Raw genomic sequence first — 56,608 nt, 5'->3', positions numbered from 1 at the left:
ACTGAGTCCCCGGTATTTCCCACCCCTGGGCTTTTTGTTTGTGACCTGCCTCACAAGTTGAGCGGGCGCAAGTCGAGCTGGCCGCTACCCACGGGAAACCCACGATCGGTCTCTCCCGGCGCGCGCACCCCCACACCTGCCGCGCAGGGTGATCGCACGGGTTGCAGCCGGAGACCGGAGGCTGCCGTGGCGCGGGAGGTCCCTTGCAGGTCCCTTGCATGCAGCCGCAGCCCCGGCGGCCCCGGTCAGGCGCCTCGAGGCCGCTGGGCCACCGGATACCCGGGCGCCGTCTGGCCGCCCTGGCCTGTGTGTCCGCCCTGACCTTCGCGGTCAGCACCTCGGCCGGCACGGGCCACCTCACCCCGGGCGCCACGACGGCAGGGGCGGGCCCGGTCTCCGTGTCCCGCACCTCCGCGCACGACCCCTGCATGATCCGCGGCTCCCGCGAGGTCCAGTTGTCCGAGGGCATCCCCACCCCCGACGTCTACTCCCGCTCCACCGGCACGGTCCGCGCCCTCACGCTGATGATCGACTTCTCCGACGCCCCCGGCGAGGGCAAGGCCCTGGACCGCTTCCGGGAGTTCTTCCCGCAGACCCGCGACTGGTTCCGCACCAGCTCCTACGGCCGCCTCGACTACCGCCCCGAGATCCCGATCCCGTCCTGGCTGCGGATGCCGAAGCCCTTCCGCGAGTACGGCATAGAGCGCGGGGCTCCGTTCGACCCCGGCTATCGCGCACTGGTGCAGGACCTCGTCGCCGCGGCCGACGCGAAGGTGGACTTCCGCGCGTACGACCTGCTGAACGTCCTGGTGACCCCGAACGCAGGCCCCTCCGCCCTGGACACGGTCCTGTCCGTCACCTTCGCCGGGAATCCCGAAGCCCCGCTGGCCGACGGCATACCCGTGGCCAACGCCTCGTTCGTCTACTCCCGCCAGGACGACGGCTCCGGCTCCTACGACCGCACCGGCTACCGCGTCCTCCCCCACGAGAACGGCCACGTCTTCGGCCTGCCCGATCTCTACACCGCCGAGGGCGGGGGCGCGGTCGGCCACTGGGACATCATGAGCGAGGACTGGGGCGCCAACAACGACTTCCTCGGCTGGCACAAGTGGAAGCTGGGCTGGCTGGACGCCGCCCAGGTGCACTGCGTCGCCTCCCCGGGCACGACGGACTACGCCCTCACCCCACTCGCGCTGCCCGGTGGCTCCAAGCTGGTCTTCCTCCCCCTGGACGGCAGGACCGGTTACGCCGTGGAAGTGCGCACCCGCGCGGGCAACGACGAGGCGGTGTGCCGCCCGGGCGTCCTGATCTACAAGGTCGACGCGGAGGTCGACACGGGCATGGGCCCGGTCACGGTCCACGACTCCCGCCGCGACAGCGGCGGCTGCACCCGCGCACCCAACGTCCACGCGGAACTGTCCGACGCGCCGTTCGTGCCCGGGGAGACGTTCCGGGATCCGGGGAGAGGGGTCGTGATCGAGGTGGCGGGGGTGGGGGCGCGGGCGGAAGCGGGAGCGGGAGCGGGGCCTGACGGGGGGTACCGGGTGCGGGTGACGAGGAGATGACGGGTGACGGGTGACGGGTGACGGGTGACGGGTGACGGGTGACGAGAGGATAGGAAGCGCGGACCTGCGGACCCAGATCACGTCCCGGATTCCGGATCACGTCCCGGATTCCGGTTTACGGTGGGCCTGCCGCGACCGCCGTACCGGAGAGCCGATGCCAGCGAAGCCCACGGATGATGTTCCCGAGGAGGCTGTTACGCCTGCCGACGGTAGGCCCACCCCGGATGAGGCGGTCGCTCCAGCCAAAGCGGGCACCCCAGTCGAGGCGGTCACTCCGGCTGAGGCGGTCACACCACTCATCCGCGGCATCGCGGTCCTGCGGGAGCTGACGCAGGCGGACGGCACGCTGAGCCTGAGCGGTCTGGAACGTGCCACGGGCCTCGCCCGCTCCACGGTCGACCGCGTCACGGCCACGCTGGCCCGCATGGGCTACGTCCGTCTGGACGGCCGGGACGTCCACCTGTCCCCCCGCCTGATGGAGCTGGGCAACGCCTACCTCGCCGCCCTACGCCTCCCCGCCCTGCTCTCCTCCCGGGCGGACGCCCTGGCCGACGAGCTGGACGAGTCGGTCTCCCTGGCGGTCGCCGACCGGGACGGCATCCGCTTCATCCACCAGGCGACCCGCCGCCGCGCGATGTCCCTGAGCTTCCGCATCGGCGACCTGCTCCCCGCCGAGCGCACCGCCCCCGGCCCCCTGTTCGCCACGGAGTGGACAGCCACGGACTGGCGGCGCTGGCGGGAACGCCGGGCGGCGGACCCGAGGGACCTGTCCTTCACGGCCGTACCCCCACGCCGCTACGGCGCGGACGGGGAAGACGGGACGGATGGGGCGGATGGGGCGGATGACACAGTCGGCGCGGGCGACGCGGTCCGGGCGGACGACGAGGCCTTCGCACGCCGCGCGGAAGAGGCGGCGGCGAACGGCTGGGCCGTCGACGACCAGCTGATCGAACCCGGCCTGGTGGCCATCTCGGTACCGGTCCGGACCGTTGGCAGGGGCGGCTGCCGGGTGGCGTGCGTGGCGAGCGTGGTGAGCCACACCAGCCGCCACACCGCGCACGACCTGCGCAAAACCCTCCTCCCGAGGCTGCGGTCGGCGGTGACGGAGATGGAACGCGAACTGCGCCACACCCCGCCCCCGGAGCCCGGCCCGCCCCCCTCGGACCTGGCGCTGTGGACGGGCGCGTCCAAGCAGCAGCTGGGGCGCGAGTTCATCGAATCCCTGGCCCGGGGCCTGACGGTCCTCACGGCCTTCGGCGAGGGCCGGCCGGAACTGACCCTCACGGAGGTGTCCCGGGCGACGGGCCTGGCCCGGGCGACGGCCCGCCGAGCCCTGATCACCTACGAACACCTGGGCCTCGTAAGCCCCGCAGGCCGCACCTTCGCCCTCACGCCCCGCGTCCTCTCCCTCGGCTTCCCACCCCTCTCCCGCACTACCCTCCCCGAGATCGCCCAGCCCCACCTGGTCGATCTGACGTCCCGCATCCACGAGTCGACGTCACTCGCGGTCCTCGCGGATTCGGGCGAAGAGATCCAGTACACGGCGAGGGTGGCGACGGGACGGGTGATGAGCGTGAACATCACGGTGGGCACGCGCCTGCCGGCCTACGCGACGGCCCTGGGCCGGGTCCTCCTGGCAGGCGCACCCACCGGCCGACTCCCCCTGGACGACCTACACCCCCTCACCCCCCACACGGTCACGGACGCACAGGCGCTGAAGAAGGCACTGACCTCGGTCCGCTCCCAGGGATACGCCCTGGTGGATGCGGAACTGGAGGAAGGCCTCCGCTCCATCGCCGTCCCGGTCCGCGACCGCTCGGGCCGCGTGGTGGCGGCGCTGAACACCGCGATGCACGCCAGCCGCCACACCCCGCAGGAGTGCGTGAGGGACCTCCTCCCCGAACTGAGATCGGCAGCGACCCGCATCGAAACGGACCTGCACACCGCCGCCCGCTTCACGTCCGTCCCGCTGACCTGACCCCAGCCCCCCAGACCCCCAGACCCCCAGACTCCGAGTACGACGAGACGTATCTGGGCTGAAGCGGCGCGACGACCATCGACAACAAGGAGACCTACTTACGGGTCGATGGCCCGTCGGTCTGGATCGAGTTCTCCAACCAGGGCGGCATCGTGGTCGACGGAGTGCACCAGCACACGATCTTCCGCGACCAGACCGCAGACTACGGATGGAACTGAGGGTTCCACGGTGCGCCGTCTCCTGCCCGCTCGCCCAGGTACGTCAGCACCAGCGCAAGGAGCTGCAGGAACGGCTGGGCCGGTGGCCGGACGAAGACGTCGAGACGTTCAGCCGCCTGCTCCGGCGGTTCGTCACGGTACTCGACTGACGTCCGGAACCCGCCCAGGACACCTCGCGGCGGCGGCGAGGACGAGCGCTCAGCGGTGACCGCAGACAGGACGGACGGAAACCCGTATGCGACGCGGACTCGGCACGCACATCCTCCACCGGCAAATACACCACTGTGGCCCATCCGGCACGCGGTTGAGCCGGATCGTCGGCGTCGCCATGGCGCGCAGGCGCCTTCAGCCGATCCGCCGTACGAAAGCCCACGAGAAACGACGGAACCATTGACCTCCGTTGGGCGCACCCCTACTTTCTGACCGATTCACCGAACTCGGTCCGGTATATCGGACGGCGTGATGGCGGCCGTAAGGCGCGTGCCCCGAAGCCCTCTCTCGCGACGCCTCGGGGGCAGCGTCCCGACAAGATCACGTTCCTTCCCCCTCTCACCCCCCATGGAGAGCCGCATGCCCCACACCGCTGCACGAGGATGGGCAAGACGCATCACCGCCCGGGTCCTCGCCGTCGGACTCCTCGTCGCCGGTCTGGCGAGCCTCGACCGGCAGGAGCCGTCGGCGCCCCTGACCGCCGAACCGGCCGCTGTGAGCACCCATCAGATCGGCGTCACCCCGCCGCCGATGGGCTGGGCGTCCTGGAACAGCTTCTTCAGCAGCATCGACCACAACGTGATCAAGCAGCAGGCCGACGCCCTGGTCTCCTCCGGCATGGCGGCGGCCGGCTACAAGTACGTCAACCTCGACGACGGCTGGTGGCAGGGCGACCGGGACGCGAACGGCAACATCGTCGTCGACGAGACCCTGTGGCCCGGCGGCATGAAGGCGATCGCCGACTACATCCACAGCAAGGGACTGAAGGCCGGCATCTACACCGACGCCGGCAAGCAGGGCTGCGGCTACTACTACCCCACCACCCGCCCCGCCGCCCCCAACACCGGTATGGAGGGCCACTACCGGCAGGACCTGGAGACCTTCCAGCGCTGGGGCTTCGACTACGTGAAGATCGACTGGTGCGGCGGCCGGGTGGAGGGCCTGGACCAGGAGACCACGTACAAGCAGATCGCCGCCGCGAACGAGGCCGCGTCGGCCGCGACCGGCCGCAAGCTGGTGCTGTCGTTCTGCGAGTGGGGCACCGGACTGCCGTGGAACTGGGCGACGGGCCACGGCGACCTGTGGCGCACCAGCCACGACGTGCTCCTGTACAGGGAGACCCCGGGCCTGACGAAGATGTACCGCAACTTCGACGAGGCCCTGCAGCCCGCGGCCCAGCACACCGGCTACTACAACGACCCCGACATGCTGATGGGCGGCCTGAACGGTATGACCGCCCAACGCAACCGGCTGCACATGAGCCTGTGGTCGATCGCCGGCGCCCCTCTCCTGGCCGGCAACAACGTGGCCACGATGACCGCCGAGACTCGCGGCATCCTCACCAACCCCGAGGTCCTGGCCGTCAACCAGGACCCGCGCGGGCTCCAGGGCGTCAAGGTCGCCGAGGACACCCGGAACCTCCAGGTGTACGGCAAGATCCTCTCCGGCACGGGCAAGCGCGCGGTGATGCTGTTCAACCGCACCGGCTCCGCCGCGAACATCACCGTCCGCTGGGCCGACCTCGGCCTGACCCCGGCCTCCGCCCGTGTGCGCAACGCCTGGACCCGTACCGACGCCGGATCGTTCGCCACCGGCTACACCACCTCCGTCCCGGCGAACGACGCGGTCCTGCTGACCGTCTCCGGCACCGAGGCCTCCGGCTCGACGTACGAGGACACCACCACCGCCACCACCCCGACGTTCGGCAACGTCGCGGCCTCCGCGGCGGGCACCAAGCTGGTGGACATCACCTACGCCAACGGCTCCACCACCGCCCGCAAGGCCACCATCCGGGTGGGCGGCCAGTACACGTACGTCGTGTCCTTCCCGCCGACCGGCTCGGCCACCACCCACCGAACCGTCTCCGTGCTGGCCCACCTGGCCAAGGGAATGAACACCGTCCGGTTCGCCGCGGTCTCAGGCAGCACCGCCCCCGACATCGACGCCCTGCGCGTGCAGGGCATCCCCGGCACCGACGGCACCGCCCTGGCCGGCTCCGCCTCGGGCCGCTGCGTGGACATCGACAAGAACACCTACGTCAACGCCACCCAGGCACAGATCTGGGACTGCTCCGGCGGACGCAACCAGACCTTCCAGCGGACCTCGCGCGGTGAACTCGTCGTCTACGGCAACAAGTGTCTCGACGCCGACAACAACGGCACCACCAACGGCACCAAGGTCATCATCTGGGACTGCACAGGCGGCACCAACCAGAAGTGGACCGCCCACGCCGACGGCACCGTCACCAACAACCTCTCCGGCCTCTGCCTGGACGCCTCCGAGGCGGCAACCGCCAACGGCACCAAGCTGATCCTGTGGACCTGCAACGGCCAGACCAACCAGAAGTGGACACTCACCTGACCTGACGCCGCCACGGTGTTAGGTCACCGTGCCGACCCCCGAACCCGATCCCGGCAACCGGACCTCCGGTTGCCGGGATCTGATGGTTGACGGGATCTGCCAGTTGACGGGATCTACCGGTCCGAGGCGGTCGGCACCTGGGTGGGCAACGACACCCGCAGAGCCCGAGACCGACCGTTCTCAGGCCACCGCCGGTCAGAGCTCCAGCAGTGGCCGCCGAATGCGAAGACGTCTTGGGCCCTCGTGCGGGCGGCGGCCGACGGCGAGGCCGGTGCGGGTGCCACCGGCACGTCCGGTCGCAGGAGAGCAGGGCACGGCACGGACCACCTTCTTCGCCGCCGGCCAGAAGTCGCCCTTCGCCCCTGAGCGCCCACCAACCAGGCACCGAAGGCCGACGCATAGCAGTCAGAGGCTCGCTGCCCTCCTCTCCGCATACAGAGGGGCCCTCGCTTACGCGAATCCGCTACGCTGTCCTTGATCACGTGCTGGTACGTCATGCTGTCCGCTCAGGCACCCCTGGGGAGAGCACCGCATCACGTGTGACCAGCAGGCTTGTGCTCCTCGCCGAAGATCCGCCGCCTGGATTTTCAGCAAGGTTTTTCCACAAGCTGCTGCCTTCGTGGGCCTTGCGGAAAAATGCGAACCCGCAGGTCAGGCCCTCACCGGAGCGAGCCCTGGGACAGGGCAGATGAAGACGCTGGAGACCTACCACGTCTTCGGGCGGTTCGCGAACGAGCCCGCGTTACGGCTTGCTGACCGGCTGGCCGCGATGGGCCCGACACGCATGCCCGTGACGGGCTTCCCTGAGGTGCGCGACGACGTCGTCCAGGCTCACGGCCAAGGAACGCTCGACATTGATCCAGTCGTCCTTGGCGTGACCGAGGAGGTACTCGCGCCGTTCGGGTGCGCGCTCCGCGCGCCAGTTCGTGATCAGCGCACGCAGTGTGAGTCGTGCCAACGCGGCAACCGGGAGCAGCGGGAGTTCCGAGGCCTGGATCGGCCGCTTGCGTTGGTAGCCGGCGGCGAAGGCGCAGGCGTCCCGCCAGGGATGATCCGGCGTCCTGCCGAGCAGGTTCGCCATGGGAACGGCGGGGTCGAAGATCACCGCACTGCGCACCGTGTCGCCGAAGTCGATGACACCGGTGACGAAGTGATCGCTCTGCGGATCCACCACGATGTTGTAAGGGCTGAAGTCGCCGTGGATCACTTGGGTTTCGAGATCACTCAGCCTCGGGACGAGGCTTTCACCGAAGAGCCGGAAGACCGACTGGGCCAACTGGCGGTGCTCGGGGCTCGGCGTGTGCTCGACCAGTTGGGTCAGCTGGTGGAAATGGCGGATGTCCCACGCCAGACCTCGTCGGTCCGCCGGGTGCGTGAACGGCCTGAGCGCCACGTCGATCAGCCCCAGCATCTCGCCCGCCTCGGCGAGCCGCTCCGCGTCCGGGTTCGCATCGGCCAGGACCTGGCCTTCGACGAAGTCGAACACCCGCAGGGTGCGAGTCCTGCCGTCGTTCAGCCTGATCGTGACATGGTCGTCTCCGTCGGCGGTCAGCTTCACCCGCTGGACAGGCAAGTGCGGAGCGGTGGTTTCGAGGTGGCGCATCGCGGCGGTCTGGAGGGCGACGACCGCCTCCGCCTCGTCAGGTGGTGAGACCTTCACGAGGTAGTTGCTCGAGTCGGTGCTGAGTTGGAACGTGTCGTCCTTCTCGGTCGCCAGTCGCCCCAAGCGCCCGGTGAGGCGGTAGTGCTCCTCAAGGAAAATGCTCACCAGCACCACGTCGATGGACTCGTGGGACGACGTCAGGCCGCTCTCCTGGAGGAGCCGCTGAGCATAGTTCGTAGCTGGTGAGGTGTTCACGGTCAGTCCCTTCGGTCAGCCTGTCACAGACGGTTCTTCGCGACCTCGGCGAAGGTCTCGAGGAATCGCGTTACATCGGCGGAGCCGAAGGCCAGCGGAGGGCGGATCTTCAGCGTGTTCGCCGACGTGCCCGTGCCGCTGATCAGGATGCGGCGATCGCGCATGTCGTTGATGACGTCTTCGGCACGTGCGCGGTCGGGCTCGAGGGTCTGGCGGTCCTTGACGATCTCCACGCCGACGTAGAGACCGGCGCCGCGGACTTCGGCGACGTAGGGGGAATCCTTGGTGATCTCCCTCAGCCCCGCGCGCAGAGCGTTGCCGCTCTCCAGGACGCGCTGCTGCACGTTCTCCTTCTCGAAGACGTCCAGCACCGCGGCGCCTGCGGCCACGGGGATGGAGCTGCCGCCGAAGGTGTTGAAGTAGCGGACGTTGCGTCCGAACTCCTCGCAGACCTCGGGGCGGAAGACCACACCCGAGATCGGCAGGCCGTTGCCCATCGGCTTGCCCATGGTGACGATGTCCGGCAGCACACCGTGGCGGCTGAAGCCCCACATCGACTCCCCGAGCCGGGCGAATCCCGACTGGACCTCGTCCGCGATGTAGACACCGCCGGCCGCGTGCACCTCCTCCACCACGGCCTGCATGTAGCCGGGGGGGTCGGTGAAGATGCCATCGCTGCTGTAGGCGCAGTCGGTGATCAGGGCCGCGAGCCGGTACCCATGGCGCTCGAGGTCGTCGATCGCGCCGCGCACCTGCTGCCGCATGTGCTCGGCGAGCGTGGAGCCGGGCGCGACGAGGCGCGGGTCAGGAGCGTCGATGAGCCGGACGTTCGGGCCCAGCGGCGAGCCCGCGCCGAGGGTCGGTGAGAAGCTCGCCACCTCACGGGTGAGGCCGTGGTAGGCCCAGCGGGTGACGATGATGCCCTCGCCGCCCGTGTGGAACCGCGCCACCCGAACCGCCAGGTCGTTCGCCTCCGACCCGCTGCACGCGATGCTCAGCTTGGACAGCTCCTCGGGGAATGTCGCAAGAAGCCGCTCCGCGTAGTCGACCAGTGCTTCCTGGACGTAACGCGTGTTGGTGTTGACCACCGCCATCTGGCGGGCGACGGCCTCGACAACGTGGGGGTGGGCGTGCCCGACGCAGGGGACGTTGTTGTAGGCGTCGAGGTAGTCGTTGCCGTCGCGGTCGATCAGGTGGGCGCCGCGGCCGGAGACGAACTCGACCGGCTCCCTGTAGATCAGTGTGTAGCCAGGGCCCAGCACCTTGTTCCGGCGCTGGATGGTCTCTTGGAGGTGCTCGGGGAGTTCGCTCAGTACCCCGGGGTCGAACCGGTTGGGGTAGTGGGCTATCGCCCGACTCAGCGTCGAAGTCATCGGCAGGCACACCTTCAGTCTCGTTCCGGGGTTGCTCGCTGCGTTGGCCGGAACCATACCATCGTTAATTCCAGTTCCAATCTGAAACTAGAAACTTTGGTGTCCGCCCCGGTGATCGCCACGTCGACACGCCCAGGCGCCAGACCCGCGCCGCCTGCTGTCTCGACGTCCCGGCCGACGATGCCCTGCCCCAGCAGCACACCGTCCTTGCACGGCAGATGCCCCGGCACGTAGCGAATCGTGTAGACGCTGATATTCGTGGCAAGTACGCCTGAGTTCGGTGAGCAGCGATGTGGGGGCGAGAGCGGCACTGCCATGAGGCGAGAGATGCCGGCTGGCTGTCGCTGCCGTGGGGCTCTAGTGCCGACGCCGCCGGCGGTCGGCTCAGAAGGCCGGTGCGGACTTCTCCGAGAGCCGGTTCTGTTGCCGTGCTCCGAGCACGGCGTCGCGCAGCCGTTCCTGAACGACCGTCAGGCATGCGCAGACCGCGCCTTGTGCCGTCGACAGACCGATCTGATGCGGACCCGTCCTGATCTCTGGCACCGCCGGAAGGCTCTGGTCGAGCCGCCCGCGCACCTGGGGAAGGACGACATCGACGAGCGGGCGCAGCCGGCCCACGAAGTAGACCGACTCCGGGTCGAGCGTCACGGCGACGACGCTGACGGCGGTCACGATCGCGGTGGTGAACGCCTGCAGCACTTCGGCGTGCGGCGCCTCGGTGTGCGGCGCCTCGGTGTGCGGTTGCAGCCAGAGATCCTCGATGCGCTCCAGGTCGAGCCCTTGCTTGCGGGCGAACCGGAGGAGACCTCGGGCGCTCAGCAGCTCGTCGAGGTTCTCGTCGCCGACTCCGGAGGAGAGCACACCGATGCCCCCGAAGGTGGGTGTACCTCCCCGTGCGAGCTCATGATCCGTGCAGCTGGCGAAGTTCAGTGTGGTGCTGACGCTGAAGAGCGCGGCGTTCTTGATGGTTGCGTCGTTCGTGAGGATCCCGAGCAGGGACGCGTTGGCGTCGCTGTCGAGGAGCGCGGGGGCCTCGATGAGGTTTTCGACGGCTTGCTGGAGGCCTGAGCCCGCAAAGATTTTCATCGACTCCGCAGGGCCGAAGATCTCGGTGCCACCCCGGACCCGGCCGGGCACTGCGGCGACGATCTGACGCAGAGGACCCTGCGCAGATCGGGCGGCCTGCGCGATGAGGTCGACCAGCCATCGCGCGGCGTCCTCGACCTCCTGGTGATCGGCGGTGGGAACCGTCACGTGCTGGATCTCACGACCCCTCAGGTCGGTCACCAGCACGCCGGTGGTCTGGGCACCGAAGCTGACACCGGCGACGTGCCCGGTGGTGCCAGGCAGGTCCAGATAGGTGGAGCGGCGGCCGCGGCCGGTGATCTCGTCGATCCCGCTGTCGACGACGAAGCCGTCGGCCCGCAGCTCCTCAACCGCTCTGGACACAGTGGCCTTGCTCAGGCCCGTCAGCTCGATGAGCTGGTTCCGCGTCAAGGGCGCGTGGGAGAGGACCACGTCGAGGACTGATGCCTTGTTGTAGTCGCGCGAGGTCGGATTGGTCACGTGATGACCATAGCGAGCCCGGTACGCCGATCGGGCAGGGGCCGGTTTGGGCGGTCCGACCAGGGGTTTCGACGCGGTGAGAAGCGGGTGTTCCGGTGGATCCGTCGCTCCCGCCCGGGCACGCTCGAAGGGGTCCGTATCGGCGTCTTCCGCCTTGCCGGACGGTTCTCGACTCATCTGTCATGAACTCCGTAGGTCCCCCAAGCACTCCAGGGGCGCATCGCCGCGTTGCGGAGAAGGGCAGAAAGCCCGGGGGCGACGACCAGCTGACTGCCGGCAGCGAGCATTCGCGGACCAGTGCAATCCTGTGCGGCCAGCCGCTGGTCAACGGCCGAAACGACCTCGACGTAGCTGGGCCGGCGCCCTGCCTTGGAGCGGCTTGACCGCATACCGCGAGCATAACAGGTTTCTTATTTCAGGCTGGAACTGTAACAAATGGCGTTGGCTTGAGGCCAGCAGCGAGCACGGTAGATGCCCGCGGCGGATCAGGTCGGGCTGGATCCGCTCGACAGGCTCGCCGAGCACCCGGCGGCGCAGGACCGTGTGCGACATGTCGTCGGTGATGACCGGCGGCCGGCCGCCGTGCCGCGAACAGCAGCTCACCCCGTATTTGATCTCGCTCGCACAAAGGGCCCGCATGCGAGAGAAGGCTGATGTCGAGCGGGTACCCTTCTGCCGTTAGGTAGACTGACCTACCTAGCAGTAGGGAGGCAGTGTGATGAGCGAAACCGGAACGGCGGCAGAGCGTCCCAGGCGGAGGGGGACAGCGCGCGAGAAGCTGCTCGCTGCCGCAGCCCGGCGCTTCTACGCGGACGGCGTGGCGGCGACGGGGATCGACACGATCACCGCCGAGGCGGGCGTGGCGAAGATGAGCCTGTACAACAACTTCTCCTCCAAGGCCGAGCTGGTGATGGCCTACCTCGATGCGCGGCACGAGGAATGGCTGGGCCTGTACCGGCGGCGACTGGAAGGGGCGCAGGACGGTCGCGGCGGCGTGCTGGCCGTCTTCGACGCGTACGCCGACCACGCGGCCTTCGCCTACGAGCACGGCTTCCGGGGCTGCGGCCTGCTGAACGCCGCCGCCGAGCTGCCTGCCGGTGACGGGGGGCGGGCCGTGGTGCGCCGGCACAAGGAAGAGGTCGAGGATCTGATCGCCGGGCATCTTGATCAGCTGCTGCCCGGGCGGCCCGAGGAAGCCCGCGCCATGGCGGAACACCTGTCGTTCCTGCTGGAAGGAGCGACGGCGCGGGCCGGACTGGAGGGCGCGGCGACGCGTCTGGAGCACGCCCGGGCGCTGGCGGCCGACCTGCTGGACCGGCTGTGACGCGGACCGCCGGACATACGGCCGGCTCAACGGGCGTGGGGGCGGTGTGCGTGCTTATGGCGTCCGTGCTGTGGGGCACCACTGGCACCGCCGCGACCTTCGCCCCCGCGGTGGGGCCGCTCGCGATCGGGGCCGTGGCCATGGGCGTGGGCGGACTGCTCCAGGCGCTCATCGCCGCCCCCCGTATCCGCCGAGAGGGCCCTCGGCTGCGTGCGCAGAAGGGCGCGGTGCTGGTGGGGGCGCTGTCGGTGGGGGTCTATCCCCTGGCGTTCTACAGCTCTATGCACCTGGCCGGGGTCGCCGTCGGCACAGTCGTGTCGATCGGCTCGGCTCCGCTCTCCTCGGCCCTGGTCGAGCGTGTCGTCGACGGGCGCCGCCTCACGCGCCGCTGGATGACCGGCGCCGCTCTGGGCCTGTCCGGGACGGTCCTGCTGTGCGCGGCCGAAGCCGCCAGCTCCCCTTCCGTCCCCGGCGCCCGCCCCGCGGGCGACACCGTGCTCGGCGTGGGACTCGGCCTGGTGGCCGGGCTCACCTACGCCCTGATGTCCTGGGCGGCCCACCGCCTGATCAGCCGCGGTGTCACCTCCCGCACGGCGATGGGGACCGTCTTCGGGATCGGCGGGCTGCTGCTGATGCCGGTGCTGCTGGCCACCGGTGCCCCGCTCCTGGCCTCCTGGTCCAACGCGGCCGTCGGCGCCTACATGGCTCTGGTGCCCATGTTCGTCGGCTACATCCTGTTCGGCTGGGGGCTGGCGCACGTGCCGGCCAGCACCGCGACCACCCTCTCGCTGCTGGAACCCGCCGTCGCGGCCGTCCTGGCCGTGCTCGTCGTCGGTGAACGCCTGCCCCTGCTGGGCTGGACCGGTATCGGCCTGGTCGTCGGCTGCCTCGCCGTACTCACCATGCCCACCCGCACCACAGCGAGGTCCCGGGCAACCTCCACGGGGCCGGCCACAACCGCCCCAAGGGACGCCGTCGCTGTGGCCGGGCCCGGCACATCGCCCTGACCCAGGCGCTCAGGGGCGGCGGGCCTACCCGTCATCAGGGCGGGCGCGATGCTGGGGGTACGCGTCCTCAAGGTGCCGCCCCATCCCGCCACTGCGACGGCAAGGGGGAGGTGGGAGTTCATGTCCAGCTCGAACCGGCCGTAGGCCGTAGAGGTGTACGTGGGTCCAGAACAGCGGGGACAGGGCCCGCCGGTCGGCGTCGGTGAGCCGCTTCCGCCACTTCTCCTCGCTCAGGATGTCCTGCAGCAGGGTGTTGACGTGCACCAGCGCGGACTGGAGCAGGAGCAGGAGCAGGAGCAGGAGCAGGGCGAGCATGGAGACTCCTGGGACTCCTTGCCGGAGCCGGTCAGCCCGCTGTCCTTGCCGTAGAACTGATCGTGGTTGGCGGAGTTCCAGTTCTCCACGACCTGGAGCCCGTCGTTGATCTCGCGCCGCAGGTCCGCGTCGGCGAGGTAGTCGCAGATGTACGCCCCACCTACCGCTCGCCCGAGTTCCTCGATCGCCCGGTAGGTGGGGTGCTGTGGGCGAAGGCGGACCCGACGATGGAGGCGCCGTGCGTGTCGGTGTACTGCCGGTCGATCTCCACGTCCGTGCAGTGCCGCAGCACGCCTCGATCATCGCGGCGACCTCGGAGACCGAGCACGATGTGTGCCGGCTGTAGACGCACAGCGGCTCTTCTCGACGGTCGGGTAGCCGGGGCCCGCATCGGCGCCTTCGCACGCGTGATGCTGGCAGCGCACCCGTGATGCTGGCGGCAGTGCGAGCATCACGGCCCGATCCGCGGCAATGACAAGCCGGCGCCTTGGTGTCGGACGGTCTCACCGAGGTCGGAGGATCAGTGGCCCGCGACGACGCCGGAGAGTTCGTTCGTGCTCTTCGGCAGGGTCACAGAGGTGACCTTCTTGCCCGATTCGATGTCGACGGCGTGCAGTTGGCGCTTGCCCGGCTCTGAGACGTATGCCGTGTGGTCGCGGACGAAGAGGGTGGGCCGGGGCTGCTGCCAGTCCAGCGGCTCCTGCCATGCGTCCACGACGGAGATCTTCTTGTCCACCTTGCCCGTCTCGGGGTCGATGACGTGGAGGGCGCCGTTGGTGCCGAGGAGGAGGGCCTCGCCGTGGGGTCCGCGGCCGAGCGAGCGGAAGGAGTAGCTGGTGCCCAGGTCGACCAGGCGCAGCTTCCCGGTCTCGGTGTTGATGAGGGAGATGCGGGTCGGCCGCTCCAGTTCGGCCTCCGGGTCGGTCTTGTAGTCGCCCAGGAGGACGGGCGAGGTGTCGCTGCCACTCTGGTTGCCGATGCGGCCGTAGTCGTCGGGGGCGTCGACCTTGGTGAACTTGCCGTCCTTGTAGATCAGGAGGCCGTCCTCGCAGCCGATGCCGACGGCCTCGCCCTTGGCCGCGGCCTCGCCGTGGACGCCGGGGCAGTTCTCGTTGCGCTTGATCTCCTTGTTGTTCTTGTCCAGGACGAGGGCGCCGGTGCGCTTCTCCTCGGTGCCGAGGGTGGTGAGGAGTTCGCCGTCGCTCAGTTCGATGGCAACACCGTGGTGCGGCTCGGCGGAGGTGTAGGTGCGGCCTTCGGGCTTCTTGCCGCCGTCGAGGTCGTTGGGGTCGAAGACGTTGACCTCGCCGGTGCCGTCGGTGAACAGGATCGTCTTGCCGGCATGCCGTACGACGTGGCCGGGCTTGGCGCCCTTGTACTCGATGCCGGTGAAGGTCTGCTCGGCGGCGTTCAGGACGCGGAAACCGGCGTCGGTGGAGACCATGACGTGGGAGTCGTCGCCTGCGGGGTTGAGACGGTTGAAGCCGGGCAGCTCGATCGTGCCGGCCAGCTTCAGGCTCTCGCCGTCCAGGACGTACAGTCCGCCGTCGAACGTGGCGACCACCGGGTCCTTGACCGCCACGGCCTTTGTGCTCGGCGCCGCCTTGGCCTTCGTGTCGGACGAGGAGGTGTCCTCTCCTCCGCAGGCGGTCAGGACCGCGGAAGCCGCCAGGGCGAGGGCCGTGCCCGTGAAAGCTCGGTTGCGTATCGGCTTGTTCACCGGTGTGTTCCTTTCTGTGCCGCGCGAGCGCGGCGTGGGGTGGGGAGTGTGTGATGGCCGTGGTCGGCCGGTGTCCAGGTCAGGGGCGCTGGTTCAGGCGCTGGTCAGGCCGTCGGTCATGGCGGTGGTGTTGGCGCGCATCATCTGCAGGTAGGTGCCGGCGCCCTTGCCCTTCTCGGTCAGGGATTCGGAGTAGAGCTCGACGACCCGCACCTGGCCGCCCAGTTCGGTGCGCAGGACTTCGGCCAGCCGCTTGGGCTGGGACGAGTCCGCGAACACGGTTCGTACGCCTGCCTTGCGCATCGCCTCGGTGAGTGAGCGCAGGTCGGAGGAGCTGGGTGAGGCCAGCGTCGTACCGCTCGGGATCACCGCGCCGATCACCCGGAAACCGAAACGCTCGGCGAGGTAGCCGAAGACGTGGTGGTTGGTCACCAACGCCCGCTGTTTCTCCGGTATGCGGTCGAAGGACTTCTCCATCCTGGCGGTGAGGTCGGCGAGTTGGCCGTCATAGCGGTCGGCGTTGTCGCGGATCGCCTTCTCGTCCACGCCGTCCACGTGCTCAACGACCTGGTCTGCGATCAAACCTGTGGCCTTGCGGACGCGGTCGGGGTCGGTCCAGAAGTGCGGGTCGGGCTGTCCGGCCTCCTCCTCGGGGCCGCCGTCGTCGTGTGCCTGGAAGGTCAGGGGGTCCACCGCCTTGCCGGCCTCGAAGGTGGGCACCCCGGACTCGCGGGCGGCTTCCACGTGCCGCAGGACGTTCTCCTCCAGACCGAGCCCGTTGAAGACCACCAGGTCGGCGCGCTCCAACTCGGCGGCCTGCACGGCCGACAGGCCGAAGGAGTGCGGGTCGGCGTTCGGCTTCATCAGCACGGTGACGTCGGCTTCGTCGCCGACGATCTGCTGCGTGATGTCGCCCAGGATGTTGGTCGTCACGACCACCCGGGGCCGGTCGTCGCTGCTCCTACAGCCGGTGCCGGCACCGGTCAGGGCGAGGGTGAGCAGGACCAGCAGGAGGGTGCGCGGCCGCCGCTCCCCTCGCGTCCGTCTCGTCATCGTCCGGCCTCCACCATCAGGGCCGGCTCGATGTCCAGGTCGAAGGTGCGCGCGACGCGCAGGTTGTCGTTGTAGTCGATCTCGTACACGCGTTTGCCCTTGGAGTCGTTGAGGTAGGCGCGGCTGCGGTCGACCTCGATGACCGGTGCCGCCTTCCCGTCGGCCCAGGTCTCGGGGGCGCCCGTCAGAAGCGGCTTTGTCTTGGAGACCTGCTTGCCGCTGGCGATGTCGTAGCCGTGGAGTGCTCCGTCGGTCTCCAGGACGATCAGGACGGAGCCCTCGCCGGCGGTGTTGGCGGAGACGACGGAACCGGTCTTCACTCGTGTCCACGCGCGCTCGCTGACATCCAGCACACACACAGCCCGGTCACCGGCGGGCGCCGTGAGCGTGTCGCTGCCGGGCCGGTGCCGGAAGGCCGTGGCCCGTTCCGCTTCGGGTACGTCGCTGCCGTACGGGATCTTCTCGGCGGTGAAGGTGCCGTCGGCCTCACGGACGAGCAGGGCGCCGTCGGCGCAGCCGAGGACGACTCCGCGCCGGGTGACGGCGTCGCCCCGCGCTTCCTCGCACCCGGCGTCCGGCGACGCGGCCCGCTTGCCCTCGCGGTCGTACACCACGACCTTCCCGCCCTCCGTGACACCGAGCAGGTGCTCCGCGTACGGCACGACGGCTCCCGCGTGCGTCCCGGGAAGCGTGCGGGCGGAGCCGACCTTGCCCTTCTCCAGACCGGCCCGGTGATAGCTCCTGGCGCGGCCGTCCTCGTCGGTCACCGCTGTCACGGCGGCATCGCTGCGGACGCGGGTGCCCGGGCCTGCGGGCAGCCGGCCCACGTCACGTATCGCCGCGCGGTAGTAGTGGACGTGATCGCCGTGGTCCACCATCCAGGCGCCGCTGTCCAGGACGCGCGTGCCGTCCGCGGTGTGGAAGTAGCCGAAGCGGCCGTCGGTGGTCAGTTCCGTGGTGCCCGTCGTCCGGGACACCTCGTGCGTCTTGCCGGTGATCAGATCGAGTACCCGGGTGTCTCCGGTGGCCGGGTCGTTGAGCAGCAGCCGCGACTGCTGCTCGGCCTTCTCCTGGGCCCCCTTGACGTAACCGTGCGGAGCGGAGGCCGAGGCGGTGGCCTTCGGGGCGGACGCGGTGTCGTCGCGGCTCGCGCAACTCGTGGTGAGCAGGGAGATCGCCACGAGCGCGGCGGGCGCCCAAGGTATGACGTTGCTTCGGACGAGCAAAGGGATCGCCTCAGGTTCTTTCAGTCGGTCGCTGCGGCGTGAGCGCCGAGGAGGCGCGCGCGGCTGCGGTGGCGGAGGCCGGATGCCAGGTGGGAGAGGAAGAACAGGCTCACCGCGAGGGCCGAGACGGTCGCGCCGGCCGCGGTGCTCAGGTGCCAGGACAGCAGCAGGCCTCCGAAGGTGGCGGTGATGCCGAGGAGCGCCGCGAGGGCCATGACGCCCCGCACACTGCGCGCCCAGGGCAGCGCTGCGGCCGGCGGGGCGATGAGCAAACCCAGCACCAGCAGCGTGCCCACAATGTGGAAGGAGGCGACGATGGCCAGCGCCAGCAGGCCGAGCAGCAGGGCGTGGGCCAGGCGGGGCCGCAGGCCGAGCGTCTGGGCCTTGCGTGAGTCGAAGGCCAGGGCGAGGAAGGCGCGGTGGCCGAGGACCGAGACGGCTAGTGCCAGCAGCAGCGCCACACCCAGCAGCACCAAGTCCTGCTCGCGGACGGCGAGGACGTCACCGAAGAGGAACCCGGTCAGGTCGACCGCGAAGGACTGCGACCGCGAGACGATGATGACACCGAGCGACAGCATCCCCACGAACAGCAGCCCAATCCCGGTGTCCTGGGACAGCCGCGGGGTGCGGCCGAGAGCCGTGACGCCGGCCGTCATGACGGCCGCGCTCAGCAGCGCCCCCAGCAGCAGGTTGCCGCCGAACAGCGCGGCGAGCGCGACTCCGGGCAGCAGCCCGTGCGACATGGCGTCACCGAGGAAGGCCATTCCCCTGAGCACCACCCAGGTGCCGGCCAGGGCACAGATCGCCGACACCAACATTCCGCCCCACAGGGCCCTCTGCACGAAGGTCACCTCGAAAGGGCCCGTCAACCACTCCATATAAACGCACTATAATGAAAACCATGTTCAAAACACAGGGGTCCTCTCCCGCCCTCGCCGAGGCCAGGACGCCCCGGGTCCGCTTCACGGAGCTCTCCGCCGGATATCCCGGCCGCCCCGTTCTGCATCAACTTGACGCGGAGATACCGGCGTTGGCGATCACGGCGCTCGTCGGCCCGAACGGCAGCGGGAAGTCCACCCTGCTCGGAGTAATGGCCGGAGTGATCCAACCCACATCAGGCCGGCTCCACCACGCCGGCGAGCGGCCGCCGGCGTTCGTCCCGCAGCGCGGCGCCGTCGCTGACGCACTGCCGCTCACGGTCAGGCAGACGGTGGAGATGGGGCGCTGGGGCGACCGCGGGCCGTGGCGCCGGCTGACGCGGCAGGATCGAGCCACCGTGGACCAGGCCATGGAGAGGCTCGGCATCACCGACCTCGCCACCCGCCAACTCGGAGAGCTCTCCGGCGGACAGCGGCAACGCGCCCTGATCGCCCAAGGACTCGCCCAGGAGTCGGACCTGCTCCTCCTGGACGAACCGACCACGGGCCTGGACCCCGAGGCAAGGGACCGGATCGCCGCGCTGCTGACGGAGCTGGTCGCCGACGGCAGGACCGTCGTGCAAGCCACACACGACCTGGAAGCCGCCCGCTCGGCGGACGCCTGCCTCCTGCTCCGCGACGGCCAGCTGGCGGGGCAGGGACGCCCCGAGCAACTTCTCACCGCCTCAACGCTCGCCCAGATCTGGCAACCGGTGTGAGGCGACGGCCCTTTTCCCACCTCATGTCGATGGTGCTCACGTGCCGCTGTCGCATGTAACCGCGGCTGCCCCAGGTCAGGCCCGGCCCAGGGCTCTCGCACGTCGATGGGTCCACGCCGGTGAGAGCTGACACACCCTTCGAGCGCTCTCCCGCAGTCCCGCATGGTGTCGGTTCACCGAAGCACTGACCACCGGTAGATCCCGGCGGGCACTAGTAGGGCTTGGTCAGGTGTGGCTCCGGCGGGCGGGGTCGAGCTCCGGCGGTTTGGGATGCGAGGCCGCGACCTGCGGCAACCGGCTTGTCCCGGCTGTCGGCCGACTGGCGCAGGCACCGAATCGCCACAGGGCAGGGCGACTTGACCAAGCACTGCTAGCGTGCCGCCTGGAACGTACGCCGGTAAGCCTGCGGTGAGACGCCGATCGCCGCGTGCAGGTGCTGGCGCAGGGAGGCGCCCGTGGCGAAGCCGACCCGGCCGGCGATCTGGTCCACCGACAGGTCGCTGGATTCCAGCAGGTCCCGGGCTCGGGCTACACGCTGCTGGATGAGCCAGCGGCCGGGGCTGAGGCCCACCTCGTCGTTGAAGCGGCGGGCGAAGGTGCGCCGGCTCATCCGGGCGTGGGCGGCGAGATCGGCGAGCGTCAGCGGTTCGTCGAGGCGTTCGAGGGCCCAGGCGCGGGTGGCGGCCGTGCTCGCGGCCCCGCTTTCCGGGACTGGCTGCTCGATGTACTGTGCCTGGCCGCCGTCCCGGAACGGCGGAACCACGCAGCGGCGGGCGACCGTGTTGGCGAGCCGGCTGCCGTGGTCCTTGCGCACGACGTGCAGGCAGACGTCGACGCCGGAGGCGGCTCCGGCCGAGGTCAGAATGGGGTCGTCGTCGACGAAGAGCACATCCGGGTCGAGGGCGAGGTGCGGGAACATATGCCGGAACCGGTCCGCCTGCCGCCAGTGCGTGGTCGCCTTGCGGCCGTCCAGGAACCCGGCCGCGGCGAGCACGAAGGCGCCGGTGCAGATGGAGACGATGCGCGTGCCTGGCCGGATCCACGCGAGCGCGACAGTGACCTCGTCCGGCAGCTCTGCGGTGACACACGACGGCGAGATGGGCGCGACGACCACGGTGTCGGCCGTGGCCAGGAACTCGGGGCCGTGCTCGGCGGTGATGGTGAAGTCGGCGTTGCTGCGCACCGGACGCCCGTCGACGGTGCAGGTCACCACCTCGTACCGGCCGTCGGCGGCGCCGAAGATCCGGCTGGGAATGCCGAGTTCGAAGGGGTAGACCCCGTCGAGCGCCAAAACCACGACCCTGTGCACATGCTGCATGGCACGATCCTATCGAAGACTGGCTATCAGGCCATTTTCCGGGCGGACGCGCTCGGGCAGGGTGGGACACCATGAGCACTCAGCACACGATGCGCGCCATCAGCCAGGACGTCCTCGGCGGTCCCGAGGTCCTCAAGGAAGTGGAGGTCGAGCGCCCCGCGCCACGTCCGAACGAAGTACTGGTCCGGGTGCGCGCCGCCGGGGTCAACCCGACGGACTGGAAGCACCGCGCCACCGGCCGCTTCCTCGGCGAGCCGCCCTTCGTCCTCGGCTGGGACGTCTCCGGCGTGGTCGAGGCGACGGGCACCGGTGTCGCCCTCTTCAAGCCGGGTGACGAGGTCTTCGGCATGCTGTCCTACCCGTTCGGTCACGGCTCGCACGCCCAGTACGTCACCGCCCCCACCCGCACCTTCGCGCTCAAGCCCTCGAACATCGACCACACACAGGCGGGCGCGCTTCCGCTGGTCTCACTGACCGCCTGGCAGGCCCTGGTCGAGACGGCGAACGTTCAGCCCGGGCAGCGGGTCCTGATTCACGCGGCGGCCGGCGGCGTCGGACATGTGGCCGTGCAGATCGCCAAGGCGCGGGGGGCTTACGTGATCGGCACGGCGAGTGCCGGCAAGCACGAGTTCCTGGCAGGGCTGGGCGCGGACGAGCTGATCGACTACCGGGAGACCGACTTCGCCACGGCCGTACGGGATGTCGACGTCGTGCTGGACACGATCGGCGGCGACTACCTCCACCGCTCGCTGCGGATCCTGCGCAAGGGCGGACTCCTGGTCACCCTCGTGCCGCGGGGTTCGAAGGAACTGCCCCGGGAGGCCGAGAACCTCGGGGTGCGTGCGACCGAGATGCTCGTAGACGCCGACCACACCGGGATGAAGGAGATCGCGGCGCTCGCCGAGGCGGGCCGGCTGCGCGCCACGATCGCCGGCACCTTCCCGCTGGCCGAAGCCGCCAAGGCGCACGCGCTCGGCGAAACCGGCCGGACCACGGGCAAGCTGGTCCTGGTGGTCGACTGACTCAGATCCGACCGTGTGGGTGCCGTGACTCCCGGCACCCACACGACAGGCAGACGAAGGTCGCGTCGTTGAGGTCCCCCGCGAGGTAGAGATCGTCCGGATGGCACTCGGGCAACTCGGGTCGCCGTCCGGTGAGCAGGAGGTTGTTCCCTGTCAGGCCAGCACCTGGCCGTTGCCCGCCACGACCTCGGGCCGCAGCAGGTCGGCAAGGGTCTCGGCGGGCAACAGGCCCTTCTCCAGGACGAGTTCGGCCACGCCCCGGCCGGTGGCGAGGGCCTCCTTGGCGATGTCGGTGGCTGCCGTGTACCCGATGTACGGGTTCAACGCGGTCACCAGACCGATGGAGGTCTCCACCGCCGCGCGGAGTTCGTCCTTGTTGGCGGTGATGCCGTCCACGCACCGCTCGGCCAGCGTGAGACAGGCTGCGCGGAGGTGGGTGAGGGACTCCGACAGGGAGTGCAGGATGATCGGCTCGAAGGCGTTGAGCTGGAGCTGTCCGGCCTCGGCGGCCATGGTGATGGCCACATCGTTGCCGATCACCTCGAAGGCGACCTGGTTGACCACCTCGGGGATCACGGGGTTCACCTTGCCCGGCATGATCGACGAACCCGCCTGCACCGGCGGCAGGTTGATCTCACCCAGGCCCGCACGCGGCCCGGAGGACAAAAGCCGCAGATCGTTACAGCTCTTGGAGAGCTTGACGGCGATCCGCTTGAGCACCCCGGACATCTGCACAAACGCGCCGCAGTCCTGCGTGGCCTCGACCAGGTTGGCGGCGGTCACCAGCGGCAGCCCGGTGATCTCGGCGAGGTGGCGGCGGGCAGCCTCGGCATATCCGGCGGGGGCGTTGAGGCCGGTGCCGATCGCCGTGGCACCCAGGTTGATCTCATGGATCAACTCGACGGCCTCGGCAAGACGGGACCGGTCCTCCTCGATCATGACGGCGTATGCCGAGAACTCCTGCCCGAGCGTCATCGGGACCGCGTCCTGCAACTGTGTACGGCCCATCTTGAGCACGTCGCGGAACTCCACGGCCTTACGGGCGAAGGAGTCCTGCAGGGCAGCCATCGCCTTGATCAACCCGCGCACCGCGAACACCGTCGCGATCTTGACCGCGGTCGGATAGACGTCGTTGGTCGACTGCCCGAGGTTGACGTCCTCGTTGGGGTGCAGGTACTCGTACTGGCCCTTCTCGTGGCCCAGCAGCTCCAACGCCCTGTTCGCCACGACCTCGTTGGCGTTCATGTTCGTCGAGGTGCCGGCACCGCCCTGGATGACGTCGACGACGAACTGCTCGTGCAGCTTGCCGACCCGGATCTCCCGGCACGCGGCGACAATCGCGGCCGCCTTCTCCGGCTCCAGCAGCCCCAGCTCCTCATTCGCCAGCGCGGCGGCCTCCTTGACGGCGGCCAGGGCGTCGATCAGGTGCGGATAGGCGGAGATGGGAGTGCCGGTGATCGGGAAGTTCTCCGTGGCACGCAGGGTGTGAACACCCCAGTAGGCGTCGACGGGAACATCCCGGTCACCGAGCAAGTCGTGCTCAATGCGGGTGACGGCGTTCATGAGTCTGGGGCCTTCTCTCGGGAGGCATGGTGGGGGGGGGCTTCCACGCTGCTGCGCGGAAGGCCCCCCGCGGTGTCACCGGTGTCGGTACCTGCTCAGAGCAGGCGGTCCTTGGCCTTGTAATAAGCACCGCCGAACGGAAGGAACCAGGCGGTGCCGTTGTAGAAGGGGACGGGGACCTTCGGGAAACCGAAACCGCGCAGCGGGTTGGCCTCCGGCTTGCCGTCCATCATCTCGGCGACCGCGCGGCCCATGTACGTGGCCATCTGGACGCCGTGGCCGCAGTAACCCATGGAGTAGTACAGGCCGTTGACCTCGCCCGCGTGCGGAATGCGGTCCCAGGAGAAACCGACCATGCCGCCCCACACGTAGTCGATGCGCACCCCTGCCAGCTGCGGGAAGATCTCGGTCATCTCCCGCTTGAGGATGTCGCCGCTCTTGATGTCGGAGGCCGGGTTGGAGGGGGCGAAGCGGGCCCGGCCGCCGAAGGCGAGGCGGTTGTCCGGGGTGAGGCGGACGTAGTGGCCGACGTTCTTGTGGGCGACCAGCAGGCGGCCGTTCGGGATGAGCTCCTTGGCGCGCGCCTCCCCCAGCGGCTCGGTGACGATGATGAAGCTGCCGACGTTGATCAGCCGCTTGCGGAACCACGGCATCGACTTGTCGGTGTAGGCGTCCGTCGCCGCCATGACCTGCTTGGCACGGATGGTGCCGTTCATCGTCTCCACCAGGAAGCCGCCGCCGGGGAGGCGGGTGAGGCCGGTGGCGGCGTTGCGCTCGTGGATCTCGGCGCCGGCGCGTTCGGCGGCTTCGGCCAGGCCGCCGACGAACTTGCCCACGTGCAGACCTGCGCTGAGCGGGTCCAGCAGGGCGCCGTGGTAGTAGTCCGAGCCGAGCTCGGCCCGCAGCTCGCTCTTGCTCAGCACGATCGTCTCGTGGCCGAAGTTGTCGGCCAGGTCGCGCTGCTTGGCCTGCAGGCCCTCGAAGTGCTGGGGCTTGCAGACCAGGCCGAGGCGCCCGGCGCGGTTGAAGTCGCAGTCGATCTGTTCCGTCCGCGTGAGGTCCTCGACGACGTCGACGGCCTCGCGGAAGGCGTTGTACAGCTCGCGGGCGCGCTCCTGGCCGTAGCGCTTGCGGGCCTCGGCAGGGCTGATGGTGATGCCCTGGGTGCACATGCTGCCGTTGCGCCCGGAGGCGCCCGAGCCGACCTTGTCCTTTTCCACGAGGACGACCCGGGCACCCTTGCGGGCGGTGTGGTAGGCGGTGGACAGGCCGGTGAGGCCGCCGCCGATCACCACCACGTCCGCCTCGTCGGGCAGGTCCTTTCCGGAACGGTCGGGCAGGGCGGGGGCTGTGTCCAGCCAGTAGGGGATCTGCTTCATGGCGTGCGTCCTGTCGTGTTTCTCAGTCCTGTGTCGCCGGTATGCCGTAGGTCAGCAGCCGAGCAGCTTCGGCAGGCCCGACATGTCACGCAGCTCGTCGTACGGCTGGTAGTCGGCGCTGCCCGGGCGGCCGTAGCGGTTGATCCACACCCGGCGCTTCAGGCCGAGGTCACGGGTCGGGATGTGGTCGTACTCCCAGCCCTGGGCGACGTGGATGACCTGCGAGGGCTCGACGCCCATGGTCGTGAAGGCGTACTCGAAGGTCTGGCGGTCCGGCTTGTAGGCGCCGGCCTGCTGGGCGGTGATGACGTAGTCGAACTCGACGCCGATGTTCTCGACGTTCCGCGCGATCAGGTTGTCGTCGGTGTTGGAGATGATGGCGATCTCGTACTTGGTCTTCAGGGCGCGCAGCGCGTCCGGGACCTCCGGGAAGGGACCGAAGGTGGGGACGGCCTCGACCAGGGCGTCGCCGTCGGACTCGCGGTACTCCAGGCCGTGCAGGCGCATGGCGTTGCGCAGGCTGGAGTGCAGGATCTCGTGGTAGGGGCGGTAGGCCTCCAGGACGGCCTGGAAGCGCATGACGCGGAAGTCGTCGAGGAACTCGTCGACATCCAGGTTGTCCAGGTCCAACCGGTCCTCCAGGACCTTCAGGGTCGTGGGACCGAGCTCGAAGTTGATCAGGGTTGCATAGGCGTCGAAGGTGACGATCTCTCGCATGGTGTCCAGCCTCAGTTTCGCGGGTTTCCAGGGGGTGGGGGGCTTCAGACGACACGTTCGCCGGGGGCGACGATCGCGTCGAGCACGGCCAGGTCGGCCGGGCTCGGTATCCAGTCGGCCGCCGCCGCGTTGGCGGTGACCTGGTGGGGTGTCATGGCGCCGCAGATGACGGAGCCCACGGCGGGCAGGGCCGCCAGTGCGCCGACCGCGACCCGGAGAAGGGTCAGGCCGCGGTCGGCGCCATAGGCGGTGAGCGCCTCGACCTTGTCGAGGGCGGCGTCGGTGAGCCAGCCCCGGCGCCAAGACAGGCGGCTGCCGGGCGGGGGCTCCTGGCCGCGGCGGTACTTTCCGCTGAGCAGGCCGTTGGCCAGCGGGTAGTACGGCAGCAGGCCGAGGCCGTGGTGCAGGCAGGCCGGGATCAGGTCCCGTTCCGCGCCGCGGTCGAGCAGGTGGTAGCGCGCCTGGGTGGACACGAAGGCGTCCGTGACGTGCTCGGCCGGGAGGTTGGAGCAGCCGATGTACCGGATCTTGCCCTCGTCGACCAGCTCCCGGAGCGCGGCGACCGTCTCCTCCAACGGCGTGACACCGTCCGGCTCGTGGTACTGGTACAGGTCGATCCGGTCGGTGCCGAGCCGGCGCAGTGACGCCTCCACCGCGTACCGGATGTAGGCGCGGGATCCGCGGGGACCGCACAGGTCGGCGTCCCTGCTCACCTCCATGCCGAACTTGGTGGCGAGCACGATGTCGTCGCGGTGGCCCTTGAGGGCGGCACCCAGCAGGCGTTCGCCGTCGCCGCGCGAGCCACCCCGCTCACCGGACCCGCCGTACATGTCGGCGGTGTCGAACAGGGTGATCCCGGCGTCGAGGGCGGCGTGGACGACGGCCTTCGTGCCGTCCTCGTCGAGACGGCTTCCGAAGTTGTTGCCGCCCACGCCGACCACCGAGACGGTCGGGCCGCGTGCTCCGAGCGAGCGGTATCTCATGACCGGTTCCCGAATCCGATGCAGACGTTCTTGGTCTGCAGATAGCTGGCCAGGCCCTCAAGGCCCTTCTCCCGGCCCCAGCCGCTGTGCTTGTAGCCGCCGAAGGGGAGCTCGACGCCCGTGCCGACGCCGGTGGCGTTGACATAGACCTGGCCGGCCCGGATGCCCTCGGCCATGCGCATCGCCTTGTCGATGTCGCGGGTCCACACGTACGAGACGAGGCCGTACGGACTGTCGTTGGCGATCTCCAGTGCCTCGTCCGCGTCGTCGAACTCGATGACCGTGAGGACGGGACCGAAGATCTCCTCGCGGGCGCAACGGGCCTGGTTGTCGAGCCCGGTGAGGACGGTCGGCTCGACGAAGTAGCCGTCGGCCAGCTCGGGGTCCGAGGGGGCGCTTCCGCCGGCCCGTGCCACGGCACCCTCCTCCCGCGCCAGCTCCAGGTAGCCGAGGACCCGGTCCCGCTGCCGTGCGGCGACCAGCGGGCCGACGTCGGGGTCGGTGAGGCCCGGGCCGACGCGCAGGGAGGCGGCGTGCGCGACGAGCTTGTCCAGGAACTCCTCGGCGCCACGCTGGAGCAGCAGCCGGGTGCCGGCCGAGCAGGTCTGCCCGGCGTTGCCGAACGCGGAGGCGGCGACCGCGCCGAGCGCCAGGTCGAAGTCGGCGTCCGCGAAGACGACGACCGGCGACTTGCCGCCCAGTTCGGTGACCGAGGGCACCACGTTCGCGGCGGCGGCCTGCGCCACCTTGATGCCGGTCGGCACGGACCCGGTGAAGGTGACCTGGTCGATGTCCGGGTGACCGGCGAGGGCCGCGCCGGTCTCGCCGTCACCGGGGACCACGTTCAGCACGCCCGGCGGAAGACCGCACTCCAGGGCGATCCTGCCGATCTCCAGCGGGGTGAGCGGCGCCTCGGGAGACGGCTTGAGCACCACCGTGCAACCTGCGGCCAGCGCCGGTGCGGAGCCCCTCGCGGTGTTCTGCAGCGGGTAGTTGAACGGGATGATCTGGCCGGACACGCCGATCGGCTCACGGACCGTGTAGTCGATCAGGCCAGGGCCGAGCGGGATCGTCGAGCCGCCGACCTTGTCGGCGACGCCCGCGTAGAACTCGAAGTAGCGGGCGGCCGCCTCGACATCGGCCTTCGCCTGGCGCAGCGGCTTGCCGACGTCCTGGCTCTCCAGGCGGGCCAGCCGTTCGCCCTGGTAACGGATGGCCTCGGCGATCCGGTACAGGATCCGGCCGCGATCGGCAGCACGCATCCGGGCCCACTCTGGTGCTGTGAAGGCCGCGCGTGCCGCCGCCACCGCCTGGTCCACATCGGCCTTGCCGCCCACCGCCACCTGGGCAATGGGTGTGCCGTTCGACGGGTCGAGGACGGTGAAGGTGCGGCCGTCGGCGGCGGGGACCTGCTTGCCGTCGATCAGCAGCTCGCTCAGCTGCAGTTCGCCGCTCATGGCTGGATCTCCCCCAGCACCTCGCCGAAGATGACGACCTCGTCGCCGGGACGGACCGTGCGGATCCGGCGCACCCAGAGCACGATGCCCTCCTGCGGGGCAGTGACCTCCTCCAGCGTGTTGCCGTAGTGGTCGACGATGGTGGCGATCAGGTCGCCCTCCTTGCAGTTCTCCCCCGGCTCGGCGTGGGCGACGAAGAAACCCCCGGCGGCGGAGCGGGCGAAGGTGCCCGAGACGGTCGTGTAGGTGTCCCGCAGCTCCGCCTCGCCCTCGACCATTCCGAGCCGGCGCAGGATGTTGCGGATCGAGTTCATGTGGTGCTCGACGTTGGTCTCGCGGTACGTGGCGCCACCGCACTCGATGGTGACGGCGGGCTTGCCGGCCGCGAGGACGGGGTGGCGGACCGTGCCGCCCCACTTGCCGCCCTTCCAGACCAGCTCATGCCCGGCGGCCAGGGCCAGGTCCGTGGCCAGGTCCTCGTAGCCGCCCTGGAGGATGACCAGCGGGGCGATCTCGCCGTAGGCGCCGCCGGTGTGCAGGTCGACCACGGCGTCGACGGCGGGGACGACCTGCTCGACGAAGGTGGCGGCCAGGCGCTGCGAGTACGAGCCCTCCGCGTCGCCCGGGAAGATGCGGTTGAGGTTGAGGTGGTCGATGCCGCTGGCGCGGGCGGCCGCCTCGAAGGCCGGGGTGTTCAGGCAGGGGATGCCGACGACGGTGCCGCGCAGGGTGGCCGGGTCGATCTCGGCGAGCACGCGGCGGATGGCCTCCTGGCCGTCGTACTCGTCACCGTGGACGCCCGCGTCCACACACAGGACCGGGCCGTCCTGGGCGCCGTTGACGACGATCAGCGGTATGCCGAGCTCCACGCCGTAGCTGCTGGTGCCGACCGGGATCAGGCCCTGGGCGCGCTCGCCCGGGGCGACGGTCAGCGGACCGATGGAGTACATGTGGTTCCTTCCCAAAACGTGGGCCAGATGCAGAACGTGGATCAGATGCGGGCGGACGCCTCGGCGAGGGTGCCCGCGATGATCGCGGCGATGCGGTCGAGGACGGCGCGGTCGCTGATCAGCGGAGGCGCGATCTGGACCAGGGGCCTGGAGCGGTCGTAGACGCGGGCCAGCAGGCCGGCCTCGCGCAGCCGACGCGGGATCAGGTCGCCGATCAGAGCGGCTCGGGCGTTGGCGCTGAAGCCGCCGTCGTCCATGTCTCCCACGAGTTCGCAGGAGTAGAAGAACCCGGTGCCGCGGACGTCGCCGACGATCGGCAGGTCCTTGAGCGCCGCCATGTGTTTGGCCACGTCTCCCTGGAGACCGCGGACGTTCTCCAGGATGCGGTCCCGCTCCATGATCTCCAGGTTGCGCAGGGCGATGGCCGTGCTCAGCGGGTGTCCGGCGAAGGTATAGCCGTGGTTGAGGACCGCGCCGGGCCGGTTGATGACCTCGGTGACCTTGGTGCCGACCAGGGTCGCGCCCAGGGGGGCGTATCCGGCGGTGATGCCCTTGGCGACGGTGACCATGTCCGGGCGGGCGCCGTAGCGGTCGCCGCCGAACCACTCCCCGATCCGGCCGAAGGCCGTGATGACCTCGTCGGCGACGAGCAGGAAGCCGTACCGGTCGGCCAGCGCCCGCAACCCCTGCCAGTAACCCTGGGGCGGCGTGATGCACCCGCCCCTGTTCTGCACCGGCTCGGCGATGAGCATCGCGACGGTCTCCGGGCCCTCGGTCAGGATCGCGGCCTCCAACTCCGCGAGCAGCCATGCCGTGTAGACCTCGTCGTCCGCGAACTCCGGTGCGAGGCCGCAGCGGTTGGTGTTCGACACGAACCGGGTGTCGATCGCCGGCGGGCCGTACGGCTCCGTCAGGCCGGGGTCGTCGTTGAACGACAGGGTGCCGATGGTCAGACCGTGGTAGGCGCCGCGTCGGGCGATCGCCTTGGTGCGGTCCGGCTCTCCGCGCAGGGCGTGGTAACGACGGGCAATCTTCCAGGCGGTCTCGACGGCTTCGGCGCCACCGCTCGAGAAGAAGGTGTGCTCGATGTCGACGGGGGCGATCCAGGACAGCCGCTCGGCGAGTTCGATGGCCGAGGGGTGGGCGGAGCCGGTCCACAGCGGGCTGTAGCACAGCTCGCTCAGTTGCCGTTCGGCGGCCTCGGCGAACTCGGGGCCGTAGGAGTAGCCGAGCTGGCAGCAGTACAGCCCTGACAGGCCGTCGATGTAGCGCCTGCCGTCCGCGTCGTCGACGTACGGGCCCTCCCCTCGCTGGACGACGAGGAGGTCTTCGCCCTGATCGCCGAGCGATCCGTTGGCGGTCATGTTCAGCAGCAGGTGCCGCTGAGCGGTGGCCGCGGTCAGCTGAGCGGCGGCGGTCATACGGCCTCGCCTCCGGGGTTGGCGACGCCGACCGTGTTCTCGACCGAGAGCAGGGATTGCTGTCGTCCGGAGCCGAGCCAGCGCACGAGGGCCACCAGGCCGAGGGCGAGGATGGCGAAGGCGATGAGGATGGCGCTGACCGCGGTGACGCTGGGGTCGATCTCGAAGGTGAGGGAGTTGTAGACCTGGACGGGCAGGGTGATGGTGTCGACGGAGGAGAGGAACTGGGCGATGTAGAACTCGTCGAAGCTGGTGATGAAGGAGAAGATCGCCGCCGCGATCATTCCTGGTGCGGCGAGGGGGAAGGTGATGCGCCGGGCGATGGTGAGGCGGCCGGCGCCCATGCTGGCGGCGGCGTCTTCGAGGCGTTCGTCGATGCCGCGCAGGGTCGCGATCAGGATGAGTACCGCGATCGGCGCGGCCAGCACGGTGTGGCCGAGGGCGATGGCGATCGGGCTGCCCAGCATCGCCGCCGGTTCGAACAGCAGGAACAACCCGAGCGCGGTGACGATCTGCGGGATGACCAGCGGTCCGAGCACCAGGGCGAAGACCGCCGAGCGCAGCGGGAGTTCGCTGCGGACCAGGGCGGTCGCCGCGGTCACCCCGATGATGAGGGAGAAGACGGTGCTCAGGGCGGCGACGAGGGCGCTCAGCGAGAGGGCGGCCGGCCATTTGCTGCCGTCGGTGAACAGGGCCTGGTACCAGTTCAGCGTCCACACTTCCGGCGGGAAGTCGGCGAAGGCGTTGTTGCTGAAGGAGGTGACGAGGATGACGACGATCGGCAGCGCCAAAAACAGCAGGATCACGGTGGCGGCCGCCGTGAGAGCGATGCGCCCGGCGAGGGTCTTGCGCAGCTCCATCATGACGCGCTCCTCTTCTTACGGCTGGCGCCCAGCGAGCTGACGGCCTTGACCAGCAGCAGTCCGGCCAGGGTGAGTACCAGCAGGATGACGCCCTGGGCGGCCGCCCCGTTCCACTGGTTCTCCTTGGTGACCTGCTGGTTGATGAGGGTGGCGATCATCGTCTGGTTGGGTCCGCCCATCAGGGCCGGGGTGATGTAGTAGCCCAGCGAGAGGATGAAGCTGAGCAGTCCGGCACTGGCCAGGCCCGGGGCGACCAGCGGCAGGTAGATGCGGCGGAAGATCGTCACGCGTCCCGCGCCCATGCTGGAGGCGGCCGCCAGCAGCCGGCGGTCCACACCGCGCATCACCCCGTAGAGCAGCAGCACGGTGTAGGGCAGCATCATGGAGGTGGTGCCGATGACCACACCGAGTTCGTTGTAGAGCAGCTGGAACGGTGCGCCGGGGACCGACATGGCGGCCAGGGTCTCGTTCACCAGGCCCTTGTCACCGAGCATGATGATCCAGCCGTAGGTGCGCACCAGGGCGCTGACGAAGTGCGGCACGACCACGACCAGCATCGCCAGGCCGGCCAGGATGGGCTTGAGCCGGCAGATCGCCTGGGCCAACAGGAACCCGAAGACCAGGCTGAGCAGTGCCGTCTCGGCGGAGATCCGCAGCGTGGTGATCAGCACGGAGAGGTTGACGCCGGTCAGGGCGTCGGCGTACCAGTGCAGGGTGAACGATCCGTCGGCGTCCTTCAGGCTCAGCAGCAGCGTGCTGAAGATCGGGTAGACGAACAGCACCAGCAGGTAGACGACGACCGGCAGCGCGTACAGAATCCCGACCCTTGTCCTGCGCGAGGCCAGCAGCTTGCGCGGACGGGCGGGAGCGTTGGCGGTGAGGGTGGCGGCCATGGCTCACCCTCCCTGTTCGCTGGGGAAGAGGTTGACGTTCTCGGGGTCGGCGGTGATCCCGACCCGCTCGCCCGCGACCGGGCCGCGGCCGGCCGGGACCTCCAGGCGCAGCAGCGGCGCCTCTTTGCCGTCAATGCCGTCGATGCGCACCCCCGCGCGGACCAGGGTGCCCACGTAGGTGGCGGTCTCGACCGTGCCGGTACAGAACCCGTCATCACTGGCACAGGCCCGCAGCCGGCCCGGCTGCACAGCCACCTTCACCTCGGTGCCGGAGGGCAGCTGGTGGCGGCGCGCCTTGAGCAGACCGCCGGACTGGGTGAGGCGGACGAGGGTGTGCTCGCCGTCGTGCTTGTCGATGCGGCCGGGCAGGAAGTTCGCCGCACCGAGGAAGTCCGCGACGAACGGCGTCTTCGGCCGCTCGAACAGCTCCCTCGGGGTGTCGAACTGCTCGATCAGGCCGTTGCGCATGACCGCGATGCGGTCGGACATGACCAGCGCTTCTTCCTGATCGTGCGTCACGTAGATGACGGTCAGGCCCAGTTCCTGCTGAATGGTCTTGATCTCGACCTGGAGCTGGTCGCGCAGCTTCTTGTCCAGCGCGCCGAGCGGTTCGTCCATGAGGATGACCGGCGGGCGGTAGACCAGCGCCCGGCACAGGGCGACACGCTGCTGCTGACCACCCGACAGCTCACGCGGCTTACGGCCGCCGAACCCGGACAGCCCGGCGATCTCCAGCGTCTCCCCCACCCGGCGGCGGATCTCCTCCTTCGGCACCCCGCGCAGCGTCAGCGGGAAGGCGACGTTCTCGGCGACGGTCATGTGCGGGAAGAGCAGGTACTGCTGGAAGACGAACCCCAGGCCCCGCTTCTGCGGCGCGAGACGGGTGACGTCCCGGTCCCCGACGGTGATGGTGCCGGAGTCCGGCTCGCAGAACCCGGCGATCATCATCAGGGTCGTGGTCTTGCCCGACCCGGAAGCGCCGAGGAAGGTGACGAACTCCCCCGCGGCGATCTCCATGGACGCCTCGTCGACGGCGACGACGTCCCCGTATGTCTTGCGCAGGGCCACTACCGACAGCGATTTGCCGGTCGCGGTGGCAGGCTTGTTGCCGGCCACCTTCACCGACGGTGCGGCGACACCGAATTCAGCCACGAGCCCACTCCAACCAGCGCTTGGTGACGGCCGATTCGTTCTTCAGCCACCAGTCGATGTCCGCGTCGAAACCCTTGTCGTAGTACTTCGGCGCACCGGACAGTGCGTTGCGCTCGCCCTCGGTGAGCTTGTCGTAGGCCAGCGGAGAAGACGGGTTCGACGGGAACGCCTTGGCCAGAGCGGCCTGGCTCTCGGCCCGCAGCGAGAAGTCCATCAGCTGGTAGGCGTTGTCGGCGTTGGCCGCACCCTTGGCGATGGCATAGCCCTGGAACTGACGGCGCATACCGTTGAGCTGCCTGGTGACCGGGACGCCCTGCTTCTGCAGATCGGCGATACGGCCGTCCCACACGGTGGACATCGTCACCTCCTGGCGGCTGAGCAGCACACCGGGGAGCGGGCCGCTGTCCCAGAACTTCTTGATGTCGGCCCGCAGCCGGGTCAGCACCTTGAAGGCACGGTCCACATCGAGCGGGTACAGCTTGTCCATCGGGACACCGTCGGCCAGCAGCGCGAACTCCAGCTCCGGCAGATCACCGTCCGGGTTGCACATCGAACGGCCGCCCTGGAACGCCCCGGTGTCCCAGAAGTCCGCCCACGACTCCGGCTTCTTACCCCCGAAGGCATCCGTGCGGTATGCCATACAGGCGCCGTAGAAGCTGCTGCCGATGGCATGCTCGGTGATCTGGTTCTCGGGGAGCTTCGCGCTCTTCACGCTCTTGACCCGGTCGAGGTCCAGCGTCTCCAGCGCGTCCTGCTTGACGTACTTGGTGTGCGACATCATCGAGTTGTTGATGAGGTCGCACTGCGGGCGGCCCTGCTTGATCTGCGCCAGCAGCGGAGCGTCGTCCAGGTTCAGCACCTTGACGGTGATGCCGGTCTCCTGCGTGAACGGCGTGTAGATCGCCTTCTGCAGGGCCGCACCGTAGGAACCGCCGCTGTCGCGGACGACCACCGTCTTGCCGCCGCCCTTGGCGCTGCCGGAAGAGGTGCGGCTGGTACCGGTACCGCAGGCGGAGAGGGCGGTCGCGGCGGCGACACCCGCAGTGACCCCGCCTATTCCTCGCAGGAACAGTCTGCGGTCTATTCGGGCATCTTTCATCGTGTGCCTCCTGGGTGGTGCTGGCCGTGAGAAGGGGAGCGGCTGGGGACGTGGAAAGGGGGGCGGCTGGAATGGGGGTCTAGGGGCGGGGGCCCGCCTCGTCGGATCCGGCACCCAGACCGGGGGCCCGGAGGGTGTCGGCCCGCGCGGCCGTGTCGGGGTCCCACGGGACGGCGAGGGCGGCGAGTTCGGCACCGGTGGCGACGGTGAGGCCGTGCATGCCGTAGAAGATCCGGCCGTCGGCCGGGGCGTGGGCGGTGTGCTCGGTGCCGTCGGTCGGGTCGATGATGCGGCCGAGGAGGTCGCCCTCGGCGACTTCGCCGATGACGTCGGCGTCGAAGGAGAACTCCGGGTACCACAGGCCGGTGGCCTCGGCGGTGACGCCGGCGGACCAGACCCACTCGCGGATCGGTGCCGGGGCGGAACCGTCCTGGTCGAGGACGCCCAGATGGCGAAGTGCCTTCAGCAGTCCGTCGACACGGCGGAGGGCGGTGGCCTCGTCCCGCTGGCCGAGCTGGCCCACCTCGACGAGGACCGCCGAGATACCCCGGCGGGCGGCGGCCGCGTGGCTGTTGCCGCCCTCGGGCGTCAGTCCGAGGATGACGTCCTCGATGCCGAAGGAGCCTGCCAGTTCGGCCGTCGCCTTGTCCAGGTCCGGGTCACCGGTGAGGCGGTAGCCGACGAAGTCCCGCAGGACCTGGTCGATGCCCGCGCAGTGCAGGTCGATGTAGACGTCGGCGCCGTCGACGAGGTGGGTAAAAAGCCAGGCGGCCAGCCGTTCGGTGGGGCCGCCGGCCGGGTCGCCGGGGAAGACACGGTTGAGGTTCACGCCGTCGACCGGGGAGACGTTGAGCCGGCCCTGGTACACGGCGGGAGGGTTGGCGACCGGACAGACGATCACCTGCCCGCTCACCTCGCCGGGCTCCAGCAGGTCTGCCAGGCGCGCGGCGGCTTCGATGGGCGTGAACTCGCCGCCGTGCACACCGGCGGTGATGACGACCCGGGGCCCCGGGCGGGCTCCGTTGACCAGGGTCACCGGGATGTCCGCGGTGCGGGTGCCGAGATCGGCCTGGACGGTGCCGCGGGCCTTGGTGCCCGGACGGGCCGCCAGAGAGCCGACGGAGAGGGTGGTGTCCTGCATGGTCATGCCTCCGTACGGCCGACGGTGGAGAGGAAGTCGATGGGCTGGGGCGAGGCGCCGTCCAGCGCGAGGTCCGCGGCGATGTCGCCGAAGGCGGGCGAGAGTTTGAAGCCGTGACCGGAGAAGCCGGCGAGAAGGATGACGTTCTCGGCGCCGGGCAGCGGGCCGACCAGGGGGCGGCTGCTCTCGGTATAGCCCTCCATGTAGACGGAGAGGCGGGTGGGGTCCGGGTGCAGGTCGGGCAGGTAACGCCCGATCAGCTCGGAGAAGATCTCCAGCTCGTCCGGCCGCACGGTGCGGTCCAGCTGGTTGGGGTCGCCGGCGAGACGGTGCAGCGCGCGGGACAGTCCGAGCTTGACCGAGATGCCGTCCGGGGAGGGCAGGCCGTAGCAGTGGGTGGGTGCCGTGCGGATGAACGCCGGACGCTCCTCGCCGAACCAGGCGTCGGGGACGGTGGGCACGTACCAGGCGCTGACGAGGCGGCGGACTTCCACCTCCCACGGCAGGTCGGGCAGCAGGTCGTTGACCCAGGGGCCGGGCGTGACGACGGCGGTGTCGAAGCGCTCGCTGCCGGAGTCGGTGCGGATCTCCACGCCGCCCGCGACGGGGACGATCTCGCGGACCGTGCTGTAGCGGTGGATCACGGCGCCCAGCTGCTCGGCGCGGCGGGCGGCGGTCTGGATCGTCAGCTCCGGGCGGATGAACCCGGCGCGGCGGTCGAGTACGGCCGCGTCGCCGTCTTCGATGCGGTACTGCGGGAAGCGCTTGGCAAGCGTCTCGGCGTCGAGCACCTCGTGGTCGAGGTCGTGCTCGGCGATGGACTGAAGGACGGTGGCCATCTGCTGGTGGTCGGTCGGCCCCATGAGCAGGCACCCGGTCAGGCGGCGCAGCTCGCGGCCGGTCTCCTGCTGCAGCTGCTCCCAGAGGGCGTCGGCGTGCTTGAGAAGCGGGACATACCGGGAGTCCTCGAAGTGCGCGCTGCGGAAGATCCGGGACTCGCCGCCGGCGGCACTGCGGTCGTGGCCGGGTGCATAGCGGTCGTAGCCGACGACCTCGGCGCCGCGGGCCGCCAGCCGCCAGGCGGCCTGGCTGCCCATCGTTCCGACGCCGATCACCGCGACGCGCTTCCTGGCAGCTGACACAGGACTTTCCTTTCGTATCGCCGAGGCGCATGCTGGGCCTTCGACGTGAAGCTGTTCGATTCGAGATGGTTTGGGCGGGAGTCAGGGCCTCCTTGTGGACCTGCGCTCGCAACCGCCGCGTCTCGCAGTCCGGCTCACTTCCGGGGGCCTCTCCGAAAGGCGTGCCACTATATGGCACGCTGTGCTAGAATCTGGCACAGAGAATGACAGTGGCTTCAGCGAGGAGTCAAGAGGGTGTCCAGCGGAAATTTTGAGGATTAACAGGGGGAAACCGGATGGAAATGAAGAGCGTCACCAGGTCACTGCGGATCCTGGAGGCGGTCGCCCAGCATCAGCCCGTGACCGTAGGGGAGTTGACGAAGCTCTTCGGACTGCCGAAGTCCACCGTGCAGCGCACCTTGGTCACGCTGGCGGAGGCCGGCTGGCTGCGCGCCAACCGCAAGGACACCACCCGCTGGGAGATCGGCGCCCGCGTCCTGGCCGTACGGCCGGCCGCCCTGCAGGGCTCCAGCCTGTTCGCCGCCGCACGTGACCCCATGGTTCGCCTTCGGGACGCGGTGAACGAGACGATCCACCTGTCGGTGCCGGACGCCCTCCAGTGCATGGTCGTGGTGGACCGCGTCGACTGCGACCACCCGGTACGCACCTTCCACGCGATCGGCGACACCTCACCCCTGCACGCCACCGCCGTCGGGCGCGCCATCCTCGCCCACCTGCCGAGGCGGGACGTCGAAGACCTCATCACGGCAGGGCTGGAGCGGTTCAGCGACACGACCCCCGTCGAGCCCGAGGAGCTGCGCGCCGAGCTGGACCGGATCCGCACCGACGGCTACGCGCTCAATCGCAACCAGTACCGGCCCGGCGTCTGCGCCGTCGCCGCGCCCGTGCTCGACGAGGACGGCATGCCACTGGCCGCCGTGGCCGCCTCCATGCCCGAGGCGCGGTACGACGGTGCACAGGCACCCAAGTGGGGCCGCCTCGTCGCCGACACAGCCGCGGAGATCTCCCAGCGCCGCCTGGGCGCCTGAGCGGCAGACGACGACCCCCTGGCCGTTGAGCGAGGGCCGGCTCGCACGCGTCAGCGTTCGAGCCGGCCCTCAGCCATGCCCGTCCGCTGTCCAGCGTCGCAGGGAATCTGGGCTCCCGGCGTGCGTCAGGGTCAGTCCGGCCATGTACCAACTCAAGCTGCGTGCCAGATTGTGGAACGCTATGCTAAAATACGGCACATGACCGTGAACCGGTGCTGGAGTCACGAGGTGAGAACCAGGAATCCACCGGTCTGAGGGGGGCATCGAATGGAAATGAAGAGCGTCACCAGGTCGCTGCGGGTTCTGGAGGCAGTCGCCCGGCATCAACCCGTGACTGTCGGGGAGCTGACAAAGATATTCGGGCTGCCGAAGTCCACCGTGCAGCGCACGCTGATCACGCTCAATGAGGCGGGCTGGCTACGGGCGAACCGCAAGGACACCACACGCTGGGAGATCGGCGCCCGCGTCCTGGCCGTACGGCCCGCCGCCCTCCAGGGCTCCAGCCTGTTCGCCGCCGCGCGTGAACCCATGATCCGGCTCCGCGACGCGCTGAACGAGACCATCCACCTGTCCGTGCCGGACGCCCTCCAGGGCATGGTCGTCGTCGACCGCGTCGACTGCGACCATGCCGTACGGACCTTCCACGCCATCGGTGACACCTCGCCCCTGCACGCCACCGCCGCCGGAAACGCCGTCCTCGCCCATCTGAGGAAGTCCGAGATAGACGAGGTCACCGCGGGGACGCTGGAGGGTTACGGCGAAGAGACCATCACCGACCCGGAGCAACTGCGGGCGGAGCTCCACCGCGTGAGAGAGCGTGGCTACGCCGTCAACCACAACCAGTACCTTCAGGGTGTCTGCGCCATCGCGGCACCGGTGCTGGACGGTGAGGGCGCAGCCCTGGCCGCCGTGGCCGTCTCCCTGCCCGACTCGCGCTTCGAGGCCGGCCGGCTGCCCGAGATGGGTCGGCTGGTCGCCGAGACGGCGGCGGAGATCACCGCCCGGCACCTGGCCTGACGACGGTCCCGGCTCCGGATCCTCACCCCGCTGCCGGCCGCGCTCGCAACCCGACGTGGCCGACCCATCACTTCACGATCACGTAGATCTTGCGCACGGTTTCCATGGTCTTCCAGACACCGACGAAGCCCGGCTTCATGACAAAGCTGTCGCCTGCCTTGTAGACCACCGGCTCGCCACCTTCCGGCGTGAGTTCGACGATGCCGGCGAGGATGTGGCAGAACTCGAAAGTCTCGCCCTTGATCGAGCGCGTCTCGCCGGGCGTCGCTTCCCAGACTCCCGTATGGATCATCTCCCCGCGGGCGATGTCCTGGGGCCAGGTCATGAACGCGGGGTCGCCGGAAATCAGACGTTCCGGGAGCGGGCCGGACTCGTGCGGCGCGAACGAGGGGTTGGTGTCGATGGTCTTCAGGAACGACATGTTCTTTTTCCTTGGAGTCGAGAAATTGATGACCGTCCACCCGTGCCCGCGGCGTGGAAAACCGGGCACGGGTGAGGCCCGTCACGGTGCGTGCTGCGGCGCGGTCAGGGCATGACCGCCGTCATCGCACGGGCACCGCGAGGTACTGGTACTCCAGGAACTCGTCGATCCCCACCCGGCCGCCCTCGCGGCCGAGCCCGGACTGCTTGACGCCGCCGAAGGGTGCGGCCGGGTTGGACACGAGACCCGTGTTCAGCCCCACCATGCCCACCTCCAGCCGCTCACTCACCCGCAAGGCGCGGTCCAGTCCCTCGGTGAAGACGTAGCCGACCAGGCCCCAGGGGGTGTCGTTGGCCCGGCGGATCACCTCGTCCTCGTCGTCGAAGGTGAGGATCGCGGCGACGGGGCCGAAGATCTCCGTGTCCATCAGGCGACTGCCGGGATCGACGTCAGCCAGCACCGTCGGCGGGTAGAAGCAGCCGGGGCCTTCGGGTGTACGGCCCCCTACGAGCACCTGCGCCCCGCGCTCCACCGCGTCGGCGACGAGTTCCTCCACCTTGGCGCGTCCCCTCCTGTCGATCAGGGGGCCGACGTCGACGCCGTCCCGGGTGCCCGGACCGACGACCAGCGCGCCCATCCGCTCGGCCAGCCGCCGCCCGAACTCCTCCGCCACCGACCGGTGCACGAAGAAGCGGTTGGCGGCCGTGCAGGCCTCGCCCATGTTGCGCATCTTGGCGACCATCGCGCCGTCCACGGCCTTGTTCAGGTCGGCGTCCTCGAAGACGATGAACGGCGCGTTGCCGCCCAGCTCCATCGAGGTCCGTACGACCGCCTCTGCGCTCTGGGCGAGGAGCAGCTGCCCGACGGCCGTGGAGCCGGTGAAGGAAAGCTTGCGAATCCGCCCGCCGCGCAGGAGCGGTTCGCACACCTCCCCCGCACGGGAGGTCGTGACGACGTTCAGCACGCCGTCCGGCAGCCCGGCCTCCTTGAGGATCGCGGCGAGAGCCAGGCTGGAGAGAGGGGTCTGCGGGGCGGGCTTGAGCACCATCGTGCAGCCGGCCGCGACGGCCGGGCCGATCTTGCGGGTGCCCATGGCCAGCGGGAAGTTCCACGGGGTGATCAGCAGGCAGGGGCCGACCGGGCGACGCGTGAGCAGCATCCGGTTGCGGCCGTCCGGCAAGGTGGCCAGGCCACCGTCGATACGGACAGCCTCCTCGGAGAACCACCGGAAGAACTCCGCCGCGTACGCGACCTCTCCCCTGGCCTCGGCCAGCGGCTTGCCCATCTCGGCCGTCATCAGGTGGGCGAGCTCGTCGGTGCGCTCGATGATGATCTCGTAGGCGCGGCGCAGGATCTCGCTGCGCACCCGGGGCGCCGTACGCGCCCACTCCTCCTGCGCCTGAACCGCCGCGTCCTCCGCGAGCTTCGCGTCCTTGGGGCCGGCGTTCGCGACGTGGCAGAGGATGTCGCCGGTCGCGGGGTCGTCGACGGGCATGGTGGCGCCGTCCGCGGCGTCCACCCAGGCACCGCCGATGAACAACTGCGTGGGTGTGTCGGTCATGAGTTCTCTCCTGGTTGTCCGGGCCGGTCGGCGGCGGGGTCGAGCAGTTCCGCGAGGTGCAGGGCGCGGATGCCCCGGTCTCCGGCGAGGTGGTCGATCTGGGTGGCGCAGCTGAAGCCGTCGGCCACGACGACGGCCGGTGTCCGCGGGTCGACGTCGTCGAGGCGGGGCCTCAGGGCGAGGTCGGCGACAGCCATCGAGGTGTCGTAGTGCTCTTCCTCGAAGCCGAAGTTGCCGGCGAGTCCGCAGCAGCCCTCGGCCTCGTCGACCTTCGTCACGCCGAGGCGGCTGAGCAGGTCGCGGGGGTGGCGCCCCCTGAAGGTGGCGTACTCGTGGCAGTGGGTCTGCAGGACGACGTTGTCCGGCAGCTCCGGTGGCGTCCAGCCGGGGGCGGCGAGATCGGTCAGGGCCCCGGTGAGGGTGTGGACACGGGCCGCGACGCGGCGGGCGGCGCGGGTGCCGAGGAGTTCGGGCACGTCTCGCTTGAGCGCCGCGGCACAGCTGGGCTCGGCCACGACGATGGGCAGGCCGTCGCCGTTGTCCAGGCGGGCGACCGTACGGGCCATGATGCGGCGCGCGCGGGACAGCTGTCCGGTGCTCACCCAGGTCAGGCCACAGCACAGGCCGTCCTCGGCCGTGCAGGGGAGGCCGGCGTCGGCGAGTACGCGGCTCGCGGCTCCGGCGACCTCGGGGCGGAAGGCGCGGGTGAAGCTGTCCACGAACAGCAGCGTCTTCGCCGGTTCGCCGGTCCTCGCCGTGCGTAGGGCCCGGCGGAGCGCGCGCCGGGAAGCGAAGGCCGGGATCCTGCGCTTCGTGGTCACGCCGCCCAGGCGCGCGAGCAGCTTCCCGAGGGGGCGACGCAGCAGCGCGTTCACCGGGCGGGCCGCGTATCCGACGAGCTTGGACGTCAGGGGCAGCCAGCCCAGAGAGTAGTGGGAGCGGGGTCTGACTCTGCCCTTGTAGTGCTGGTGCAGGAACTCCGCCTTGTACGTGGCCATGTCGACGCCGACCGGACAGTCGCTGGAGCACGCCTTGCAGGACAAACACAGATCGAGGGCGTCCTTGACCTCGGTCGAGCGCCAGCCGTCCTGGACGGTCCCGCCCCGCACCATCTCCTGCAGGAGACGGGCCCGGCCTCGCGTGGAGTCGTTCTCCTCCCCCGTGGCCCGGTAACTGGGGCACATCACGCCGCCCGCGTCGCTGCGGCAGCGGCCGACACCGACGCAGCGGCGTACCGCGCCCGCGAAGCCGTCCTCGTCGTGCGGGAAGGAGAAGAGGGTCTCGACGGGCAGCACGTCCGAGGGTGTGTGCAGCGCGAGGTCGGCGTCGAGGCGGGCCGGGGCCACGATGACGCCGGGGTTGAGCAGGCCCTCGGGATCGAAGGTCTCCTTGAAGGCGGTGAACGCCCGGATCATGCGGTGGCTGTACATGATCTCCAGCAGCTCGCCTCGGGCCCGCCCGTCGCCGTGTTCGCCCGACAGGGTTCCGCCGTGCTCGACGACCAGGGCAGCGGCTTCGGAGAGGAACCGGCGGGTGGCAGCCCGCCCGCTGTCCGTGGCGAGGTCGAAGTCGATGCGTACGTGGACGCAGCCCGCGCCGAAGTGCCCGTACAAGACGCCGGTCAGCCCGTGGGCAGCCAGCAGCTTACGGAAGTCCCGCAGGTAGGCAGCCAGGTTCTCGGGCGCGACGGCCGCGTCCTCCCAGCCGGGCCAGGACTCCCCGCCGTCGACGAGTCGGGCCGCGAGCCCCGCCCCGTCCTCGCGGACCCGCCACAGCGAGCGCCGCTCGGCCAGGCTGTCCACGACCCGCCCGCCGGTCATCCGGCCCCGGGCCTTGAGTACGCCCAGCAGTTCGGCGGCGCGGGCGTCGACGGCCGCCTGGTCGTCGCCGTCGAGCTCGACGTACAGCCAGGCACGCCCTTCGGGCAGCCCGGTGACGGAGTCCGGACCACGCCGCGCGCGCATGGTCGCCACGATCGCCTCGTCCATGCCCTCCACGGCGGTGGGGTTCCAGCGCAGGATCTCCGGCACGTCCTCGGCAGCGTCCACGACGTCGTCGTAGCCGAGGGTCAGCAGCGCCGAAGCCTGTGCGGTCGCCACCAGGCGGACCGTCGCGGCGGTGACGACCGCACAGGAGCCCTCGGTGCCCACCAGTGCGCGGGCCATGTCGAAGCCGTGCTCGGGCAGCAGGTGGTGCAGCTGGTAGCCGGAGACCTGACGCGGAACGCGGCCCAGCTCGGTACGGATCAGCGCCAGATCGGCCTCGATCAGGCGGCGTACGTCCGCTTCGAGGCGGGCGACCCGCTCGACTGCGTCAGTGTCGTTCGGGTCGGCCGCACGCAGGCCGGTCCGGTCGGCGACGGCCCGCACGCCGTCGGCCGTCACGAGCTCCAGAGCCTCGATGTGGCTGCTCGTGCGCCCGTGCCGCACCGACCGGTTGCCGCACGCGTCGTTGCCGATCATCCCGCCGAGGGTGCACCGGCTGTGCGAAGACGGGTCGGGGCCGAAGGTGAGCCCGTGCAGGGCCGTCGCGCTGCGCAGCCCGTCCAGGATCACTCCGGCCTCGACACGCGCGGTGCGCGCGGTCGGGTTGATGTCCAGGATCCGGTTCATGTACCTAGAGAAGTCCAGGACGACGCCCGGCCCGACCGCGTTGCCCGCCATGCTGGTGCCGCCGCCGCGCGCGGTGACCGGAACATGTGCCTCGCGGCAGGCCCGCAGCACCGCGACGACGTCGTCGGCGCTGCGGGGAAAGACCACTGCCCTCGGCGGGACTCGGTAGTTGGAGGCGTCGTAGGCGTAGAGGCCGGTGGAGCCAGGGCCGGTCTCCACCCGCAGGCCCGGAGCGGTCTCGGCGAGCCGCGCGACCAGCGCCTCCAGGGCCGTGGTGGTGTCCGTCATCGCCGTGCCGCTCCCGATGTGCCGGCCTCCACCGCGGTCGCCCATGCCTGGAGGCCCTCGTCCACGGCCGTCTCGTCGATGACGAGCGCCGGGATCATGCGCACGACCTGGTTCCAGGCGCCGCACAGCAGCAGGAGCAGGCCCTCGTCGACGGCGGCGCGCTGCACGCGGGCGGCGGTCTCGGGGTCGGGGCTGCCGTCCTCGGTGACGAACTCGGTAGCCAGCATCAGCCCGAGGCCCCGCACGTCGCCGATGCCGGGCGTCCGGTCCGCCACCGCCTCCAGGCCCTGGCGCAGCCGCTTGCCCATCGCCTCGGCGTTCTCGACGAGCTTCTCGTCGCGTACGACGTCGAGGGTGGCGACGGCCGCCGCGCAGGCCACGGCGTTGGCGCCGTACGTGCCGCCCTGCGAGCCGGGCCACGCCTTGGTCATCAGCTCCTCGGAGGCGGCGATGCCGGACAGCGGGAACCCGCTGGCCAGGCCCTTGGCGGTGACGAGGATGTCGGGGGTGATACCGAAGTGGTCGTGGCCCCAGAAGCGGCCGGTGCGGCCGACGCCGGTCTGCACCTCGTCGAGGATCAGCAGAAAGCCGTGCCGGTCCGCCCGCTCCCGCAGGCCCTCCATGAAGGCGCGGTTGGCGGGGACGTATCCGCCCTCGCCGAGCACCGGCTCGACGATGATGGCGGCCGTGTCGGCGGGCGAGGAGATCGTCTGGAGCGTGTAGTCCAGTTCCTTCAGGGCGAAGCGGGTCGCGGTCTCCTCGTCCCAGCCGTAGCGGTAGGCCGACGGGAACGGGGTGACGACCACACCGCTCATCAGCGGGGAGAAGCCGGACCGGAAGCGGGTGCCGGAGGTGGTCATGGAGGCGGCGGCGACGGTACGGCCGTGGAAGCCGCCGTGGCAGACGATGACGTTCGGGCGGCCGGTGGCCTGGCGGGCCAGCCGCAGCGCCGACTCGACGGCCTCGCTGCCGGAGTTGGTGAAGAACAGGCTGTCGAGGCCGGCCGGCAGTACCTCGCCCAGCTTGTCGACGAGGCGGCGCAGCGGCTGGTGCATGACGGTCGTGTACTGGCCGTGCACCAGCGTGCCCACCTGCTCCTGCGCCGCCGCCACGACCTTGGGGTGGCAGTGCCCGGTGCTGGTGACGCCGATGCCGGCGGTGAAGTCCAGGTAGCGGCGGCCGTCCTCGCCGTAGAGGTGGACGCCCTCGCCCCGGACCGCCACCACGGGCGTGGCCTGGCGAAGGTGCGGCGACAGTGCGGTCATGTTCGTCTCCCGGCCTCGGTGTTCGGTCTGCTGCGCTTCTGCTGCGGTTGTACTGCGGTCTGACGAGCATCTCGGCGGACCAGGGCCGCGCCAACGCGCGATCTGTCCGGCCGGGACGCGCGATTTGGACGTTGTGTCGGCCGAGCCGGGCCCCTCCACCCCGCCCCTCCGCCTCGTAGCTGCCGTCTCCGGGCTCTTGCGCAGGTCAGCGACGCTTGTCAGAGTGACGGGGCACTTCCCCGAGCTCTGTGCCTTCACCGGAGCCGGGACCCCCCATGGAGGCACCGTGAGCGAGAACCACCCCACGGCTCCAGGGCCGGGCGCCGACGGCCCCGACGCCTGCGTGCCGGGCCGCGAGGTGAACACCGCCGGCCGCCCGCTCACCGTGGCCGACGTACTGGCCCTTCCCGTCCTGGCCGCCGGACAGCCCCGGGTCGTCACCGGCTTGCCCCGGCTCGACCGTCCGGTCCGCTGGGTCCACATCACCGAACTGACCGACCCCGCCTCCTTCCTGAAGGGCGGCGAACTCGTCCTGACCACCGGGATGCCTCTGCCCGAGGAGTCGGCGGGCGTACGCCGTTACGTCGACGAACTCGCCGACATCGGCGCGGCGGCCCTGGTCATCGAGCTGGTCCGCCGCTACCACCGCCCGCCCGACGCCCTGGTCCACGCCTGCGAGGCCCGCGGCCTGCCCCTCGTCACCCTGGCCAAGGACGTCAACTTCCTGGAGGTCACCCAGGTCGTCCACGCGTTCATCCTCGGCAACCAGGCCGAGGTGATGCGGCGGACCCAGCGCGTCCACGAGGCGTTCACCGCCCTCACCCTGCGCGGCGCCGGGCCCGAGGACGTCGTACGCGCCGCCGCCGAGATGAGCGGCCACACCGTCGTACTGGAAAACCTGGTCCACCAGGCACTCGTCTGCGAGCCTTCCGGTGACACGGCCGAGGCAGCGCTCACCTCCTGGGAACAGCGCTCCCGAGCGACACCGCCCGCCGACCACACCACCGTCTCCGGCCCCGAGGGCTGGCTCGTGGCGCCCGTCGAGTACCAGGGCGAACGCTGGGGCAGGGTGGCCATGCTCCCGCCCCCACCCGGCCCGGCCCCTCACTCGGCCTTCGGCCCGTTCGGTCCGGAAGCCGTCACGGTCCTGGAGAGAACCGCGATGGCCCTCACCATCGCCCGTCTCACCCACCCCACGCCGTGGGAACGCGCAGCACACCGCGGCGTGCTGCGCGACCTCGTCGAACAGCGCCACCGCTCGCCCGCCGACGCCGAGGCCCGGATCGCCGCGCTGGGTTTGCCCACGGCGGACTCCCGCTTCATCGCCGTACTCGCAGACGTCCCATGCGAGGACGACACGACCAATGCCGAGGAACTCCTCTCCGAGGAGCTGAAGAAGAAGGGAACGCAGGCCCTCGTCGGCCTCCTCGCACCGACCCGCCTCGGCATCCTCCTGTCCCTGCGCCCCGAGCAACCGTGGCCACCCGTCGTCGAGCACCTGAGCCGCATTGCACTCGACCTGGTTCCCGGGACAACGGTGAGCACGGGCAGCGAGGCGGCAGACCTCCCTGCCGTCGCCCGCTCCTTCCGTGAGGCGACCCGCGTCGCCGAAGCCACCGAGCCCGGCCAGCCGCTCCCGCCGGACCGCTCTTACCACGAACGATCCGATATCGGCCTGCGTCGCCTTCTCTTCGCCCTCCGCGACGACACCCGGATCCAGGACTACTCCGAACGCCGGCTCGGCCGACTCGCCGACCACGACGCCCGCCACGGCACGGACCTGCTGACCACCCTGCGCCACTACCTGGACGCGGCAGGCAACAAGACGGTGGCCGCCCGCTCCGGCGGTCTGTCCCGCGAGACCGTCTACCAACGTCTGCGCGCCATCGAGCGGATCCTCGACTGCGACCTCGAGTCCGGCGAACAGCGCACCGAACTGCACGTGGCACTCACGGCCCTCGACGTCCTGCGGGTCCGCTGAGGTCCGTGCCGGTCGGTGCCCTTTCCTGCGCCTGACAGGCCATCAGAGCGGGCGTCACAAGCGTCACTCGATGTATCAGCGCATTCGGCGCCGTTGGACAGGGGAGTCGCACGGGATGGGTGAACGGCCCGACCGAAGACGGTAGTCGGTGGCGTCGTAGCGCACGGGCCTGTCAATCCCCGGGCAGGTCTCCACCCACAGACCGGGGGCGATCCGGCGAGACGTACAACCAGTGATGCGAGGGGGGTCATACGTCCACCGCCCATCTGCTCAGCATCTCTGTTTCACGCCTACTTGATGAGGTCCTTGAACTTGTAGTAGGCGCCCGCGAAGGGCAGGAACCAGGGCGGGCCGAAGTGGCCCGGGATCCGTCGGAAGGGCAGGTCCCGCCAGGGGTTGGCGGACGGCGTCCCGTTCATGTACTCGGCCATCTGCTTGCCCATGTAGGTGGCCATCTGCACGCCGTGGCCGGAGTAGCCGAGCGAGTAGAACAGCCCGTCCTGCTCGCCCGCGTGCACCATGCGGTCCATGCTCATGTCGACCAGGCCGCCCCAGCAGTAGTCGACGCGCGTGTTCGTGAGCTGCGGGAAGGTCTCGGTCATCGCCTTGTGCAGGATGCGCCCGCTCTTCGCGTCCGACTGCTGGTCGGGCAGGGCGAACCGGGCGCGGCCACCGAACAGCAGCCGGTGGTCCGGAGTGATCCGGAAGTAGTTCAACAGGTTCAAGGTATTCGACGCCATCCGCCGGTTGGGCAGCAGCGTGTCGCAGACGTCCTTGCCGAGCGGCTCGGTCACGATGATGAAGCTGCCGACGGGCGCGAGCCTGACCTGATGCCAGCGGAACGGCCTGCGGGTGTAGCCGCTGGTCGCGACAAGCACCTGGTCGGCCCGGACGGTCCCGCGCGCAGTGACCAGCTCGTGCCGCGTGCCGCCCAGCCGCTCGACCTTCTCGACCGGTGCCTTCTCGTGAAGGGTGACGCCGAGCCGCGCGGCCGCCTCGGCGAGGCCCTTGGTGAACTTGCCGACGTGCAGCCCAGCGCTCTTGGTGTCGGACAGCCCGCCGTGGAAGCGGTCGGAGCCGATCTCGGTGTGGAGCTCGCTCTTGGGGATCAGCCCGGTCTCGATTCCGAGGCGGCCGGACATGATCTCGTGGGTCTTGCGCAGACCGTCGACGTGGGCCGGCTTGGAGGCCAGGACCAGCTTGCCCGTGCGGGCGAAGTCGCAGTTGATCCCCTCTTCGGCGACGAGCTTCTCGATGGTGTCGACCGCGTCGTGGTAGGTCATCAGGTACGCCTTCGCGGTATCGAACCCGTAGCGGGCAACCGCCTGCCGGAACCCGATCGACAGGCCCGTGGTGGCCATGCCTCCGTTGCGGCCCGATGCCCCGAATCCGACCGTGTCCTTCTCGAAGACGTGCACGTTGGCGCCCTTGCGCGCCAGATGCAGTGCCGTCGAGAGGCCGGTCAGGCCGGCACCGATGATCGCCACGTCGACGCGCCCACCGATCTCGGTCAGGGATCGGTCCGGACCCTGGGGAGCGGTGTCGAGCCAGTAAGGGGTGAACTTCATGTCGCTTGCTCTCTCCTGCCAGTGCCGTCCGTTGTGAACGCGCGGCGCGTGGGTCAGGCCCTTTCGAGGGTTCCGCAGAGTGGGCCTGAGGGAAGTTCGGGCCTGTTGACAGTTGTCGACAATAACCTTATCGTCGACAATCGACAAGCGACAGTGCCTGGCTCCTTCGATCGGCAACTGGAGAGACCCATGGAGTTCGAGAGCAAGCCGAAGTTCGTCACGTTCGACATGAACGGGACGCTGATCAAGTTCAGCATCAACGACGCGATGCGTGAGGTCCTGGGCGACCGGCTGCCGGCCGAGGTCGCCGACGAGTACCTGCGGATCTGCAAGGCGTACCGGATCGACGAGTGCACGGGCGCGTACCAGCCGTTCCACCAGGTCGTCGCGCGTTCCATGGAACGCGCCTCGCGCAGGGTCGGTCTCGAGTACCGCGAGGACGACGCGCGAGCGGTGTACGAGATCATCCCCACCTGGGGCCCGTACCCCGGTGTCACCGAGGCACTGAACCGCCTGGCCGAGGAAGTCCCGCTGGTCATCATCACGAACAGCGACACCGCACACGCCGTGCGCCTCGCGGAGAACCTCAAGGCCCCGTTCGAGGTCGTCATCAGCGCCGAGGAGATGGGCGTCTACAAGCCACGACTCCGTGCGTTCGAGTACACGTTCGACAAGCTCGGCGTGACACCCGACGAGATCGTGCACGTTTCCGCGAGCCCGATGTATGACCTGCGCTCCGCGGCCAACCTGGGCATCAAGAACAAGGTGTACGTCGACCGCGGCTTCGAGCAGGACGAACACTGGCTCGGCTACAAGCGGATCACCGACATCGCCGACCTCCCGGTCCTCTTCGGCCTGCCCCGCCCCTGACGCCCACGTGCGGTTGCGGGTCACGGGAGGCAGTCTCCGGATCGCTGAGATACAGAGAAGAAGGCCATCCCGTGACCCACGGGGAGGTGGTGCACGACCGCCGGTGCGGGTGATCGAGCACGCCGCCAGGATCCAAAACGTCACCGATCTGCCAGAAGCCCGGCGTCTCCCGCAAGACCTGGTACGACTGGACGAAGAAGGCGAACAGTTGGCGTGCGGAGGCGCGGGTGCCGCGCCGCACATCCGGGACACCCTGAGCCACGGACCGCCGCGCTCACCCCACAAGGCGTTCAATGCGCGGGTCGCCGAGTGGAGGATCGTCCCTCACCAGATCCCGCCCCGGCCTCCACGGTGCAACGGAGTCCATGAACGGATTCAACGCACCGTGCTGCTGCGAGTTCTACCGGATCCGATTCCGCCGCGGCCCGGTCAACCACGTCGGCTCTGCTGGACGCGTCCCAGCAGGGCCGCCTTGGTCCGGTACCGCCCCAACCACGGCGCCTGCATGGCCGGCTGCACCCTGTTGCCGGTCCACATGCACCTCCGAGACGCCGACCTGGGGCGCAGATAGCCAACTTGACGTGTCGATGCAGATCAGCGGAGGTATAGTCGACAAACGACCAAGTGGTCGACAGCGGGCAAGGGAGGGCGACGGGGTGGACCACAAGTTCGAGTGGCAGGAGCAGCGGATGACGACGCCGGACGGTGTCTACCGCACACTGCGTGCTGCCATCCTCGACGGGACCGTACCTCCTGGTGGCCAGCTGCGTGAGGCACACATCGCCGCGGATCTCGGTATCAGCCGGTCCCCGCTGCGCGAGGCGCTGACCAAGCTGGAGGAGGAGGGGCTCGTCGTCAAGATCCCCTACCGTGGGGCGTTCGTCGTAGAGGTGAGCGCTCGTGAGGTCGCCGAGATCGACTCAGTGCGGCTACGTGTCGAGCCGTACGCCGCCGAGCTCTCGGCCGAAGCGCTGCGCGGTCCTGAGCGGCCGCGGTTGCTGCAAACCGTCGAGGATCTCCGCCGGGCAATGGAGAAGGACGACATTCCGGCCAGCATCGACGCGCACCTTCGCTTCCACGGGCTCTTCTACGACCTCTCGGAGCACGGCGTCCTGCAGAGTCTCTGGAAGGGCTGGGAGACCAAGCTGCGCCTCCACCTCAGTGCCGATCACCGCACTTACAGCGACGACCCGCATCAATTGGTCGTCGAGCACGAGAAGTTGGCCGCGGTTGCCCTGGAAGGCGACGCCGACGCGTTCCGCCAGGAACTGGCTGCCCATTTCCCCAGGGGGCTGCGAGCCCAGACGGGAGATCAAGGGGAAGGCGCGCCCCGGCACGCATGAGGCCATGCCGCCTGCGTGAAGTGTCCAAGCCGGCTCGCCACCGTGAAGTCAGGATCAAGATCAACCCAGCAGTGTCCTTGGCATCGGCCCCTGGGCGAAGCACCGGTATGCGGTCGGCCAGACCGCCGGCCCGAACACCGGAGGCAGTTGTCGCCGGGTGCCTTGGTCGGCAGGATTCCTGAAGCCGCAAGGCGACGCGTCATCAGCCAGTCGCTGTAGGCCTTGCCGGAACAACCGGGCAGCAGGTCAGGCCGCCCTTGGGGCATGGGATCTCGTCGTGGGTGAGGTCGACCATCCCTGTCAACCGCTCGAGGTCCCGCCGCCGTCAGCGATCGTGATGCGGACAGGTGTGCTGCACATACTCGTCCGCGCCGAACCGCATGAGACCGGTGAGCCGGGTCACGGCGTCGACCGTCGCTTCCAGCAACGGCGGATCGGGCCACACGCGGTGTTCCAGGTCGCGCTCGAAGCCGAAGTGTGTATTGACAGTGCTCGATGGGCCTCATATGGTCGACAAACGACAATACGGTGGCGATTTTAAGCCATCATGCGGCACTTCTCCGCCACTGCTACTCGAGAGGAGAACCGAGTACAGATGATCAAGATTCATGCGAAGCGGGTTCTCGTGGCCGGCTGCGAGGGTGTACGCCCCGCGCCGTCCACGGCGGTGGCGCAGTGAGCGGGCCCGTGACTTCGGCAGTGAACACCGGCTCGGCTTCCGATCGGCTTAAGGCCTTGGGTCTGGACCTGCCCGTCCTCGCCAGTAACCCGTACTACGTGGACCACCGGACGGTGGGCTCCAGCATCCACATCTCGGGCCAACTGCCGTACAAGGACGGTGAGCTGCTGGGTCAGGGCATTGTCGGCCGGGACGTCGAGCTGGAGACGGCGCGGGAGCTCGCGCGCCATGCCGCGCTCAGCGCACTCGCCGCCGCTGTGCAGGCGGTGGGAGATCTGGACCGGATCCGGATCGTGCAGATGCTGGTCTTCGTGGCCAGTACGCCGGACTTCGGTCTGCAGTCGCGGGTCGCCAACGCGGCCAGTGAGCTGCTCATCGAGGTGCTGGGCGAGAACGGACGGCACGCGCGCACCGCGATCGGTGTCGCCGGGCTGCCGCTCAACAGTCCGGTCGAGATCCAGATGGTCTGCACCGCGGTGTAGGGCGGACGCGACGGCGGTGTACGCGAGCGCGCGATGTCGCGGGCCGTGCACGTTCGGCATCCGGGGAAGTCAGCACCGCGCCCCTCGATCATTCCCAGGCAGAACCACAAGGAGGGCAGTGTGAACCGGCTCCAACGAGCACTCGACGCTCTGGTCGAGCGGGTCGACACCCCCGCGCCGATCGTGCTGGTCGACGTCATGCAAGACAACATCGACCGCATGCAGGGCTTCGCCGCCCAGCACAACCTCGACGTCCGGCCGCACGTCAAGACGCACAAGTGTGTGGAGATCGGACGGCGCCAGATCGAGGCCGGCGCGGTCGGAATCACCGCGGGGAACATCGGTGAGGCCGAGGTCTTCGCCGCGGCCGGATTCGACGACATCTTTCTCGCCTACCCGATCTGGCCCGCGGGAACGAAAGGGGCCCGGATCCGCCGGCTCGCCGAGTCCGCCCGGCTGCGGGTCGGTGTCGACAACGCCGCGGCGATCGAGGCTCTCGCCGACGCGATGGGAGACGAACCGGACCGGCTGCAGGTCGTGATCGAGGTCGACTGCGGCGCCCGTCGTTCCGGGGCGCCACCCGAGGCTGCGGGCGGCCTCACGCTCGCCGCCCGCAAACGCGGTCTGGTGCCGGTGGGCGTCTTCACCTATCCCGGTCACGGCAGCGCCGGTCGCGACGCTCGCCGGCGCGCCGCGCAGGACCAGGAAGCCGCGCTCACCACCGCGGTACGCAGCCTCGCCGACGTCAGGGTAACCGCAGAGGTGGTCAGCGCCGGCTCCACGCCCACCGTCGAGTTCTCCACCAGCAGCACCGTGATCACCGAGATCCGTCCCGGCGAGTACATCTTCGGCGATCTGAACAACGCCCGGCTGGGCTCCTGCACGGACGACCAGATCGCACTGTTCGTCGCCGGCACCGTGGTCAGCGACTGGGTCCCCGGCCAGGTCATCCTCGATGTGGGCACCAAAGCCCTCAGCCGCGAAGGCAGCCCCGAGCTCGGCTACGGCGGCATCGCCGGCACGAAGGCGGTCCTGGCCAAGCTCAACGAGTACCACGGATTCCTTCCGCTGCCGGACGGCGAGTTCCGCCCCAGCGTCGGCACCGTCGTACCGGTCGTGCCGAACCACGTATGCCCGGTCGTCATCAATTTCGAGGAACTGATCGTCACCGACAGCACGGGCACGTCGCTGCGGCGGTGGCCGGTCGACGCCCGCGGATTCCTCAACTGACCGGCACCGGGACGAGACTCTCGTACCCGAGCCCGCAACCCGACCGACCTCCCCCGTACAGGAGTGCCTGACATGAGACTCAAGAACGTCGCGGCCCTGGTGACCGGCGCCAGCAGTGGAATCGGGGAGGCAGTGAGTTCCCACTTCCGCCGCGAGGGCGCGCGGCTGCTGCTCACCGGCCGCAGGAAGCAACTCGACACTGCTCAGCCCGACGACCTGTATGTTCCTGGGGACCTCAATGACGAGGCGTTCGTCGAGCACCTGGCCAAGCAGGCCGCCGAGTCCCTCGGCACCGTCGATGTCGTCGTCCTCAACCACGGCCTGCAGGCCAGCGGTCCGCTCACCGAGATGGCCTACGACGACGCGAAGAACGTGCTCGACAGCAACCTGCTCAGCGCGTTCCTGGTGATGAAGCACTTCGCGCCGCTGATACCCGAGACAGGAGGCTCGTTCGTCTGCGTCAGTTCACGGCTCGGCATGGTCGGCAAGCCCGGTGAAGTCCTGTACTCCGCCGCCAAGGGAGGCCTCATCATGCTCGCCAAGGGCGCGGCGATCGAATGGGCGCCGCGCAACATCCGCGTCAACGTCGTCGCTCCAGGTCTGACCGCCACCCCGACCATCGAAGCTTCGTTCCGACGCAGCTCCGACCCCGAGGCCTACCGCCGCGAGCGCGAGACGCAGATCCCGCTCCAGCGCCTCGCCACTCCCGAAGAGGTCGCCGACGCGGTCCTCTTCTTCGCATCAACGGAGTCGTCGTACGTGACCGGATCGGTCCTCCCCGTCGACGGTGGGTACACCGCTTTCTGAACACCCTGTTGGGCATCGCCCCCAGCATGGGGCTGAACGACCTGCTCTCCGTCTCGCCTTCTGCCTCCGGCGACCGCCGATTGCAGCAGGACCGACGACCACGAGTCGAGTGCATGCCCCGATCGCCGCACTCGAACTGCGCCACCCACAGTGCGCCCGTGCCGAGGACCGCATCCGCGCCACCCCGGCCACACCGACGCCACCGCGACACATCGTACTGAGGACCACCGCCACCCTGCTGGTCACCATCTGCGACGGCTCCGCCTTCCCCACCGCCGCTCACCTGGCCTTCCAGCCGGCGTCGCCCCGACAACAAGGTCGTCGGGGACTTCGATCCACGGCGAACACGCGCCCAGAGCGGCGACCGGCAACGCAAGCGGGCGAGGTTCCTGTCCGCGTTCGCCGCCCTGCACGATCCCCCCGCACCTGCGAGGCAAAGCCCCTGCACTGTTCGGTCCCACGCGTCCCTAGATGAGGAGTACTGCCATGAGTGATTCCATGATCGGCCGTAGAGCGCTTCTGCGCGGAGCAGGCGGCCTTGCCGCCCTCGGCACAGCCCGGGTGATCGTCGACTCCGGAAGAGGCGGCGCCCAGCACTGCGGCTACGACCGCATGACGACCAGTTGCCCGACATACGGGCCCGCCGGCGCCGCTCGGCTGCCGACCGCACGCGACCCGGCCACACAGGACAGAGAACACGACAGGACGCACGCCATGAAGCAGATCCCCTACTGGATGGACACAGCCCCCGCCCTGCCCGACCGTTCCGGGAAGGGCCTGCCCGACGAGGCGGACGTGGTGGTCATCAGCGGCGGCCTCACCGGCCTGTCCACCGCCTACCACACCGCCCGCAAGGGTGCCCGGGTCGTCCTCGTGGAAAAGGACAAGGTCGGCTCGGGCGCCTCCGGGCGCAACGGCAGCATGTGCACCCAGGGCATCACCATCAGCACCGCCGAGGCCCGCAAGCGCTACGGCCACTCGGCGAGTTCAACCGGTCGTTGCAACACCGGGCTGCTGTAGTGAGCGTAGCTGCTCCTCGAAGACCTCGGCCGGGGTCTTCCAGAGCTTCGAGCGATCTGGGATCGCCGTCGGCATCGCCGCAGGTCACAGGCCGTCAGCCTCCCTCCCGCCCACGCCTCTTGGCCGCACAGCGGCGCCATGGTTGAGCCTCCCGCTCCCATGCCCGTCGCTTTCATTCGCTCCGGCGCCTCTCAGGGGCGCCGAGGCGGCCATTGCCGGACTCTCGTTCCGCAGGCGGTCCGCGGCCCGCCGCCGACGGCGGGACAGCCCGGCTGCAGCTCAGGTCACCACACTCCCGGTCAAGCCCGCCCCGGCCCGGGTCGGCCTGTAGTGCGTAGGCACCAGGACTGGCGAGCGTCCGGTCCTGGCGCACCAGGCCAAGACGGCTGCGGGGGACGATGCCCGCCGGGGCGCCGCAGGGAAGTGCGGGAGGCGCGCGAGATCTCGCGCATCCCTCTGGTCCAGTGGTGTCCGGAGTGATCAGCAGGTGACGACTTTCCTTTGGTGCCCCGGCGGGTTGGGGAAGTGTCCCGCCGGGGTTGCTCGTCGCGGTGGCCTCAGAACTTGTGGTTCAGAGCCACGGCCAGCTGGGCGTCGATGGCCGACAGCGTCGTGAGGTAACCGTTCCCGATGCGGAAACGGGGGGCGGCGTGGTTGTGGAGCGCGTTCTGGGCGGCCCTGGAGAGGTCGCTCCAGTCGTTCTCGAAGTCCAGGCCCGTCACGTCGATCATGCTTCCGCCCGAGTTCGACCCGTTGCTGCTGATCGTCGACGACTCTCCGGGGTAGTAGCTGTGGCCGCCCCTGATCGCCTGGCTGACGCGGTAGGAGATGAAGTCGGCGCGGGCACCTTCCGCGAAGGCCTGGGTGAGGATCAGCAGGGCCCGTGCCTGGTCGCGGCCGGCCGCCGTGTAGTGCTGGCCGCCCAGGTCGCTGATCGAGCCCTGGATGGTGCCCAGGGAGATGCCCAGGCTGCCCCGGCTGATGTTGCCTGCGGCCCCCTCCATGTTGTTGTAGTTGAGCCAGTTCAGGTTGCGCACCCTGGCCCCGGCGATGGTCGCGGGCCCGTGGCCCAACCGGTAGTACGTGTTCGTTTCGTGGTTGCGCCAGCCGACGATGTACAGGTTCCTCGCGTTGAACACCAGGGTGACCTGGCTGCGGCCCATGGCCAGGGTGACCGGGAAGTAGTCGTCCTGGTTCCGGGCGAGAATGATGTTGCCGTAGAGCTGGGTGCCCCCGACCCGGCCGCGGATGTCGTTGATGAGGGCGTCGTACCGGCGGGCGAGGTCCGAGTGGACGCCGGTCGTCAGGTCGTAGCTCTTACCGTCGGTCGGTATGGAGTCGCTGACCAGCTGGGCTTCCTGCCCGAGCGATGTGTGGTGCGTCTCGGTGAGTCCGCTGATGCCGGTGACGGCCAGGGCGCCGACGAGTGCCGCCGGCACGACGGCCGAGGTACGAAGCCTGCGGAGGACCTGGAATCGGGACATTGCGTTGTTCTCCCCGTGCTGGGTGTGCCGGATACCGGCCTTTCCCCACCGACGTTCGCAACCGGAACCTTGATTGGCACGTCCCTTTTGTCAGGTCAATCAATCCTGGGGGCGAAAGGGGATTGATTGACATCACATGCCGCAACACCTGCACGCCGCCCGTGGGCAACCTGGGCGCTGCCGGACGGCTTGTGTGTTCATCACACTCAATGTCGCTTTCGCCTGGTTGTACGGAGGTATGCGCATGGGGCGCCCGGAAAGACCGCTGGACCCGACGGCCGGCCCCGTGCCGCGGCTCGCGCACGAGCTCCGGGAGCTGCGCCGGACGGCCGGTGGCCCGTCCTACCGGGCCATGGCCAGGACGGCGGGGTGCTCGGCCACGACGTTGTCCCAGGCCGCGGCCGGCGAACGGCTGCCGTCGCTCGCCGTCGTCCAGGGGTAT

Annotated in this window: 49 protein-coding genes and 1 pseudogene (1 of these 50 running past the window's edge); 20 read left to right on the top strand and 30 right to left on the bottom strand. The window is 69.6% G+C overall.

Features of this window, described 5'->3' with window-relative positions; genetic code table 11:
* Positions 1–218 precede the first annotated feature (218 nt).
* The 5 genes from ACZ5TL_RS17375 (at position 219) to ACZ5TL_RS17355 (ending at position 6,332) form a co-directional block, all read left to right on the top strand.
* The gene (locus ACZ5TL_RS17375; RefSeq protein ID WP_468590635.1) at positions 219–1,565 is read left to right on the top strand and encodes a M6 family metalloprotease domain-containing protein; all 1,347 of its coding nucleotides are present in this window, start codon (positions 219–221) and stop codon (positions 1,563–1,565) included.
* Between the two features lie 154 nt (positions 1,566–1,719).
* Positions 1,720–3,543, top strand: coding sequence for an IclR family transcriptional regulator domain-containing protein (locus ACZ5TL_RS17370; protein WP_468590634.1), 1,824 nt, complete (start codon positions 1,720–1,722; stop codon positions 3,541–3,543).
* 77 nt (positions 3,544–3,620) lie between these two features.
* On the top strand, positions 3,621–3,761 hold the full coding sequence (locus ACZ5TL_RS17365; RefSeq protein ID WP_468590913.1) for a DUF3500 domain-containing protein: 141 nt from the start codon (positions 3,621–3,623) through the stop codon (positions 3,759–3,761).
* On the top strand, positions 3,752–3,910 hold the full coding sequence (locus tag ACZ5TL_RS17360; protein ID WP_468590633.1) for a hypothetical protein: 159 nt from the start codon (positions 3,752–3,754) through the stop codon (positions 3,908–3,910). Before ACZ5TL_RS17365 ends, ACZ5TL_RS17360 begins: the two co-directional genes overlap by 10 nt.
* Before the next feature lie 421 nt (positions 3,911–4,331).
* Positions 4,332–6,332 (top strand): ricin-type beta-trefoil lectin domain protein, encoded by a 2,001-nt coding sequence (locus ACZ5TL_RS17355; protein ID WP_468590632.1) that lies wholly within the window; start codon positions 4,332–4,334, stop codon positions 6,330–6,332.
* A 742-nt stretch (positions 6,333–7,074) separates the two neighbouring features.
* Here ACZ5TL_RS17355 and ACZ5TL_RS17350 read toward each other — a convergent pair.
* The 4 genes from ACZ5TL_RS17350 to ACZ5TL_RS17335 all read right to left on the bottom strand — a co-directional run bounded on the left by ACZ5TL_RS17350 (position 7,075) and on the right by ACZ5TL_RS17335 (position 11,129).
* Positions 7,075–8,109 (bottom strand): phosphotransferase, encoded by a 1,035-nt coding sequence (locus ACZ5TL_RS17350; protein ID WP_468590631.1) that lies wholly within the window; start codon positions 8,107–8,109, stop codon positions 7,075–7,077.
* 104 nt (positions 8,110–8,213) lie between these two features.
* Entirely contained in the window at positions 8,214–9,563 is a 1,350-nt protein-coding gene (locus ACZ5TL_RS17345; RefSeq protein WP_468590630.1) for an aspartate aminotransferase family protein, read from the bottom strand.
* 14 nt (positions 9,564–9,577) lie between these two features.
* The gene (locus tag ACZ5TL_RS17340; RefSeq protein ID WP_468590628.1) at positions 9,578–9,880 is read right to left on the bottom strand and encodes a hypothetical protein; all 303 of its coding nucleotides are present in this window, start codon (positions 9,878–9,880) and stop codon (positions 9,578–9,580) included.
* 67 nt (positions 9,881–9,947) lie between these two features.
* Positions 9,948–11,129 (bottom strand): ROK family transcriptional regulator, encoded by a 1,182-nt coding sequence (locus tag ACZ5TL_RS17335; RefSeq protein WP_468590627.1) that lies wholly within the window; start codon positions 11,127–11,129, stop codon positions 9,948–9,950.
* Between the two features lie 718 nt (positions 11,130–11,847).
* Between ACZ5TL_RS17335 and ACZ5TL_RS17330 the strand changes: the two genes are divergently transcribed.
* Positions 11,848–12,453 (top strand): TetR/AcrR family transcriptional regulator, encoded by a 606-nt coding sequence (locus tag ACZ5TL_RS17330; RefSeq protein ID WP_468590626.1) that lies wholly within the window; start codon positions 11,848–11,850, stop codon positions 12,451–12,453.
* Positions 12,450–13,460: a DMT family transporter gene (locus ACZ5TL_RS17325; protein WP_468590625.1), complete on the top strand. Its 1,011-nt coding sequence runs from the start codon at positions 12,450–12,452 to the stop codon at positions 13,458–13,460. The genes ACZ5TL_RS17330 and ACZ5TL_RS17325 overlap by 4 nt, the downstream gene beginning before the upstream one ends.
* 24 nt (positions 13,461–13,484) lie before the next feature.
* Here the strand turns inward: ACZ5TL_RS17325 and ACZ5TL_RS17320 are convergent, their stop codons facing one another.
* The 6 genes from ACZ5TL_RS17320 to aztB all read right to left on the bottom strand — a co-directional run bounded on the left by ACZ5TL_RS17320 (position 13,485) and on the right by aztB (position 18,652).
* Positions 13,485–13,775 carry a Tn3 family transposase gene (locus ACZ5TL_RS17320; protein WP_468590624.1) on the bottom strand — a complete coding sequence of 97 codons (291 nt, stop codon included), beginning with the start codon at positions 13,773–13,775 and terminating at the stop codon, positions 13,485–13,487.
* Entirely contained in the window at positions 13,691–13,960 is a 270-nt protein-coding gene (locus ACZ5TL_RS17315) for a Tn3 family transposase (RefSeq protein WP_468590912.1), read from the bottom strand. Before ACZ5TL_RS17315 ends, ACZ5TL_RS17320 begins: the two co-directional genes overlap by 85 nt.
* Positions 13,961–14,295: 335 nt before the next feature.
* Complete coding sequence (aztD, locus tag ACZ5TL_RS17310; protein WP_468590622.1) at positions 14,296–15,495, bottom strand: zinc metallochaperone AztD; 1,200 nt, start codon at positions 15,493–15,495, stop codon at positions 14,296–14,298.
* Between the two features lie 93 nt (positions 15,496–15,588).
* Positions 15,589–16,548 carry a zinc ABC transporter substrate-binding protein AztC gene (gene aztC, locus ACZ5TL_RS17305; RefSeq protein ID WP_468590621.1) on the bottom strand — a complete coding sequence of 320 codons (960 nt, stop codon included), beginning with the start codon at positions 16,546–16,548 and terminating at the stop codon, positions 15,589–15,591.
* Positions 16,545–17,774: a hypothetical protein gene (locus tag ACZ5TL_RS17300; RefSeq protein WP_468590620.1), complete on the bottom strand. Its 1,230-nt coding sequence runs from the start codon at positions 17,772–17,774 to the stop codon at positions 16,545–16,547. Before ACZ5TL_RS17300 ends, aztC begins: the two co-directional genes overlap by 4 nt.
* A gap of 20 nt (positions 17,775–17,794) precedes the next feature.
* Positions 17,795–18,652, bottom strand: coding sequence for a zinc ABC transporter permease AztB (gene aztB, locus ACZ5TL_RS17295; protein ID WP_468590619.1), 858 nt, complete (start codon positions 18,650–18,652; stop codon positions 17,795–17,797).
* Positions 18,653–18,666: 14 nt separating this feature from the next.
* Here aztB and aztA point away from each other — a divergent pair, with 14 nt between their 5' ends.
* Positions 18,667–19,410: a zinc ABC transporter ATP-binding protein AztA gene (gene aztA / locus ACZ5TL_RS17290; protein ID WP_468590618.1), complete on the top strand. Its 744-nt coding sequence runs from the start codon at positions 18,667–18,669 to the stop codon at positions 19,408–19,410.
* A 370-nt stretch (positions 19,411–19,780) separates the two neighbouring features.
* Here aztA and ACZ5TL_RS17285 read toward each other — a convergent pair whose 3' ends face one another.
* Positions 19,781–20,728, bottom strand: a complete 948-nt coding sequence (locus ACZ5TL_RS17285; RefSeq protein WP_468590616.1) for a GlxA family transcriptional regulator — start codon at positions 20,726–20,728, stop codon at positions 19,781–19,783.
* 71 nt (positions 20,729–20,799) lie between these two features.
* On the opposite strand from ACZ5TL_RS17285, the gene ACZ5TL_RS17280 reads away from it, so the two are divergent.
* Positions 20,800–21,750: an NADP-dependent oxidoreductase gene (locus tag ACZ5TL_RS17280; RefSeq protein ID WP_468590615.1), complete on the top strand. Its 951-nt coding sequence runs from the start codon at positions 20,800–20,802 to the stop codon at positions 21,748–21,750.
* 153 nt (positions 21,751–21,903) lie between these two features.
* On the opposite strand, the gene aspA is transcribed toward ACZ5TL_RS17280, so the two are convergent.
* The 13 genes from aspA to solA all read right to left on the bottom strand — a co-directional run bounded on the left by aspA (position 21,904) and on the right by solA (position 36,510).
* Complete coding sequence (gene aspA / locus ACZ5TL_RS17275) at positions 21,904–23,313, bottom strand: aspartate ammonia-lyase (RefSeq protein ID WP_468590614.1); 1,410 nt, start codon at positions 23,311–23,313, stop codon at positions 21,904–21,906.
* A 95-nt stretch (positions 23,314–23,408) separates the two neighbouring features.
* Positions 23,409–24,692 (bottom strand): NAD(P)/FAD-dependent oxidoreductase, encoded by a 1,284-nt coding sequence (locus tag ACZ5TL_RS17270; protein ID WP_468590612.1) that lies wholly within the window; start codon positions 24,690–24,692, stop codon positions 23,409–23,411.
* Between the two features lie 51 nt (positions 24,693–24,743).
* On the bottom strand, positions 24,744–25,409 hold the full coding sequence (locus tag ACZ5TL_RS17265) for a haloacid dehalogenase type II (RefSeq protein WP_468590611.1): 666 nt from the start codon (positions 25,407–25,409) through the stop codon (positions 24,744–24,746).
* A gap of 44 nt (positions 25,410–25,453) precedes the next feature.
* Positions 25,454–26,392, bottom strand: a complete 939-nt coding sequence (locus ACZ5TL_RS17260) for an aldo/keto reductase (RefSeq protein WP_468590610.1) — start codon at positions 26,390–26,392, stop codon at positions 25,454–25,456.
* A complete protein-coding gene (locus ACZ5TL_RS17255; RefSeq protein WP_468590608.1) occupies positions 26,389–27,849 on the bottom strand; it encodes an aldehyde dehydrogenase family protein in 1,461 nt (486 codons plus the stop codon). Before ACZ5TL_RS17255 ends, ACZ5TL_RS17260 begins: the two co-directional genes overlap by 4 nt.
* Positions 27,846–28,799 carry a succinylglutamate desuccinylase/aspartoacylase family protein gene (locus tag ACZ5TL_RS17250; protein WP_468590607.1) on the bottom strand — a complete coding sequence of 318 codons (954 nt, stop codon included), beginning with the start codon at positions 28,797–28,799 and terminating at the stop codon, positions 27,846–27,848. The genes ACZ5TL_RS17255 and ACZ5TL_RS17250 overlap by 4 nt, the downstream gene beginning before the upstream one ends.
* A gap of 41 nt (positions 28,800–28,840) precedes the next feature.
* Entirely contained in the window at positions 28,841–30,220 is a 1,380-nt protein-coding gene (locus tag ACZ5TL_RS17245) for an aminotransferase class III-fold pyridoxal phosphate-dependent enzyme (RefSeq protein ID WP_468590606.1), read from the bottom strand.
* Positions 30,217–31,083 (bottom strand): ABC transporter permease, encoded by an 867-nt coding sequence (locus ACZ5TL_RS17240; protein WP_468590605.1) that lies wholly within the window; start codon positions 31,081–31,083, stop codon positions 30,217–30,219. The genes ACZ5TL_RS17245 and ACZ5TL_RS17240 overlap by 4 nt, the downstream gene beginning before the upstream one ends.
* Positions 31,080–31,976 carry an ABC transporter permease gene (locus tag ACZ5TL_RS17235; protein WP_468590604.1) on the bottom strand — a complete coding sequence of 299 codons (897 nt, stop codon included), beginning with the start codon at positions 31,974–31,976 and terminating at the stop codon, positions 31,080–31,082. Before ACZ5TL_RS17235 ends, ACZ5TL_RS17240 begins: the two co-directional genes overlap by 4 nt.
* Positions 31,977–31,979: 3 nt before the next feature.
* The gene (locus tag ACZ5TL_RS17230; protein WP_468590603.1) at positions 31,980–33,128 is read right to left on the bottom strand and encodes an ABC transporter ATP-binding protein; all 1,149 of its coding nucleotides are present in this window, start codon (positions 33,126–33,128) and stop codon (positions 31,980–31,982) included.
* The gene (locus ACZ5TL_RS17225) at positions 33,121–34,227 is read right to left on the bottom strand and encodes an ABC transporter substrate-binding protein (protein ID WP_468590602.1); all 1,107 of its coding nucleotides are present in this window, start codon (positions 34,225–34,227) and stop codon (positions 33,121–33,123) included. The genes ACZ5TL_RS17230 and ACZ5TL_RS17225 overlap by 8 nt, the downstream gene beginning before the upstream one ends.
* A 79-nt stretch (positions 34,228–34,306) precedes the next feature.
* Entirely contained in the window at positions 34,307–35,368 is a 1,062-nt protein-coding gene (locus ACZ5TL_RS17220) for a succinylglutamate desuccinylase/aspartoacylase family protein (protein ID WP_468590601.1), read from the bottom strand.
* Between the two features lie 2 nt (positions 35,369–35,370).
* Entirely contained in the window at positions 35,371–36,510 is a 1,140-nt protein-coding gene (solA, locus tag ACZ5TL_RS17215; RefSeq protein ID WP_468590600.1) for an N-methyl-L-tryptophan oxidase, read from the bottom strand.
* A 281-nt stretch (positions 36,511–36,791) separates the two neighbouring features.
* On the opposite strand from solA, the gene ACZ5TL_RS17210 reads away from it, so the two are divergent.
* On the top strand, positions 36,792–37,538 hold the full coding sequence (locus tag ACZ5TL_RS17210) for an IclR family transcriptional regulator (RefSeq protein ID WP_468590911.1): 747 nt from the start codon (positions 36,792–36,794) through the stop codon (positions 37,536–37,538).
* A 273-nt stretch (positions 37,539–37,811) separates the two neighbouring features.
* Complete coding sequence (locus tag ACZ5TL_RS17205; RefSeq protein ID WP_468590910.1) at positions 37,812–38,555, top strand: IclR family transcriptional regulator; 744 nt, start codon at positions 37,812–37,814, stop codon at positions 38,553–38,555.
* 67 nt (positions 38,556–38,622) lie between these two features.
* Here the strand turns inward: ACZ5TL_RS17205 and ACZ5TL_RS17200 are convergent, their stop codons facing one another.
* From ACZ5TL_RS17200 to ACZ5TL_RS17185, 4 genes are all read right to left on the bottom strand, one after another.
* Positions 38,623–38,976, bottom strand: coding sequence for a cupin domain-containing protein (locus ACZ5TL_RS17200; protein ID WP_468590599.1), 354 nt, complete (start codon positions 38,974–38,976; stop codon positions 38,623–38,625).
* Positions 38,977–39,097: 121 nt separating this feature from the next.
* A complete protein-coding gene (locus ACZ5TL_RS17195) occupies positions 39,098–40,537 on the bottom strand; it encodes an NAD-dependent succinate-semialdehyde dehydrogenase (RefSeq protein ID WP_468590598.1) in 1,440 nt (479 codons plus the stop codon).
* A complete protein-coding gene (locus ACZ5TL_RS17190) occupies positions 40,534–43,437 on the bottom strand; it encodes an FAD-binding and (Fe-S)-binding domain-containing protein (RefSeq protein WP_468590597.1) in 2,904 nt (967 codons plus the stop codon). Before ACZ5TL_RS17190 ends, ACZ5TL_RS17195 begins: the two co-directional genes overlap by 4 nt.
* Positions 43,434–44,702, bottom strand: coding sequence for an aspartate aminotransferase family protein (locus ACZ5TL_RS17185; RefSeq protein WP_468590595.1), 1,269 nt, complete (start codon positions 44,700–44,702; stop codon positions 43,434–43,436). The genes ACZ5TL_RS17190 and ACZ5TL_RS17185 overlap by 4 nt, the downstream gene beginning before the upstream one ends.
* 286 nt (positions 44,703–44,988) lie before the next feature.
* Here ACZ5TL_RS17185 and ACZ5TL_RS17180 point away from each other — a divergent pair, with 286 nt between their 5' ends.
* Positions 44,989–46,683: a PucR family transcriptional regulator gene (locus ACZ5TL_RS17180; protein ID WP_468590594.1), complete on the top strand. Its 1,695-nt coding sequence runs from the start codon at positions 44,989–44,991 to the stop codon at positions 46,681–46,683.
* 290 nt (positions 46,684–46,973) lie between these two features.
* Here ACZ5TL_RS17180 and ACZ5TL_RS17175 read toward each other — a convergent pair whose 3' ends face one another.
* Positions 46,974–48,251, bottom strand: a complete 1,278-nt coding sequence (locus tag ACZ5TL_RS17175) for an NAD(P)/FAD-dependent oxidoreductase (protein ID WP_468590593.1) — start codon at positions 48,249–48,251, stop codon at positions 46,974–46,976.
* A gap of 189 nt (positions 48,252–48,440) precedes the next feature.
* Between ACZ5TL_RS17175 and ACZ5TL_RS17170 the strand changes: the two genes are divergently transcribed.
* The 7 genes and pseudogenes from ACZ5TL_RS17170 (at position 48,441) to ACZ5TL_RS17140 (ending at position 54,682) form a co-directional block, all read left to right on the top strand.
* On the top strand, positions 48,441–49,121 hold the full coding sequence (locus tag ACZ5TL_RS17170) for a haloacid dehalogenase type II (RefSeq protein WP_468590592.1): 681 nt from the start codon (positions 48,441–48,443) through the stop codon (positions 49,119–49,121).
* Positions 49,122–49,777: 656 nt separating this feature from the next.
* A complete protein-coding gene (locus ACZ5TL_RS17165) occupies positions 49,778–50,464 on the top strand; it encodes a GntR family transcriptional regulator (RefSeq protein ID WP_468590591.1) in 687 nt (228 codons plus the stop codon).
* Between the two features lie 687 nt (positions 50,465–51,151).
* On the top strand, positions 51,152–51,625 hold the full coding sequence (locus ACZ5TL_RS17160) for a RidA family protein (RefSeq protein WP_468590590.1): 474 nt from the start codon (positions 51,152–51,154) through the stop codon (positions 51,623–51,625).
* Between the two features lie 120 nt (positions 51,626–51,745).
* Positions 51,746–52,855 (top strand): alanine racemase, encoded by a 1,110-nt coding sequence (locus ACZ5TL_RS17155; RefSeq protein WP_468590589.1) that lies wholly within the window; start codon positions 51,746–51,748, stop codon positions 52,853–52,855.
* Positions 52,856–52,927: 72 nt separating this feature from the next.
* Positions 52,928–53,662, top strand: a complete 735-nt coding sequence (locus ACZ5TL_RS17150) for an SDR family NAD(P)-dependent oxidoreductase (protein ID WP_468590588.1) — start codon at positions 52,928–52,930, stop codon at positions 53,660–53,662.
* A gap of 220 nt (positions 53,663–53,882) precedes the next feature.
* A pseudogene (locus tag ACZ5TL_RS17145) lies at positions 53,883–54,156 on the top strand (transposase); the annotation flags it as partial.
* Positions 54,149–54,682 carry an FAD-dependent oxidoreductase gene (locus ACZ5TL_RS17140; protein ID WP_468590587.1) on the top strand — a complete coding sequence of 178 codons (534 nt, stop codon included), beginning with the start codon at positions 54,149–54,151 and terminating at the stop codon, positions 54,680–54,682. The pseudogene ACZ5TL_RS17145 and the gene ACZ5TL_RS17140, both read left to right, overlap by 8 nt.
* Positions 54,683–55,239: 557 nt before the next feature.
* Here ACZ5TL_RS17140 and ACZ5TL_RS17135 read toward each other — a convergent pair.
* Positions 55,240–56,166: a ribosome-inactivating family protein gene (locus tag ACZ5TL_RS17135; RefSeq protein ID WP_468590586.1), complete on the bottom strand. Its 927-nt coding sequence runs from the start codon at positions 56,164–56,166 to the stop codon at positions 55,240–55,242.
* A 244-nt stretch (positions 56,167–56,410) separates the two neighbouring features.
* Between ACZ5TL_RS17135 and ACZ5TL_RS17130 the strand changes: the two genes are divergently transcribed.
* Positions 56,411–56,608: the start of an nSTAND1 domain-containing NTPase gene (locus ACZ5TL_RS17130; protein ID WP_468590585.1), read on the top strand. Its footprint extends 3,543 nt past the window's final position; the window shows 198 of its 3,741 coding nt (coding positions 1–198); it begins with the start codon at positions 56,411–56,413; its stop codon lies beyond the right edge, outside the window.

The organism is Streptomyces sp. NPDC033136 (genome assembly GCF_055578235.1).
Note: the sequence above shows the minus strand (reverse complement) of the source record. Positions and strands in the feature narration are given on the sequence as shown.

Excerpts from the sequence above, each read along its gene's own strand:
- ACZ5TL_RS17190 (WP_468590597.1), bottom strand. The coding sequence starts at position 43,437 with ATGACGGACACCACCACGGCCCTGGAGGCGCTGGTCGCGCGGCTCGCC.
- ACZ5TL_RS17360 (WP_468590633.1), top strand. The coding sequence starts at position 3,752 with ATGGAACTGAGGGTTCCACGGTGCGCCGTCTCCTGCCCGCTCGCCCAG.
- ACZ5TL_RS17375 (WP_468590635.1), top strand. The coding sequence starts at position 219 with ATGCAGCCGCAGCCCCGGCGGCCCCGGTCAGGCGCCTCGAGGCCGCTG.
- ACZ5TL_RS17330 (WP_468590626.1), top strand. The coding sequence starts at position 11,848 with ATGAGCGAAACCGGAACGGCGGCAGAGCGTCCCAGGCGGAGGGGGACA.
- ACZ5TL_RS17170 (WP_468590592.1), top strand. The coding sequence starts at position 48,441 with ATGGAGTTCGAGAGCAAGCCGAAGTTCGTCACGTTCGACATGAACGGG.
- ACZ5TL_RS17250 (WP_468590607.1), bottom strand. The coding sequence starts at position 28,799 with ATGTACTCCATCGGTCCGCTGACCGTCGCCCCGGGCGAGCGCGCCCAG.
- ACZ5TL_RS17280 (WP_468590615.1), top strand. The coding sequence starts at position 20,800 with ATGAGCACTCAGCACACGATGCGCGCCATCAGCCAGGACGTCCTCGGC.
- ACZ5TL_RS17265 (WP_468590611.1), bottom strand. The coding sequence starts at position 25,409 with ATGCGAGAGATCGTCACCTTCGACGCCTATGCAACCCTGATCAACTTC.
- ACZ5TL_RS17285 (WP_468590616.1), bottom strand. The coding sequence starts at position 20,728 with ATGCAGCATGTGCACAGGGTCGTGGTTTTGGCGCTCGACGGGGTCTAC.
- ACZ5TL_RS17235 (WP_468590604.1), bottom strand. The coding sequence starts at position 31,976 with ATGGCCGCCACCCTCACCGCCAACGCTCCCGCCCGTCCGCGCAAGCTG.
- ACZ5TL_RS17210 (WP_468590911.1), top strand. The coding sequence starts at position 36,792 with ATGAAGAGCGTCACCAGGTCACTGCGGATCCTGGAGGCGGTCGCCCAG.
- ACZ5TL_RS17255 (WP_468590608.1), bottom strand. The coding sequence starts at position 27,849 with ATGAGCGGCGAACTGCAGCTGAGCGAGCTGCTGATCGACGGCAAGCAG.
- ACZ5TL_RS17195 (WP_468590598.1), bottom strand. The coding sequence starts at position 40,537 with ATGACCGACACACCCACGCAGTTGTTCATCGGCGGTGCCTGGGTGGAC.
- ACZ5TL_RS17260 (WP_468590610.1), bottom strand. The coding sequence starts at position 26,392 with ATGAGATACCGCTCGCTCGGAGCACGCGGCCCGACCGTCTCGGTGGTC.
- ACZ5TL_RS17140 (WP_468590587.1), top strand. The coding sequence starts at position 54,149 with ATGAGTGATTCCATGATCGGCCGTAGAGCGCTTCTGCGCGGAGCAGGC.
- ACZ5TL_RS17320 (WP_468590624.1), bottom strand. The coding sequence starts at position 13,775 with ATGCTCGCCCTGCTCCTGCTCCTGCTCCTGCTCCTGCTCCAGTCCGCG.
- ACZ5TL_RS17340 (WP_468590628.1), bottom strand. The coding sequence starts at position 9,880 with ATGGCAGTGCCGCTCTCGCCCCCACATCGCTGCTCACCGAACTCAGGC.
- ACZ5TL_RS17175 (WP_468590593.1), bottom strand. The coding sequence starts at position 48,251 with ATGAAGTTCACCCCTTACTGGCTCGACACCGCTCCCCAGGGTCCGGAC.
- ACZ5TL_RS17185 (WP_468590595.1), bottom strand. The coding sequence starts at position 44,702 with ATGACCGCACTGTCGCCGCACCTTCGCCAGGCCACGCCCGTGGTGGCG.
- ACZ5TL_RS17270 (WP_468590612.1), bottom strand. The coding sequence starts at position 24,692 with ATGAAGCAGATCCCCTACTGGCTGGACACAGCCCCCGCCCTGCCCGAC.
- ACZ5TL_RS17150 (WP_468590588.1), top strand. The coding sequence starts at position 52,928 with ATGAGACTCAAGAACGTCGCGGCCCTGGTGACCGGCGCCAGCAGTGGA.
- ACZ5TL_RS17370 (WP_468590634.1), top strand. The coding sequence starts at position 1,720 with ATGCCAGCGAAGCCCACGGATGATGTTCCCGAGGAGGCTGTTACGCCT.
- ACZ5TL_RS17220 (WP_468590601.1), bottom strand. The coding sequence starts at position 35,368 with ATGCAGGACACCACCCTCTCCGTCGGCTCTCTGGCGGCCCGTCCGGGC.
- ACZ5TL_RS17345 (WP_468590630.1), bottom strand. The coding sequence starts at position 9,563 with ATGACTTCGACGCTGAGTCGGGCGATAGCCCACTACCCCAACCGGTTC.
- ACZ5TL_RS17135 (WP_468590586.1), bottom strand. The coding sequence starts at position 56,166 with ATGTCCCGATTCCAGGTCCTCCGCAGGCTTCGTACCTCGGCCGTCGTG.
- ACZ5TL_RS17245 (WP_468590606.1), bottom strand. The coding sequence starts at position 30,220 with ATGACCGCCGCCGCTCAGCTGACCGCGGCCACCGCTCAGCGGCACCTG.
- ACZ5TL_RS17355 (WP_468590632.1), top strand. The coding sequence starts at position 4,332 with ATGCCCCACACCGCTGCACGAGGATGGGCAAGACGCATCACCGCCCGG.
- aztA (WP_468590618.1), top strand. The coding sequence starts at position 18,667 with ATGAAAACCATGTTCAAAACACAGGGGTCCTCTCCCGCCCTCGCCGAG.
- aztC (WP_468590621.1), bottom strand. The coding sequence starts at position 16,548 with ATGACGAGACGGACGCGAGGGGAGCGGCGGCCGCGCACCCTCCTGCTG.
- ACZ5TL_RS17225 (WP_468590602.1), bottom strand. The coding sequence starts at position 34,227 with ATGAAAGATGCCCGAATAGACCGCAGACTGTTCCTGCGAGGAATAGGC.
- ACZ5TL_RS17205 (WP_468590910.1), top strand. The coding sequence starts at position 37,812 with ATGAAGAGCGTCACCAGGTCGCTGCGGGTTCTGGAGGCAGTCGCCCGG.
- ACZ5TL_RS17240 (WP_468590605.1), bottom strand. The coding sequence starts at position 31,083 with ATGATGGAGCTGCGCAAGACCCTCGCCGGGCGCATCGCTCTCACGGCG.
- aztB (WP_468590619.1), bottom strand. The coding sequence starts at position 18,652 with ATGGAGTGGTTGACGGGCCCTTTCGAGGTGACCTTCGTGCAGAGGGCC.
- aspA (WP_468590614.1), bottom strand. The coding sequence starts at position 23,313 with ATGAACGCCGTCACCCGCATTGAGCACGACTTGCTCGGTGACCGGGAT.
- ACZ5TL_RS17200 (WP_468590599.1), bottom strand. The coding sequence starts at position 38,976 with ATGTCGTTCCTGAAGACCATCGACACCAACCCCTCGTTCGCGCCGCAC.